The following is a 57,671-nucleotide window of genomic DNA, read 5'->3' as shown; positions in this document are numbered from 1 at the left end:
TCTGGCTGCGATTGCTAACGCGGATTGCGAACAATCACAGAAATATAGCCTTTCTTAGAAAGATCAGGTACGCTTCCGGGATATGGCATCGGGCATCGGGCATCGGGCATCGGGCATACCTCACCACGCTTGAGAACCGCTATATGCGATCGATGCCTGAGTCCTGAATTAGTTTAATTTTAAGGCTAATAGTCAACAAAAAATGCCAATCTCAAACTTTTTTGTTAATAAGTTTTTTGGCGATTCAAGCCGCCAAACCAGCCCTGGCAAAATCTTGCTTCCTAAAAACAATGATTTCCACTCAGTTAAAAATACCCCTCTCAGATGTAGAGAGAGGTAAAAAATCCCCAAGATAGGACGTACGGTTGAAACCGCGTCTAGACAAACGAAGTCCGCGGAGGCGGTGTAAAGAAAATAACGCGGTTTCAACCGCCCGGTCTTCTGACGGTGTTAGCGGCCGTCTTTGTCAATGTCGCCAGGAACAGCGCGTTCCACCCGATCCCAAGCGTCGCGCGTGGCGTGCTTGGCTTTTTCCCACTGTACGTTCGACTTACCGCGATTTGTTTCGTAGTCGCGCTGCAAATCGTCTTCGAGTTCGTTGAAGCTCTTACCAGTACCGTTATAGCGGCTGTAGCCCTCATAACCGGTGCGGTATGCAGGCTGATAGTCGTCGTAAGTTGCGCTCGTATCCGCGTAAGGACGGGAGCTGTAGTTGTTTTGCCAGTAAGCATCTTCTACCGTGGGGTCGATCGCCTCTGCGACACCTTTACCCGCCAAACCACCGCTAAACGCGCCCACAACAGCGCCCACAACTGCTCCCACAGGTCCGCCGATCGCACCGCCGATCGCAGCACCAGCAGCACCCGCACTCGCAGCACCGATACCAGTTCCCACTGGATGAGCCCCTTTTTCCCCGGACAGCGGGTCAATGTTAGCATCAGGTTGCTTCACCGTTTTTGTGTCATCGTTCATGATATTTTTTCCTTTTATCTAACTGCAAGTCTGCTTAAATTTATCTTTTTAGTTGCTACTTATTCATCTTCCTTAGGGATGAATCTGCTAGCTTTAAAAACCAGGAAAGGGGAAGGATAAAACTGTCTTGGACGAAAAAAATTAGTGGTTTAACACGCAATCAAACGACGTAAGGTGCGCCCAGCGCACCCTACATAATAAGATTCAAGTGAGTTCCAATCTCTGCTCAACTGTGTCCTCAGCGAAGCTGAATATTTCGCAACTTGAGTTAGATAGAAAATTTCTAATTTATTCCTTGCCCGTAACCTTTTCGATCAGATTTTCAGCTTTTTGAACAATGCTTTCTTGCGGGTGTTCTGCCTTGTATTCCTTTAAACTTTCATCGTAAACCTTCTCGACCTTGGCAGGATTTTGAGCGGTGTTGACGATATCTTCGTAAGCTGCTTGGGGATTGAGATCCTCAAAACTTTCTGCGGGGTCAGTAATTTTAGCTTCCGGCTGCGCCTGACTGGTGTATTGACCTGCTGCATGAGCAGCCTGATTTGGTACTGCCACTATACCGGCCAGAGCAATGAAAGCCAGCATACAGACTAGCAAAATGCTTTGACTCAATGTTTGTCCCAGAGCTTTTAAAACCCGCTTCATATCAACGTCTCCTCGTATTTGGTCGCAAAAATTATCGTGTTTGTTGTCCCTTGCGGGCGATCGCGCATCAAGAACCTTGGTTGAACCGCAATTTTTGTCGCAGCTACCCTATCGCGATCGAGCGAACAGGGATATTTATCGTGCTACGAATTATAATAAGCCTCTAATTGCTATACAGACTTCTACCTGAAGATAGATTAGTAGTAGGGTGCGTCAACAGAGCGTTATTTTTTCCGGGAATCGAGTATCTATGAGCTGACGCACCCTACAGAATCGCACTGCTTTCATTACACCCATTCTTGATTAATCTTGAGGTGGCGACTCTGCATAGCTCGTTCAAATAGCTCCGTAGAAAGAGCTTGCTCTACCGACCAAACCCCCGGCTTTGTCAATTTGCCTTCTAAAATTAATTGAGCGATGCTGCCAGTACCGATGCCCGTAGCTGCGGCAGCATTTGAGTGTACCGCTGTCGATCGAACTTTAGCGGGTTTACCGTTTTTTAGGCCGGTTACTTGCGATCGCACAGCCACGCCCACACCGCTAAAATTATTGCTAACAGCAGTCATCCCGTAGCTGACATAGGACAAAAACTCAATCACAGACGGATTTTTCAGCCAGCTATCGGGCCAGTATTTGGCAACAAACCAAGTCAAGTGATTGTAAAGGTCGGGAAAAGTGCCGAATTTGGTAACAACTGTTTTCACTGGGAAAGTTTCGGGCAAAGTAATTGCTTCCGGCATATCGAACCAGTAAACGCCAGTTTTGCCGTAGGGTTGGGGAAATTCTATCGTTTCGCGATCGGTGTATGGCTTGATCTGCTGCATTTGGCCATCAATCAAAACCTCAAAAGGAGTTTGCAAACCTAAAAAAGTAGTCCGCATCACCGTCACACCAGCACCGCCCGAACCGCCGACAACGTAACTCAAATGGATGTGTTCTGCTGTATCTAATTGCTCGACATCTCGGCGCACCATGCTATTAGAAATTCCAGGGAAAATTCCCGTATTGATAATCGCAGTAATTCCAGCATTTTTAGCTGTTTCGCGCAATTCTAAAGCTCTGCGAGTAAAACTGCGGCTGTCGCTGACATCGGTATAATTAGCACCAGCCTCGATGCAAGTTTTCAATACGCTAGCGTCTCGGTAGTGAAATGGCCCGGCACAGTGCACGACGAGGTTAGAGGATGAAACAGCTTGCTGCAAAGCTGCACTATCTGCTAAATCTAAAGCTAAATAGCGCGATCGATCCGGCGGCAACTCTGGTGGAAGAGAGCCATTAGGGTCGCGTCCGGTAATAGTAATTTCTGCGTCGGTGTGGGTAACAAGGTCTTGAGCAACGCTGTTGCCAATTCGTCCCCGCCCGCCGACAATCAAAACTCGGTTTGTCATCGCTAAAAAATAGGGTAACGCTAATATAAGTTTCTCTATTTTCAGGCATAAATTCCATCTGCACAAAGGATGAATTTGTAAGAAATTAGGAGAATGTGGCGCTCGACCTCAGCGATTATTCCCTGCCGCCAGTCGAACAAATCCTGAGATTTCTGATGTTGATGGTTCAACAAGGTTAGCGCAGTGAGTTTTCAAAGAGTAGGAACTTGCCCGTTATGTTACAATGGAAATTAGTCTATCATACTAGGTTAGAGGATTTATTGAGGGGCGATCGGCATTTTCCTTAATATTATTTTCAATATTTAAAAATATGGCACAACAGAAACATGACTTCGGAAGGTAACGTCGCGGATACGGGTATTTTAAAAGAAGCTCAGCAACTTATGCAAGATGGGTCAGCAGCATCAATAGGTGAAGCGCTGAAAATACTTATGAAAAATGCTGAGTGTAATGATGACACTGTAAAGATTCATAAAATAAAAGCAACTCAAAAAGCTAAGAAAAAGCGTCGCAGTCGTCACAGATAAAAAGATTAAATTACAGCAGGTAATAATTATGAATAAGCAAAGTATTGAACTGCTTTTGGATGATTGCAATTCAGACCAACCGAATCGGCAAACCGGGGCAATTCTGGATCTGGTTGATGCAGAAGTTTATGAGGCTGCACCGAAAATAGTGAGGTTGCTGAAGTCACCAGATGCAGTTATTCGATTCACCGCAGCAGAAGCATTGGGTTATCTCGGTTCAGAGGAAGTAGAAACAGTTGGCCCTGCATTAATGAACTTGCTGGACGATCCAGAAGACATTGTGAGGTCTGAAGTAGTTGAGGCGCTGGGTGAACTTGATTATATTCCTGCGATCGCACCAATAGAGCATATCTTAAGAAATGACCCTTCGGCACTGGTTCGCGCATCAGCAGCAGAAACTCTGGGGTATTTAGGAGAACCTAAATCAATCAAAATTCTCGATATTTCACTGCTCGATCCTAATGAAGATGAAGCTGTTAGATGTTATGCTGCTAATGCTATTGGAATTTTAGGTACGTCGCAGCTATTGCCCAAACTGGAAAAGTATCTAAACTCTGAACTTCCTTTATCAGTAAAAGCTGAATTGCTGGGTGCAAGGTACTGGTTGGGTGCGAAAGAAGATATGGCTAAATTAGTTGATTTGTTGGATCGGGCTGATGAAGATTTTGCTCAGCATATTTTGACTATTTTAACAGATTTGAAGGAACGTGAACCAACGCCAAATCTTGCCAAAGATGCCCCTGAGTTAGGTAAAATATTGAGTGCGATCGCCCTTCGTTTTCCCTTGATGCGGTATCAAGCTGAATCAATACTAAAAGACTGAATAAATTAACGCAGATGAACGCAGATTAATTATATCTGCGTTCATCTGCATTCATCTGCGGTTAAAAATCTTACTTCTAATTACCCCGAAATACCGACTTAGCCGTCGATTTCAGAGAATTAGCCACATCCGCCAAAGTTTGCGCGATCGGCTGCTGCGAGTGCATAAACACGCGAGCCGTATTGCGTCCGGGCATCCCCGAAATCGAGCCGCCTGGGTGCGTGCCCGCACCGGTGAGGAACAAACCGTCGATCGGCGTTTTGTAATTGGCCAACTCCGGTAAAGGACGGAAAAATATCATCTGATCCAGCGTCATGTCAACGTGGTAATAATTCCCCTTCAGCGCCCCCAAACGCTCTCCCAATTCGGCCGGACTTTCCACCCGGCGGCCGATAATTGAATTCTTGATATTCGGCGCGTATTCTGCTAATTTGTCAATGCAGCGATCGGCAACTTTGTTTTTCAGCTCGTCCGTCCAACCTGTACCGTGCTGGCCGGTTCCCTCAGCATTTTCGATCTGGTAAGGAGCAAAAAATTCAATCCAAGCCGTATGGTGTCCGGGAGGAGCCATTGACGGGTCTCTTACCGTCGGAAACACGACATACATCGACGGATCGGAATCGGGGATTTTGCCGATCGCAGGTTCGGTGTGGGCAATTTCAACGTGTTTCACCGAATCAGCAATTAAAACAGAACCCATTAAATATTCATCGCGATGGTTCCAGCGATCGAACTTAGGCATTTCATTGAGAGCTAAATCTATTTTCAGAATTGTCTCGTTGTTATTAACAATTTTGCGCTCCAATCTTTCCCGCAAATTCGGGTCAGCAGCATCAACATCGCTGTCATCCATTAAATGCAGAAACAAACGCTTCGCATCAATATTAGAAATGATGCCTTTGGTAGCTCGATATTCTGTGCCGCCTGCAACTCGAACACCGACAGCGCGGCCGTTATCAACTAATATTTTCTCAACGTGCTGGTCGGTAAGTATAACACCCGCATAGGTTTTGACTAAATTGACCAGCGCTTGCACCAATGCACCAGTTCCCCCGCGAGGCCTCGCCATGCCGGGATTGTGGCGCATTGCCATCATAATTGCACCGATCGCAATGGTTTTTTGCGAAGGAGGCGCGCCCAATTCTGAAGCGAGTCTCGCTAAGGGTGCTTTCAGAAATTCCTCATCAAACCACTCGTTGAGAATGTCTTCAGCGCTGGTAATCATCGTGCGAATAAAGTCCAGCGTTTTGTCGGGGGAACCGATGACTGAAAATAAGTCTTTGAGTTTACCAATATCGTAGTTACCGGCAATATCTATAATAGATTTTGGCGGCGCGTTGAACATCGGCATCATTGCACTTAAAGCGCGCTGCCAAAAGTCTGTATATTCGGCATATTTTTTAGCGTCGCGCTCATTGTAGCGGGCAATTTCTGCACAAGTTTTTTCGACGGAAGTGTGCGCCAAGAAATATTTGCCGTCTGGATGCGGACAAAAAACGACTGGATCGCAGTAAAGATATTCTAAGCCGTATTTTTCCAGTTCTAATTCTTCTACGACTGGCCCTAAATGGATAAATTCGTGGTCGATCGCGCACAAATTGAATTTAAAATCGGGTAATTCGGGAATCGCTGCTTCTGTAGTCGCCGCGCCGCCGGGAACCGAACGTTTTTCTAACAACAAAACGGTATATCCGGCTTTGAGGAGATAAGACGCACAGACAAGCCCGTTGTGACCTGCTCCTATGATAATCACGTCATACGTTTGCATAGATGAAGCTCTGGGATAGGATGTTTTGCTCATTTTACAAATGTTAACAACTTTGCGGGATCTATCAATAGAAATAGATTCATCTGAAGAGATTAGTTTGAGCATCTTACAAAAGATGGAGTTCTTACCAAGTGTTGCTGTGCGATCGTCCTTATTTTCTCTTGAATTTACCGAGCGATAGTTACTACAAATTCGCCCCAGCATTATATCACAATAAAGCTGTTAGATATTTTTTTAACTGGCGTAATTGAGAGAGGGAAGTTCGGCAACGGATTTTTTAACGGATGTAATTGATGACCAATTCTCCATTAGCTATTCCCCGTTACTAATTCGCCATTGCCGATTCCCAATTAGTACAATGAGAAATATTACTTCAGTTCATTAAGTGCCGCCTCGGCTTTTTGTGCACCATCATTGTTGCCTTGCTGGCGGTAAGTGTCGAGGGCTTGTTGGAAAGCTTGAATTGCTTCGGATGTGCGATCGCGCGCTTTGAATGCTTTACCCATATTATAATAAGCTTCTGCCCGGTCTGGATCGAGTTGGATCACTCGCCTAAAAGTGATAATCGCTCCTAAAAAATCTTGTTTTTCTAGTTGAATTTCTCCGATCGCAGCGTGGGCTGCCACTAAATTCGGGCGCACGTCAATCGCTCGCTTATAAGCTACCAGTGCTCCGTCTAAGTCGTTTTGAACCCGGAGAAGTTCGCCAATTTCTAACTGCACTTCGGGGTTCCGTGGCTCTAATTTGGCAGCTTCTTCAAACGCTGCTACCCCTTCGGAAGTGTTGCCACTGCGCAGCAAAGCACTACCTAATTTTAACTGGACGCTGGCTTGTTTGGGAGCGAGTTTAGCTGCTTGTTCGAGCACGGTGACAGCACTGGCAAAGTTTCCCTGCTGGATCAATACTAAACCCATTGAAGAATAAGCTTGCCAACTTTTCGGATCGAGGGCGATCGCCTCTTGGTATGCTTTAAATGCACCGACGTAATCTTTTTGCTGAAACAGTACCACTCCGAGACCAATGCGGGCATTGACATTTTTGCGATCGAGCGCAGCGGCCTGACGGTAAGCGGAGGCTGCTGCGGGATAGTTTTGCAGATTCGCCATAGCATATCCTAATGCGTATTGGAAGTCAGCATTTTTGGGCTCCAGACCGATCGCCTGTTGGTAAAATTCTACTGAGGCCTGATAGTTGCCCTGACGTGCTTCTAAATAGGCAATACCGGAAAAAATGCGCGGGTTTTCGGCATCTAAACGGGCTGCTTGCTGATAAATGGCGATCGCCTGACTGTAATCTCCTGAATTTACCAACTCCCGCCCTTGTCGCAGCAGAGCATCTAAATTTGGATTATTTTGAGCTTTAACTTGAACTGGTGTTTCTGCTGAGAGCGCTATCTGCGGGGCTGCGACAGCGAATCCTGCTATCAACAGCGTACTGAATACCAAGAGACTTTGTTTGTACACGGCCATTTGTTTCAAAGAGTGTGTGGAATAAAAGAGCGGATTGCTGTCAAGTTGCGATCGCTGAAAGCTTAGGGTTTACCAGGAATCTTTGAGCAGCCAGATGTAGTAAATCTACAGAACAAGACCAACTCAAAATTTTCGCACTTGAGGCCAACTGATGATTGTAACAACAACTGATATCATTCAAGGAGCAGAAATTCAATCTTACCTAGGAATTGTAACTGCTGAGGTGGTCTACGGCACCAACGCCCTGCGAGATTTCTTCGCGGGCATTCGCGACATCATCGGCGGGCGCACCGGCAGTTATGAGGAAGTGTTTCTCAAAGGACAGCGAGATGCCCTCGCGGAACTGGAAAAACGGGCTCAGCGCCTGGGTGCTAATGCTGTAATCGGGGTGGAAGTTGATACCGGCACGATTAATGTAGACTCTTCTGGCGCTTTGCTGTTGATTACTGCCGTTGGGACTGCTGTCAGATTGCGGTAAGCTGACTTTCCTCTATACATCCGCGAAGTTTTTTAACTGGATAAAATAGTTATTGGTCATTAGTCATTAGTCATAAGTTATTAGTCAGCAGTCATTAGCTAATAGCTATGGACTCAGGGCTAATGACTTTTTTGTTTCTTTCTTCAGACATAGATACTGGTTATTTCCCCAGGCAGATATAGTTTTTATCAATCTCAGCCACAATCAATGCTTAGATGAAAGATTGTTAAAAATAGAACCAACAGTCAAAGGAAAGGAAAAGCTATGACATACGTAAATAGACCTGTAGACAACGTTAGTACCGAACCTGTGGTCGTAAATTCAGTGATGGAATACCACGATCGAGTACGTTGGGGCCCGATATTTTCAGGTTTGGTAATTGCGATCGCCACACAATTGGTTTTAAGTGCATTGGGCGCTGCGATCGGCTTAAGCAACATCGCTAATTCAGGAGCACCGCGCACTATTGCCGGCAGCGTGGGTACTGGGGTAGGAATTTGGTCAATTATCAGTTTGCTAATTAGCTTAGGCGTTGGCGGCTGGGTAACAGCTCGCGCTTGCGGCCCGATGAACCGCAGCACGGCACTTTTGAACGGAGCAATTTTGTGGGCAACTACCTTAACAATTGGCTCTTGGCTGTTAGCAAACGGCGTAGCGGGTACTTTTGGCATAGTAGCTGCGAATGCGGGAGAAGTGATTAATCAAGCCCAGCAAGGCGTGGTCAATCTGCCGAACCAAGCGCCTAACGTATCTGCTCAAGATACTCGTAATATTGCGGAAAATGCCGCCAAAGCTGGCTGGTCATTTTTGTTCGGTTCCCTATTGGGTTTGGTTGCTTCGATGGCAGGAGCATCTGCCGGCGCGCGCACTCCCCGGAATTACTCGTAAAAATTTGTCAAACATGGAAAGTTCATGTTCATAAAGCACTTTTTCAAGGTGCTTTTTTATTGTTTTAATTCATGTATTCTTCAGTCCGTGCCGGCGGACTTCGTTTGTGTAGTAGCGGTTTCAACCGCCGAGTTTTATTTGTCTAATGCGCTTTTTGCTGAGTCTAGATCCCCCTAAATTCCCCTTAAGAAGGGGGACTTTGATATCTTCCGGTTCCCCCCTTCTTAACTACCGTGTACACACATCTCTGTGTAAAACCAAAATCCTCGGAGATCCCCCTAAATCCCCCTTAAAAAGGGGGACTTTGATATCTTCCGGTTCCCCCCTTCTTAAGGGGGGTTAGGGGGGATCTGGCCTAGTCGCCAAACAGTAAATCGATAGTACATTTGACGTTAAGTTGACACCCCTTTGTACTCCGCACGCACCCTACAAATTAAGCAGTGAAGTATTTCGCCGCTGGGTGATAGGTGATAATTGCCGTAGTAGATTGTTCTGGATAAAGCTGTTCGCTTTCATCCATATGCAAGTTTATACGATCGCACTTTAGCAAATCCAATTGCTTGTACTGATCCGCCATATTCGGACAAGCAGGATAGCCGAAACTGTAGCGCGAACCCCGATATCGCTGCGCTAGCATATCCCGAATATTGTCCGGTTCCTCGCTACCAAAGCCCAATTCCCGGCGAATCCGCGCGTGAGTCCATTCTGCTACCGCTTCCGCAGTCTGTACCGCCAATCCGTGGAAGTAGAGATAATCAGTATATTGATTGTTAGCAAATAGTTTTTGCGCGTACTCCGTAGCAACTTCTCCCACCGTCGCCACTTGCATCGGAAATACATCAATTTTACCCGATTCTTTCGGCGCGAAAAAGTCGGCAATACACAGCCGACGCGCCGATTTTTGCCGGGGAAATGTCAATGTCGCAGCGGGTGTCGATAAATCTTGCCCGTTACTCATAATTTCCGGATCGTACAGATGCAAGGAATTATCCTCAGCTTGACACGGAAAATATCCGTAAATTGCTTGCGGATTCAGTAACTTTTCAGTGATGATTTTGTGTTTCCATTCTGCCAATATCGGATAAACTTTCTCCGCTAAGAAAGCATCGTATTCTGCCCGCGATTGGTCTTTTGGCTTGCGAAACTGCCACTGTCCCGCAACTAATGCTTGCAAATCTAAGTGCCAGAAAATCTCTTCAAAGGGAATTTCTTCGGGCGAAAATAGTTTGGTTCCCCAGAAAGGAGGATTTGGGCGATCGATATTTGCGTCAACTGCTTCGGAACGCCTGGTATCAATCACCACCGGAATGTCTGGTTTTTTGACATCTTCTACAGCAGTTTCTGCCGAAATTTTAGCGGTTTTCACCGTCTTACTTTCTTGCCCTACTTCATCCAAGAATCCTTGTAAATCTTCCCAGTTACCAGCAGATTTGGCTGGCATCAGTTTCTCCATAAAGTGCAAGTCAGAAAACGCATCTTTGCCGTATATAACTTTACCTTTGTAGGTATTTTGACAGTCTTCATGCACAAACTTGGGAGTCAAAGCTGCACCGCCCAAGATTACAGGAACGGTAATTCCTTTCTCGTTAAAGGCTGCCAAATTTTCCTTCATAAATGCGGTGGATTTCACCAGCAAACCGCTCATCGCAATACAATCGGCTTTGTGCTTTTCGTAGGCTTCGATGATGTTATCAACTGACTGTTTAATTCCCAAGTTGATCACTCGGTAGCCGTTGTTTGATAGGATAATATCAACCAAGTTTTTGCCGATGTCGTGAACGTCGCCTTTAACAGTTGCGATCAGGAATGTGCCTTTGGCATTGTCGCCGGATTCCGACTTTTCCATGTACGGTTCTAAATAAGCAACGGCCGCTTTCATGGTTTCTGCTGACTGCAATACAAACGGTAGCTGCATTTGTCCAGAACCGAACAATTCTCCTACTACTTTCATCCCGTCTAGCAAGAAGGTATTGATAATTTGCAGGGGCGGATAGGTTTCTAATGCTTTGGCGAGTTGGATGTCGAGCCCAATTCTTTCGCCGTCGATGATGTGCTGCTTGAGGCGTTCTTCGACCGGGAGGTTTGCGTCTTCTGTCCGATCGCGCTTGGTGGTTTTGCCAGCAAACACCGTTGTTAGGTCGCCCAAGGGGTCATAAATGCAAATTTCGCCGTCAAACTCCCGTTCGTCGTAGATCAGTTTACGGCAGATTTCCTGGTGTTTGGGGTCGATTTTGGCGATCGGCAAAATCTTATTAGCGCTGATAATAGCCGAATCCATCCCCGCCTGCATCGCTTCGTGCAAAAACATGGAATTCAAAACTTGCCGCGCCGCCGGATTCAAACCGAAGGAAATATTAGAAACTCCCAAAATTACGTGACAACCGGGCAATTCTTGGCGAATGCGACGGATCGATTCGATGGTAGCTTTGCCGTTTTTTCGGTCTTCTTCAATCCCCGTGGAAATGGGCAAAGCTAAGGGGTCAAAAAAGATTTCGTGGGCACCAATTCCGTAGGCGACGGCGGCGTTATAGGCGCGTTGGGCGATCGCAAATTTTTGGTCAGCAGTACGCGCCATCCCATCTTCATCAATCGTCCCGATCACAATCCCCGCGCCGTATTTTTTCGCCAACTCCAAAACTTGATAAAAACGCGGTTCTCCGTCTTCGTAGTTAGTAGAATTAAGCAAACATTTGCCGCCTGCAACTTTCAATCCGGCTTCCATTTTTTCCCACTCGGTGGAATCCAACATTAAAGGCAGAGTTGCATTAGTCACAACGCGGGAAACTAATTGTTTCATGTCGCGCACGCCGTCGCGCCCGACATAATCAACGTTGACATCAAGAATGTGCGCGCCTTCTCGCACTTGTTCCCTAGCCATTGCTACTAAACCGTCCCAGTCTTCGGCATTCAGCAAATCGCGGCATTTTTTAGAACCGCTGGCGTTGAGTTTTTCGCCGACAATTAAGAATGAGTTTTCTTGTTCATAAGGTTGGGCGCTATAAATTGAAGCGGCGGATGGTTCCCAAGTGATTTCGCGAATTTTGGGTGTGAGAGTTGCGCCAATTTCTGATAGTTGTTGGATGTGATCGTAGCGGGTGCCGCAGCAGCCGCCGATGACTTGCACGCCCAAGTCTTCGACGAAGCGCATCAAGGCCATTTTTAATTCTATGGGCGTGAGTTTGTAGTGCGCGTGGCCGCCAATGTTTTCGGGTAAACCAGCGTTGGGAATGCAGGAAACCACGAAGGGCGAATGTTCGGACAGGTATTTGACGTGTTCGGCCATGCGATCGGGCCCGGTGGCGCAGTTTAATCCTAAAATATCTATGGGATATGGCTGCAAAATAGCTAAAGCGGCGCTGATGTCGGAACCTACTAACATTGTGCCGGTAGCTTCCATTGTGATTGATACCATTAACGGAATCCGCGCACCTTTTTTCTTAAATACTTCTTCAATGGCATTTAATGCTGATTTAATTTGCAGCACATCTTGACAAGTTTCGACAAGAAATAAGTCAACGCCACCGTCATAAAGTCCTTCTGCTTGTTCGGCAAAAGCGGCGGTGAGTGTGTCAAAATCAATGTGTCCTAATGTTGGCAATTTGGTGCCTGGCCCGATCGATCCTGCAACAAATCTCGGCTTTTCTGGCGTGTCAAATTCGGCCGCGATACTCTTGGCGAGTTCGGCGGCAACTTTGTTGAGATAATAGGCTTTGTCTGCTAAATCGTACTCGGCGAGCACGATGGAAGCCGCCCCGAAGGTGTCTGTTTCGATGACATCAGCGCCTGCTTCGAGGAATCCCCTGTGTACGATGGCGACGGCTTCCGGTTTGGTGTGCACGAGATATTCGTTACAACCTTCGTATTCTTTGCCGCCGAAGTCTTCTGCGGTGAGGTTTTGGACTTGCAGGTTGGTTCCCATTGCGCCGTCGAAGACGATGATGGGGCGCGAGGGGTGGTGGAGTCGATCGAGAAATCTGCTATTCATCGGCGGTAAAAAGACGTAGGTTATATATTTACAATTTTATCCATTGTGCAATATTCTCAACAGTTATGTGAATCTTGGGGAACGGCTGATGACTGAAGGATTTAATGCTGCTGACAATAGTTCGATCGCACCTATGATTTTACCGATCGCCCTGGATAATTGTCAAAATTCTGCTGTGGGCGCGGCTGTAGGGGCTAAACTGGCGATCGACTGCGAGGGGTTTTTCCGCTTAACTGTTGAGGATTTTGCCGAAAATGCGATCGCGATCATTAAACGAGTCATGCAAAAGGGCGATCGAATTATCTTACAGCAAGCAGGGAAAGATCTAGCTGCGATCGTTCCCGAAACAGAATTTCACAAGATAGATTATCTCATGCAAGAACTCAAACCCTCACAATTTTTTCCTGACGAAGAAGCATATTATGAAGATGATGGAGCAATCCACTGCATTTACCCGGACGAACTTGTAGAAAACCTTGATAATATCTTAGCAGATGTCAAGGAATTCGACGAATTATTTGGTTTACTGCCCACTGAAGAAATGGGAGAGAATATTGATATTTTCATCTCTGTAGCTATTCTCATGTCTATCGATCGATTTTGGGTGCCGGACTACCTAATCGCTGAACAAGCCAGACTAAAAATGCTATCATAATACTATTCGTAGGGTGTGTCGCCATAGAAAATACGTCGCATCAGAGCGACAATTTAATAGCGACGCACCTGACAAAATAGTAAACAACACTTCTTTTTTTCCTAACACGGTTGTCTATAAAATCTATAAGTTTGTTCGCCTTTAATCGCAAAACCAATGAGGAATCGCAAGATGAACGCGCCAACAATAACTCCGTCTCCTCCCGTACAAGAGCAAATTATCCACGAGTCAAAAGTTGTTTTAAAAGGCGTTAGCTGGCAAACTTTTCAGGCTTTGCTGACTGATGTTGGAGACGATCGCGCGTGGAGAATTGCCTATGACAATGGAGTATTAGAAATCAGAATGCCGTACCAAGAACACGAACAACCTATAATCATGCTAGCGTACTTCGTGAACGCCATAGCAGACGAGTTAGAAATTGAGGCAATGCAGCTTGGCGCGCTGTTGGTGGAAAGGGAAGAGTTGCAGCGTGCGATCGAACCAGATACCTGTTTCTACATCCAGAATGAAGCTTTAGTCAGAAGCAGAATTATTGATTTGGAAACTGATCCACCGCCAGATTTAGCTGTAGAGTCGGATTACACGAATTCTTCTTTAAACAAATTCGCAATTTATGCCGCTTTGGGCGTTCCAGAAATTTGGAGATATCGCCGCCAAACTTTAGAAGTTTATCAACTTGTAGATGGCAAATACGAGACTGTTGCTCAAAGTATAGCTTTTCCATTTTTGCCGATCGCAGAAATACCCGAATTTATCGAACAAAGCAGGGCGATCGGACAAAGATCAGCCGTGCGTCTATTTCGGACAAGAATTAGAGAAATTTTACAACATCGCGACGCATAAAAGATTATTTTCCTCTTGTAGGGCGATGCACACCGCACCTTGCCGCGATCTAAATAAAAAATCTCATTATTTATTTCTCATTCTTCTCTGTGAAGCTCTTTTTGGCACTCGCTGAATCTCAGTTTCGCCTCATTGAAATTCCACTTTTGCAGGATATTCTTCTACTGCTTCTAAGATTTCTAAATCAACAAGCTCAACATCGCCGTCGCTGATTGCTTCCTCTTGATCGATCTCCTCTAAATCCTGCTGATTTTCAATTAACTGCACTCCTAACCCAGAATCTTGAATCGGCAATTCATCGATTTCTTGACTAATCTCAGCTTCTCCAATCCCATCCTCAATTCCCGCCACCACTAAATATTCCTCAATTTCTTGACTAATTTCTATTTCTCTGATTTCCTTCTCTACTAACTGCATTGCTAACTGCTGATTTTCCCTTGACAACTGCTCAATCTGAGTCGCTTGAATTCTAAGCTGTTCATTAAGAACGCGAATTTCTCGGTTTTGCTGCTGAATCATTTCTTCACCATCAGCAATCGTGCGATTCCTTTCTAATATCACCTCATTTCTAGTTTCTAATTCCAAAGCGCTCATTGCTGCTTTAATTACATTATAAAAATGCGGCTTAGAAACATCAACTTGTTTAGCATTATGGCGACTTTTCCCCAAAAGCCCAATCTTTTCACCTTGCTTAACAGCCAACACAAAACCTTGATGATTTTTAACTTTTAATTCTTTGACAAAATCAACTTGAACTAAACTGCAAATATATTTGTGACAATCATAATAAAATTCTGCTTTCATAAAAAAGCACCCCTTTCTGCTACAGTCCCGCAGAATTATACCACGAACAACGTTAAAAATCGAACAAAATCTCTAAACCTATGGTGTGCGCCGATCGCCGTACAATAATTTCAAATGTATGCGATGTCAAGAGTTGCTGCTAAAATTAATCAAAAATCAAGAATCGATCGCCATTTCAATCAAAACGCCAGCTAACATTAATAAATAATATCTTCCTCTAACTCGATCACACCCGCAATCAACTTCCAACAAGGGTCATCTCCTTCCCAACCATCAGGCCGCCAAGGCATACTTAAACTGACTGTTATCAAACAAGCTTTTTCCGGGCGATAGCCCAAATCCAACCTTCTAGTAAACACCGGATCAGTAATTGTTGCCGTCAATTTTTGATTGTATGCCGTAACAATAGATCCTTCCCATTTATTCCCACCTTCAAATCTTTGACCGACCATTTTTACGGTAAATTTTACTGCTTTTATTAATTGTAAAGTTATGCGGTTTTCCGTTGGCAAAGACTGCATATAATTCACCGTCACAAATCGCAAATCATTATGCAAAATGTATGCCTGATCACGGAAATATTTCAGCAAAAACGCTGACGAAACCTTCCCAACGTGCTGCCATTTTCCCGGCAAAATAGACAGATTTTCGCACTCGAAACCAAAGTCCGGCCCCGTTTTTGCCAAAGGAATGTCTATCACATCTAATAATGCCGGTTCCAGTCTATTTATCTGCCGTATTTCTTTAGGAATTTGGCCGTCTGGTAAGTCGGAAATTGGACGTACCCAGTTACCATTAACTTCATTAATTCCAGCGATGCACCTGTCGCCGTGTTTCCAGGAATTAGCAAGGCAAATTATCCGAGTCATGAGATTTTAGATTTTAGATTTTAGATTTTAGATTGATTCCTCTATGTATAGCGCTGCACACCAGCTATGCAATTCAAAGATGACTAATTTTGATATTTTGCCACTGATCACTGAGATATTCAGCAACTAAACGGCGGTGACAGTTGTGAGGTTTTGGTTCGCTACAAAGCAGACACCCGCAGTCTAGAAGATCCTGCGAAATTTTTTGCTCAATTTGTCGATCGCGAATCAACTGCAAAAACTGCTGTTCATAAACATCCCAATCTCCCTTTTTCTTTTTATAATCATCCAAAATCTCTTGAGTCGGGGCTAAATCCAGAATATGCACATACTCAATATTGCCAATTGTGCGCAAAAAATATTCTAAATCTTTCCGCTTAGCAAAACCCGCCAACTGCGACACATTATTCAGCCGCGTATCTATCACCCTGCGGACTCCCGCTTTCATCAAAGTATCAAAAAACTGCTCAGCACTTTTTTGAGTAAAACCAATAGTAAATAAATTAATTGCTTTCTTTTGTGACATAAGCGATTGCTAATCCGTGACGATAATAAGCTGTTTCCAAATCAACTATTTCATCTTTAACTTGAGGCTCTAATTCAAACAAACTTAACTGAATTGGCTCATTATTTTTTTTACCTTTGTTAAAATTGCTCAAAAGTCTGGCTTCTAAATCCTGGTGCGATTCTAAATTGCCATCGGACAGAATATGATTAATCTGCAAATTAAATTCTTTGACTTTGTGGCACACTAAAATAGTGCGGTGACAAGTAATCGGGTCTTTTTCCGCACACATTAAACTGATTTTATAACTAGCTGCGCCTTTGAGCAAGCGCTGAATTCCGGCAGCAAATAGAGGAGTGGCTGCTATGCGATCGTACAAAGCTTTACCGCTAGTATCGTAACAGCTTAAATCTTCTGGCCTCGCACCCAACTCTTGCCCCAAAAAAACATATTGAATCCCAGCAGCAGACAACGAATCTGTAATTTCAGATTTATTGAAATGGGGCAAATAGCGGCTGAAAGGATGCGATCGCACGTCCGCAACCGCTGTAATTCCGTGTTGTTGCAGTAGCAAAATAAACGCTTCAATACTCAGATTGGAGTGCCCGATCGTAAATAATTCCATTGCTTTGACCTTACTATTCAGTCTTTGCTTTGCAGACGAGAGTTTGTGCAGCCCTATGGTTTCAAGCTGTGGGTTTTTTCACCAACTTTTGAATCAAAAGTTGCAAAGCTAGCAGCATCAGACCCACAGACGCAAAAGCAAAAACACCTCCACCCAAAGCGACAATTCCCATGACTAAAGTTCGCACAGCCGCCGCAATATTAATCACAGTCACATTGTCTGAATGAATCGGCTTGTTAGCAAAAGTTTGGGCTACCGACAAAGTTAGGGCGTACAAAGCCACCGCAAATCCGCCCGCCATTAGCGAACCAGTCACGCACCGCAAAACCGTCGGCGGCGAAGCAGATGCGGGTGTTTTATCCCCAGCCGAACTTAGAGATTGAGAAGTAGAACTTGGATTAGTTAAATCAGTCATTGCAATTTGAGATGTTAGATTTTAGATTTTAGATCTCGGCTTAATTCACCAAGAATAAAATCCGTGTTTCATGTCATTTTATCAGTTCTGCGAGCTCAATAGACTCTGCGCAAAGTTAGATTGAACTCGACCGATCGCACAATCTGCCAGTTACACCGTGGGAATCGGCGCTTTTACATCATTTTCCTCAGAAAAAATCCGAATCCCAGTATTGCTAAACTTTGCCACCCAAAAATCCAAATCTGGAGAGGCGATCGCACTTTTCACCCGTTCCACAACCTGCTGAGCCTGCTCTTGAGACTCACAGAGTGCAAACACCGTCGGCCCGGAACCCGACATCATCGCGCCCAAAACCCCCGCTGCATCAAAGGCTTCCCGCAATTGCAACACCTGCGGATAAACGGGTAAAGCAACTTTTTCTAAATCGTTGTGCAATAGTTTACCAATTTTCGATCGATCTTTTTGGGCGATCGCCCCCACCATCGGCCCCGAATGCAGCCGTTCCCGACGACACTCCAAATCCTCCGACGCACAATAGGAACTACTGAACTGCTGGCGATAAGTTTGATACGACCAGGCCGTAGAAATACTGAGATTGCGGAACTTCGCCAGCACCACATGAAATCCGCCCAAATCCGGCAGCGGCGACAGTTTATCACCACGGCCTGTTGCCAAAGCCGTACCTCCAGCAATGCAAAAAGGCACATCCGAACCCAAAGTTCCTCCCAACTCTTGCAACTCCGACTGAGTAAGTCCCAATTGCCACAGCAAGTCCATCCCAACTAAAACCGCGGCCGCATTTGCAGAACCGCCGGCGAGCCCAGCAGCCACCGGAATCTGCTTGTGAATCGCAATCTCGACTCCGCCGTATTTCGCCAAAGCATCGGGGAATTGCTGCGCCAACAAATCCGCCGCCCGGTAAGCTAGATTATTCTTATCCGGCGGGACTTGCGGGTGATCGCAGCGCACGCGGATTGTGTCTGTACCGATCGCCCGCAAATCAATTCGATCGGCCAAATCTATGCTTTGAAGAACCATCGCCAGTTCGTGATATCCGTCGGGGCGATCGCCTATTATTTCCAAATACAGATTGATTTTTGCTGAAGCTAGGAGAGAATATGAGCGCATAGGTGATTAAGCCGCAGGTGAAAGAAACCCCTGGTTGAAATTAATTGACACAAGTCAGAGTCCATTTTCTCACAACTCAAAGGAAATATTATGCAGGAAATGTGGAAAACTTTTTTTAGTTCCGGGTCATTTATTCCTCACGGGCACTGCTATCTGTGGCAGACCAAGTTAGTCTGGCTTCACGTAGCCTCAGATTCGATCATTGCACTGGCGTATTTCTCGATCCCCATTACACTGATTTATTTTATTTCCAAACGCAAAGATTTGCCCTTTGACTGGATTTTTGCCATGTTTGGAGCCTTTATCGTCGCCTGCGGGATCACTCACATCTTTGAAGTCTGGACGCTTTGGCATCCTACCTATTGGCTTTCAGGAACCATGAAAGCAATTACCGCCACTATTTCCTTCACTACAGCCATACTTTTAGTAAACTTAATCCCTCAAGCCCTAGCCCTTCCCAGTCCCGCCCAGCTAGCACTAGCAAACAGCCTCCTCGAAGCAGAAATATGCGAGCGCCTATCAGCAGAAATAGCACTAAAAAAATCCAAAGACGAGCTAGAAATTAGAGTTGAGGAACGCACCATAGAATTAAAACAACAAACTCTACAGCTAGAACAAACTTTGTTAGAATTGCAGCAGACTCAAGCCAAGCTAATTCAAAGCGAAAAAATGTCATCTTTGGGGCAAGTAGTAGCTGGTGTCGCCCACGAAATTAACAATCCAGTCAACTTCATTTACGGCAATCTGACTCCCGCTGGCGAGTATGCGAATAATCTCCTGGAAATGGCCGATATCTACGAACAGCATTATCCAAATCCCTTACCGGGAGTCAAAGAAAAACTCCAGTCTCTTGATTTAGATTTTATCCGAGTAGACTTGCCAAAAATCTTATCTTCCATGAAAACAGGGGCGGACAGAATCCGCGATATTGTCAAGTCGCTGCGGACTTTTTCGAGGCTGGACGAAGCCGACATGAAATTAGCGGACATTCACGAAGGTATTGACAGCACCCTGATGATGTTGCAAAACCGCCTGAATCCCAAACCCGGTTATCCCCCCATTGAAATCATCAAAGATTACGGCAATTTACTGAAAGTCGAGTGCTATCCCGGACAGCTAAATCAGGTATTTATAAATATATTGAATAACGCTATTGATGCTTTAGAGGAAGATAGCGAAAACCATAAAATGGCCCGTGAAACTAATCTCAAAGTCCTCAAAATTTCTACCAGAGTTGTAGACGAGAAATGGGTAGAAATCAGAATTCTTGACAATGGATCAGGCATCGCTGAGGAGGTAGTCGAGCAGATATTCGATCCTTTTTTTACAACCAAACCTGTAGGTAAAGGTACGGGACTGGGTTTGTCTATCTGCTATCAAATTATTACCGAAAGACACAAAGGAGAATTGCAGTGTATTTCAGCGCCAGGACTGGGTACGGAATTTATTATTAAAATTCCGATTAGCGTTAAATAATCATTGAACAATTAACAGTCATAAGTTATCAATCAAAAGTCATCACTCATCAGTCGTTTGGAATCATCGGAAAACAAATTATTGCTCAAATTTACCCATTGAGCCACGCTTAAATCTTCAGCGCGAGATTGAGGATTTATCTGTAAATTTTCTAACAATTGAACGAGTTTATCTAAATCGACAGATCCTTTCAAATTGTTTCGCAGCATCTTGCGCTTGCTACCAAATCCCAACTTCAGTAAAGTCTCCAAATAGCGCGGATTAACCGCCGCAGTTTCTATCTGTCTGGGAAGCAGCCGCACCACCGCAGAATCGACTTTTGGAGGCGGATAAAAATCTCTAGAAGGCACATCGCAAATTAACTCACATTCTGCTAAATATTGTACCCGCACCGACAAAGCGCCAAAAGCTGTAGAACCAGGTTTAGCGTAAAGTCTTTGGGCGACTTCTTTCTGCACTAACAGCACGATCGAATCGAAGGGTTTAGGAGCAGGCACAGATATCGTTCCCAGCAGTTTTTGCAGGATGGGGCCGGTGATATTATAGGGAATGTTGGCAACAACTTTATTGGGATTCTGGAATTTGGGAAAGGCTATTAGTTCAGCCTCTAAGTCCATTTCCAGGAAATCGCCTTGTAGCAATAAAAAGTTGTCAATTTTGCCTAGTTGCTTGGCTAGTTTTAGGCACAAATCTCGATCGATCTCCGCAGCAACAACAGACTCAGCCGCAGGCAGCAAGCGCCGAGTCAGAATCCCAGTACCCGGCCCGATTTCCAGGACGCGATCGCCCTCCAAGCTCGCTGCTTTGACAATCTTATCTAAGGCTTTCTCGCTTTTTAGCCAATGTTGAGCAAACTGTTTCCGGGGTCTGGTCGATCGCATTTTTTGAATTTTTGGAGAAATCTTAGCCCTTCATTCTATCACAACCTCATATTTTCCCCCAACTTACACTCATGTTTATTTTTGTAAACAGGGGTTGAATTCAGCTAAAAACTTGGGCACTATAAAAGCGTCAACGATCAAAAAAAAAGTTTACAAATTTGCAATTTGCAATTCGCAATTCGCAATTCGCAATGACCAATGACTAATTCCCCAAAAATGAAATTCCAACGAGTATTTGGTACATTACCCAAAACCACAGCCAGCGCGCCCGGAAGAGTAAATATGCTGGGCGAACACACAGACTACAACGACGGATTTGTACTTCCGACTGCTATTCCCCAGCGCATAACAGTACAAATCGGCTTCAGCAGCGACGATCGACACCATTTTTATTCAGCAGAATATGACGAACTCATAAATTTTTCAGACGACGATACGATACCGCAAACATTCGTCACTTATATCTGTGGCTGCCTCAGACTTTTAGAAAAAGAAGGATACAAAATACCGCCAATAAATCTCTACATTACCTCGAATGTGCCGATCGGAGCCGGTTTGTCCAGCAGTGCCGCCTTAGAAATAGCAACCCTCAGAGGAGTGCGCGCGCTGCTGAACCTCCCCCTAGACGACGTGCGGCTGGCTCAAATCGGACAGCTAGCCGAAATCCGCTATGCCGGCTTGAACTGCGGCATCATGGATCAAATGGCGTCGAGTTTAGCAGACACCAACACCATGCTATTTATCGACACCCGCAGTCTCGAATACCGCCCAGTACCCTTTCCCGCAGGTACAGAAATTTTAGTAATTGACAGCGGCGAAAGCCACAACTTAGCAGCCGGAAGCGGCTACAACCAGCGACGCGCTGAGTGCGAGGAATCCGCCCGGATATTGGGTGTTAAAGCTCTCAGGGATATCACCGATCCCAAAGCTGTGGAAGTATTGCCGGAACCTCTCAAAAGGCGATCGCGCCACGTCGTCACCGAAAACAACCGCGTGCTCGAAGCAATAAAATCTTTGCCAGCAGAGCGTTTCGGCGAGTTGATGAATGCTTCCCACGCCAGTCAACGCGACGACTACGAAGTTTCAGTACCCGCAGTAGACGCCCTGGCGGCAATCTTGCAGTCAATCCCCGGAGTCTTCGGCGCGAGGCTGACGGGCGGAGGTTTTGGCGGTGCTTGCGTAGCCCTAGTCAAGAGCGGCAAAGCGGAGGCGATCGCATCAGAGGCGATCGATCGCCACCACCGCGCGGGTTATAGTGGCCGCGTTTTGGTTCCCGAAGTTCCAGTTAATTCTTAATACCAGAACTATCACCCGACACCGAAGGCCAGCGCACAGTCACTATAACCGAATCCTCCTCTGCCGACCAATAATGAGCCACTCCCGGCAACCACAGAGCATAATCTCCTTCGCGAGAAAGCAAGATTTCTTGCTCTAGAAATTGCAGGCGAAACCGCCCTTTTACCAGGATAGAAAGCGTAGTTGCGGCCGCATTTACCGCCCACTGAGTCCTGCAATCTCCGGCGGGATGAACGCCCCATTTTACCTCTAACACAGAAGTCGATCGCGCATCATCTTCCGGCGTCATAAAGTGACCCGCAAACCAACCCCCGCGACTTGCACCTTCAGCGCCCGCATTTCCGAAAATCACTTCAGACGGCATCAGCTAACAATCTCAAAAAAAAATATTTTATTAACACAAACTCAACGGTTTGTAGTAAGGACTTTAGTCCTAATTGATTTCAATGCCTAGAAAGAGGACTGAAGTCCTCACTACAAACTTGATGATTGTTACACGAGCAAACACGATCGCAATTATTACTTGCGCCCCGACGATTGACCTTCCGTCGTAGCGATTTCCCCAGCTTCCATAAACTGCTTAAAGCGGCGCAAATCGTCAGCAATTTGCTGTTCGGGAGCTTCCCCAAATAGTTTAGCAGCGCCCGCAGCGATCGCACCGCCCGGAGGGCTGTATTCAATCACCACTTTTACCTCAGTACCACGTCCTGCTGGTGCCGCTTGAAAGCGCACAAAACCCGAATTCTCAACATCAGCCCCTTCCACAGACGCCCAAGCAATAAAGCGATTTTCTTCTTCGCCTACAATCTCCGCGTCCCATTCTACACTATTGCCGATCGGCGCGCTGGCAATCCAGTGAGAACGCTTGTCATCTATTACCGTAACGTGTTTGAGATGCTTCATAAACCGAGGTAAATTTTCAAAATCGCGCCAGAAACGGTACAATTCATCAGCCGGTTTGTCGATCGTCACCGTCTTTTCAACTTTAATAGTTTGATTCGCATCCGCAGCCGACTGCAAACCCTCCACAACCCCCAGCCCGCGCGCCGCCAAACCGCCGCCCGCAACCGCCAGCAAAGTACCTCTGAGTGAACGCTGCGACAAGCCAAACAGCACCAGCGCTCCCCCACCAATTAACGAAGCCCAGCGTTCGGTATCGCCGGTGTTAGTTTCGTTTTGTTTGTCAGAATTTGCGATCGAAGTAGATTCCATTGCTTTAAACCTCGTCAGTCGATTTTAGGTTTTAAATTTTAGATTTTAGATTTACTCCACAGATCCAATCTGGGAGCTTAAACTAAGGTCTAAAATCTTAGGATCTCCCCACAATAGCGTCGGGAATTTTACCAGTTTTTGGGCTGGTCAATTAATTGTGAAAAATAGCAGCTAAAGGCGGCAGCCAAACAGTTCCCTAGAAACTTAAAATTAGGGTGAGTGCAATAAATGCACTTACCCCGGCAAAATTTTTGCGCATTCTCATCAACCAATTGTAGCAAAAAATCACCACAACAGCCGCGCAATTGATCCTAAATATACTTGTCCACGCCGAGCGTCAAAATCGCGAACGCTCCCAGCAAATGACCGGCGCTCATGCAAGCGAGAAATGCCGGTACGCTAACATTGTTGAACAAAGATGGGAAAGGCAAAGGCATTTTCGGCCCGACGTGGGGATACCAAATTCTGCGGCTCAAGACTAGCAAGGCTAACATATTGCAAACAAACATCACTAGCGGCTTTTGCCAATTTCCTGAGGCTGTGTCAGTCACAGCCGATTCTACTACTGCGAATAAATTTGAGTTAATCATCGTTGATGCTCCTGTTTTTCATAAAGTATCAGAGTTTATTGACGAGATTCCTTGCCAAAAAATACAGTAGGGGCGATCGGCTTGACGCAATAAATATCTGTTTTACTCTCAATATTCACCGCGCCAGCGCCATCGCCCCCACCCGCAATCATCGAATCACAGCAAAAAGTCTTTTAATGCCATTCAAAAGTAACGAAAGATACAAATAGACCAGACCATACTCGCTGCCATTTGTAACTTTTAGCCTGTCTGGCAGTTGCGGCATTTCCTGAAGCTGCCAGACAGGAAAGGCTGCTCGTTATTAACGAGCGATATAGGTAGGCAGAAAGTGAAGTATGTCGCGCAGAACGCTATATCCAGCCATGTCCCAAAGCAAATAAGCTAAGAAACCGATCATCGCTAAGCGGCCGTTCCAAAGTTCTGCTTGCGGGTTGAAGCCAAACAAAAAGGCATTGCGATCTTTGCCGTTGTAGGCATTAGTGGTTGTAGGTACGTTAGTAGGACGAGTTTCCATGTTTTTACATTCCTTAACAATGTTTCGTTTATCATAGTAGCGACCTAATTTTTAGTTTGCTATCTGTCTCTAGGCTCAAGATACACACAAGTCTAAAGGAGGATTTTGAAACACAAAAATATGTGTTAACTTATGTTAAAAAATATTTTTTTAGCGATCGCCTGTATCTGGAGATACCAAATAAAACCGCAAGTTGAAATGGCTGCTGTGAAAAGCTCCCTCGCCCCGCAGCGACAAACACCCGCCCTGGTGACTCGACAATACTGAATCCGCGAGATCCCAGAGGCACGAAGATTTAGTAAATTTTAACTACCAACGAGAACACGATCGCCCCAGAGTTAACTAAAATAGGAAATAAACAGAGCGATCGGGAGAAACAGTTATCGAAACCATCTACGGCAATCTTCAGGGTTTAAAATCTAGCCAGCTCAAACAACTCGAAAAGCTTTACCACCAGCGACTACCGGGCGATCGCATCACCACGGCAGAATTCGCCCAGCGCGTCGCAGCCATCAGCACCGAAATCGACAAGCCAATCTGCACCTACATCAACCGTCGCGGACAAGTGATTCGCGTCGGTGTCGGTACACCCCGCCAAACCCAGATTGCGCCCCTAGAATTGCCCCGCTACGGGGGAGGTCGCCTCAGCGGCATTCGCTGCATCGCCACCCACCTCAAGCCAGAAATACCCAGCGAAGCAGCACTCACGGCAATGGCAATTCAGCGCCTAGACGCCCTAGTGTGGCTGACGCTGACCGGCGGAGGGTTTCAGCGTCGCGGCGGCGGTGCGACAGGTTACATCAAAGAAACTTATCTCGTTCACCTGATACCCCAGGGAGACCGGCCAAATTTTGAGTTCTCTGTTTTGAGCGCTAAGTTAGAACCAGCTTCAACTGATGAGACTGAGGAAATAGAAGAACCTGTAATTCAAAAATCACCAACCAAAACTCAAAACTTTCCCTGGAAAATATCAGAACCTCTGAGTTTGGACGACCTCGCAGATCAAGACTTTCTGGAGTTGGTGGAAGGACTCGAAGCAGATTTTCAAGCAGAGTTTGTAGCTAAGCAGGTTGATGCAGACCAAGATAAAGTGCTGCTGGTGGGTGTGATGACTCAGCACATGACTCTACTGGATTTTGAGGACGGACTCGCAGAAATCACCCGGCTGGTGGAAAGTGCCGGGGGTCAGGTATTGCAAACAGTGCGTCAAAAGCGATCGAGCCCCCACCCGCAGACAGTCGTCGGCGAAGGCAAAATTCAAGAAATTTCCCTTACCGCTCAAACGATTAGCGCTAACCTCGTGGTATTCGATCGCGACCTGTCCCCCGCACAAATACGGAACTTGGAAATTCAGATCGGTATCCGGGTAGTTGATCGCACTGAGGTGATTCTCGACATTTTTGCCCAAAGAGCGCGATCGAGCGAAGGTAAATTGCAAGTCGAACTCGCTCAGCTACAATACACCCTGCCCAGGCTCAGAGGTCGCGGTCAGGCAATGTCAAAACAGGGCGGCGGCATCGGTACCAGAGGCCCTGGGGAAACTAAACTAGAAACCGAACGGCGGACGATCGCCAAACGCATTTCAAGATTGCAGCAAGAAGTCAATCAACTGCTTGCTCACCGTTTCCGGCTGCGGCAGAACCGGCACCACATGGACGTACCCTCAGTCGCGATCGTCGGCTACACAAACGCCGGTAAATCGACTCTGCTCAACCTGCTCACCAATTCCGAGGTCTACGCCGCCGACCAGTTATTTGCCACCCTCGACCCCACCACCAGAAAGCTGACGATTCAGAGCGCTGTCACTGGAGAACCTTTGTCGATCGTCCTCACAGATACAGTGGGCTTTATTCGCGAACTGCCCCCCTCCTTGATCGACGCTTTTCGGGCTACCCTCGAAGAAGTTACTGACGCAGATGCTTTGCTGCACCTGGTCGATCTCTCCCATCCCGCGTGGCAGAGCCAAATTCGATCGGTCATGAATATTTTGACAGATATGCCCGTAACTCCCGGGCCAGCCCTTGTAGTTTTTAACAAAATCGATGCCGTAGATGAAGATACTCTCGCCCTAGCACGAGAAGAGTTTCCTCAAGCCGTATTTATCTCGGCCGCCAAAGGTCTCGGAATGGAAACTCTCCGCGATCGACTAGCGCAGCTCATTCAATACGCCCTCTACCCTCGGTAAATACTTAAATATTCCTTTTAAGTAGTTGACAGTCGGGAATATACGTACATATACTGAGGACAGATCTCGTCGAACCATGAGATTATAAAAGAATAGTCAGATTGTGGATTGCTAATTAGAATACAGCAGAGCTAGTTGGCGATCGGTTACATAATTAACTTCAGGCGGTCAATGTAAAAACTCTCTTGGTTAATGGCTGTAAGGGCTGTTGGTTGAGAGGTTGCCAAAAGATGTTGCCAGACGGTGCAAACCACGCTACGCGAGTAGGGTGAAAAAAATAAGATCAAAGTGTTTGGGCGATCGCCTCAAGCGCTATACTATATTTTACAGGCGTCCGGGAGAGAAAACATCAACTTATGGTAAGAACTCTAAAATCTATGCCCGCCGTGCATCGCTAATCTCTAGCACTATTTCAATTCTGCGATTTTACCACTGTTTAACTAAATAGTTATGTGTACGCCACTGGCAAAACTAGCAATTGGACTCTCTGCCACAATGGCAACAGGGTTCTACTATCTAGCTGCCGCCCCTCCGGCTTCAGCAGCAATCGATGTGTGCGGGCCCGGAAACTATTCAAGTGCCTGCGTGCCTGATAATTCCCCCAGCCCCCAATCACCAACAACCTTACGAGACGCAGTACCGGCATCACAAGCACCTGTGCGAGACGCGGTACCGGAAGCGCAGGCAGTTCCATTCGCAACGCCGATACCGATAATAGAACCCGTAGTGCCGGCAGTCCAATCACCACCCCCTCTAATAGTAGAGCCCGTGGTGCAGACACCCCCGGTAGTCCCATCACCATCACCATCACCAACAGTAGACGAGATACCACTATTAACCGCACCGGAAATACCGGTCATACCACAACAACCGATCGCGTCGCCCGTAGTGCCTCCGCTGATTTTACCAGTGCCCAAGCCGATATTGCCAAACTACAACCCACCCGTCATCAGGAGAACAACTATCCCAGAACCAGGTACTGTGGTAGCACTCTTACTGACAGGCGCAGGAATTATCTGTTCCGCCAGAAAACGAAACAAGCAGGTCGGTCAGCAACGGTAAGCAGGCTCAAGCTGCTGCTTGTTTTCAACATCTCTCCGTTTTTTGAAGCGCGAGTGTTTTTTTGTTTTTTAGATAAAACCACCAAAAATGTATAGATAATTACCTTACAGCTTGCGGCGTGTAACTGGAGCAGAAGGAAGAATAGTTTAGCGATTGAACGCCAGGAAATTAAAAGCCCTAGATTGCATGGGGAAAGTGCAATCCGAGAACTTTGTAACCGTCGGGCGCGGTTGCTCTATATAAAAATTAAAATAAGATTGGTTAAGATTACAATAAAAAAATATTGTTATTGTGTGAGCGTCCGATGATACCTAAAGTAGAAATTTACACTTGGAGAACCTGCCCGTTTTGCATTCGTGCCAAAGCACTGCTGAAGCGAAAAGGGGTTGAGTTTACAGAATACGCGATCGACGGAGATACAGCAGCACGCGATAAAATGACCGATCGAGCCAACGGAGGCCGCACCCTGCCCCAGATATTCATCAACGACCAACACATAGGCGGCTGCGACGAAATGCACGAATTAGATGCTCAAGGCCTGCTCGATCCGCTGCTAGCGGCAACATGAGGCATTCCCCGTGGAATTTTGAATTTTCCCAAATTTTCCTTCGATCAATTTTTAATTGTAACTGACCATGAAATTTGCATTCATCATCGATCCGCTCGATCGACTAATTCCAGGACACGATACCAGCGTAGCGCTGATGGAAGCAGCTCAACATTTGGGTCACGAAGTGTGGGCGACTCAAGCCAACGAATTAAGCGTCATCGGTGGTAAAACCTGGGCAATGCTCAGTCAGGTAACACTCACCCCAGTAACACAGGTAGAGGGACGCTGGGAGGCTGCTGAGGCTTGGTACGAAGTAGAACCGCCTACATTGCAGCCACTCGAAGCAATGGACGCAGTATTCATGCGGACTGATCCCCCAGTCAACGTTCCTTACCTCTACGCAACTTACCTTCTAGACGGCATCGATCCCGCTAAAACTTTGGTCGTTAACAGTCCCAAAGGATTGCGGGCGGCGAATGAAAAAATGTATGCTTTGCAATTTGAAGGAGCGATCCCCGAAACCATTGTTTCTCAAAATAAGCAGGTAATTCGGCAATTTGTTGAGAAAAAAGGAGCCGCAGTTCTTAAACCCTTGGGCGGTAAAGCTGGCGAGGGGATTTTGTTCTTGGAGGCGGGCGATCGCAATCTCAACTCCCTAGTCGAAATTAGCACTCAACAAGGGCAAATCCCAGTCATGGTTCAGACATATCTGCCCGAAGCCAAAGACGGAGACAAACGGATCATCCTCTTGAACGGCCAGCCCATCGGTGCTATTAACCGCATTCCCACCGGCAATGAATTTCGCGGCAACATGGCCGTCGGTGGCCGAGTCGCAAAAACCGAAATTACCGATCGCGAATATCAAATTTGCACTCAGCTAGAACCGGTGCTGCAACGAGACGGGCTGTACTTTGTCGGCATTGATATCATCGGCGGTTATCTCACCGAAGTTAATGTCACCAGCCCTACAGGGATCAGAGAAATTGACTTGTTTGACGGCGTTAGTTTGGGCAAACAAGTAATTGAATGGGTAGTTAGTCAGTAGTCAGTAGTCAGTAGTCAGTGGTCAGTGGTCAGTAGTCAGTAGTCAGTAGTCAGTAGTCATTGATTAGTCGTTATTAGTTATTAGTTATTAGTTATTAGTTATTGGTCATTAGTTATTGGTGGCAGCTAACAAATAACAACTAACAACTAACTGCCAACTGCCAACTGCCAACTGCCAACTGCCAACTGCCAACAGTCAACAGTCAACAATTAACAATTCCCAATAATTAAATTATGTCAAAAATAGGCGTTGCAGTAGTCGGTACAGGTTTCGGTCAAAAAGTGCACCTTCCCGGATTCCAGGCACATCACCGAACTGAGGTTGTGGCTGTTTACCACCGGAATTTAGACAAAGCTCAGGCGATCGCCACCGCCCACAATATCCCCTACGCTTGCAACTCGATCGCAGATATAGTCGCCATCCCAGAAGTAGCGGGCGTTAGCATTTCTACACCGCCATTTTTGCACTTTGAAATGGCAAAAACCGTCTTAGAAGCAGGCAAACATTTATTATTAGAAAAACCGACAGCCCTGACAGCTTATGAAGCTAGGGAACTTTACCGATTAGCAAACAGCGAATCTCCAATTAATTTTAACAACAATGGTTCGAGAGCAATTGCCACAATGGATTTTGAATTTCGGTTCATCCCCGCATGGCAAATGCTAGCAGAATTATTAGCAGCAGGATATGTCGGAGAAAACCGTTTAATTAAGATTGATTGGTTGGTGTCGGGGCGCGCTGATGCTGCTCGTCCTTGGAATTGGTACGCGCAAAAAGAGCGAGGCGGCGGAGTTTTGGGCGCGACAGGTTCTCACGTTTTTGATTATATGAGCTGGCTGTTCGGCCCGCCGCAGAGGCTTTCTGGGCAACTGATTACAGGAATTTCGGAGCGACCCGATCCGCATGATTCGGGAAATTTAAAATTAGTGGATGCCGATGATTCTTGCACGTTGATGTTGGAATTAGCCGGAGGAACGCCTTGTCAAGTTTGTTTGAGTTCTGTTACTTATCAAGGGCGGGGACACTGGGTGGAAATTTACGGGAGTAAGGGTACGTTGGTGTTGGGAAGCGACAATCAGCAGGATTACGTCCACGGATTTCGTTTGTGGGGTTCCCAATCTGGAGAACCTTTAGCTGAAATTAAAATTCCTCAAAGATTGGAGTTTCCTCAAGTTTATCCAGACGGGAGAATTGCACCGTTTATTCGAGTAGTAGATAGGTGGGTGGAATCAATTGATGCGGGGAAATCTTTGATACCGTCGCTCAAAGAAGGGGTTTACTCGCAGTTGTTGATGGATTTGACTCAGGAGTCAAATGCTACTGGAACTTGGGTGGATGTACCAAAGTTAGAGAAATTTTTGGGCGGTAAGTAAAATTAAAAACTTATCAAGTAATCTCTCGCGCTCGATCGCACCCCAAACCCGATAAACTACGAATAGTTAAAGTCGATCAACCTTATATCCAGAGTCGTAAGATGGCGCGCCCTGAAAGTCCTTGCCTCAGTATAGCGATCGCTCGCCTGAGAACCGCTGGGGCAAACCATTTTGCCACTTGGGTTCTACAAGCTCCCTATCCCAGCGGGTACGTTCACCACGACTGTATGTGGCCGCTTGCCCTATCCCAATCTTGGAAAGCTTGGCAGGAAATGTTTTCGCCCTCCGGGACAATTCACGAATTGCCCCTAAATCCTGATGGCAGTTTCGTCTCGCCGGAAAACAACCAGAATCTACTGGCAGAAATTGAAAAACGAGCCCCTAATTCCCTACAGTCACTCCCACCGATGCCCCCTGTGCCGCTCCGTATCGGTCAAGGGGGTTTGTTGGAGAGGGGTGAGCAAAACCCGCCACAGCCACCTGCAAGCTACAGCAGCCGCCTGATGCAGCAGTTGGGGATTAACCTCTGGCAGTGGCTGTTTGAAGGGCCGATCCAGGGTAGTCTCCAGGAAAGTAAAGGTATCGCGATCGGGCAAAATCTACCCCTGCGAGTGCGGATAGATTTGCGCGAACCCTATTTAATTGCTTTGCCTTGGGAAATTATGCAGCCTCAAGCCGGTCAACCGGCAATTTCTCTGTCGCAGCAACTGCTTTTCAGCCGCACTACCAGCAATGTTGAGCCTTTGCCGCCCCTGCGTCCTGCTGAGTCGCTAAACATTTTGCTAGTTTTGGGACAAGCAGAACCAGGCTACGGTGCTAATTCTCAATCTTCCAGGGGCAACAACCATCATTTGCAGTTGGAAGCAGAAGCAGTTGTCCTAGCTGGCGTTCTCAAGAGTGCTTTTCAAACCGATGATAGTGGCAAATATTTTGACATCAGCGTTCCCACTCGCGTCGATACTCTGATCGAACCTACTCCGGCGGAACTAATTTCTCGGCTGGAAACGCAAGCTTATAACATCCTGTTCTACGCCGGTCACGGGATACCGGGCCCTGACGGCGGTTTGCTATTTTTGGGCCCGGATAACGTGATTAACGGTACTGAATTGGCTCAGGTTTTGGTTCGATGCCGCGTGACTCTGGCGGTGTTTAATGCCTGTTGGGGAGCTCAGCCGGCGGTGGAGAGGCTGCATTTAAATAACAGTCAGCAACAGGCGATCGCCCGTAGCAGTTTGGCTGAGGTACTGATTCATCACGGGGTGCCGGCGGTGTTGGGGATGCGGGACTCGATCGCCGATCGCGAAGCCCTGAGTTTTATCCAAACTTTTGCTCGAGCTTTGGCCGGGCGGATGTCGATCGATCGCGCCGTCGCCATCGCCAGACAGCAGCTACTGACACTGTACAAGTTCAATCAACCGGCTTGGACGCTGCCCGTACTGTATATGCACCCGGAGTTTGACGGTCAACTGACTGAACCGGTAGATGATCTCAAAACTGAATTGCCTTTGAATTCTTCTACTTGGCTGGGACGTTTGCCATCTTGTGCTTACTTGCGGGGGCGCGATCGACCAAATGTCAAATCTACCGAATCGGCGAATCAGGTTTGGCCGATTAGCGCTGGTATGGTTCGAGTCGGCCGTTGGGAAGAAAACGACGTAGTGATTCGAGAACAGTGGGTTTCTCAAAAACACGCCGAGATTTTCTGTCGCAACAGTATCGGAGATAGCCGGGGCGAATCTAGCTACTTCCTGCGCGATTTTTCTCGCTACGGGACTCTAGTTTTGGGGCCGGAGGGATGGGTGAGAGTTCACCACCAAGAACTGCTGCTGCAATCGGGCACTCAGCTAAAATTTGGTAGTTCTCAAGGTCAGATTTTTGAGTTCACTATTGAGGTTCCACAAACTTCGGGCTACAGTGAGACTGATTGCGGAACCAATTAAGGTGCGCGTGTAGCTAATGAAGGCGATCGGCACAGCAAAGTTCTGGGCGTTGAGTCTCAAGTCGGAAGTTAAAATAGTTTACTCACCACTGGCAGCTCGCAACTAGCTCTTGGCACAGTCCCCCTTCTGTATTTTCCTTGAAGCACTTAGGTATTACATCATGGCTACCCAATCTCCTGATTCTCAATATTTTCGCGACTCGCTTCCTCAGGCCCAGATGGAGCTTCTCGCCACAATCGTTCAGACTGATGTTGCTTATCCCTGGAATCCTGCACAGCTTGAATCAGAATCTTATTTGACGGATCTAGAGCAGGAATTTGCACTATTTGATTCCTTCAGCGACAGCGATATTGCCCAGAAGTCGGGAGTTTTATTCGCGCAATTAGAACAAGTTTGGCTCTCTAGCGCCGTGCAAAAGTCTTTGCGCGAGAAATTTGCTCTCGTTCCTCAAGATTTTCTGGCCCGTATCGCTCAAAGCGTCCAAAACGCAACTGTTAAATATCAATCTTTAGCTGACCAAATGGTTGAGTGCGTGTTAGATATTTTGCCTCAGTGGGCTGAGGAAGATTTGCAGGTGTTGGCGCGTCCTTTGGCTTATGCCATGCGAGAGGCTGATTCGTCCGGGGTGGAAGTGGTCATCGAGACGAAAAGACCTTGGGCCCAATTGTCGGAAATAGAACAGGCGAGAGTTGGTTTGGCTGTCGCCCGCTATGCAATCTCGCAATTAGAAATTTCTGATTAGTTTTTTGTTGGCTAAGTTTTTGTGCTGCGATCGCGGTAATCTTTTTAAATTAATATAAAATTTATCTACCTTTAGTTAGATGTCAAATTCGTCTAATTATTAAGCCCTAGTGATTGCTATCGTTTGAGATAGCAATCATATTTGATTTGTAGACACGATTATTTTTTTTTGTAATAACTGCACAGAGGCGAATAACACGTTTGTAGTGAGGACTTAAATCCGCAGAGTTCGATCGCGTTTGATAGTTCGGAATGCAAGTCCGCAGAGTTCGATGAGGACTTGCATTCCGTGCTACAAACCAATTGTATTGTTCCGATCGCACGCAATCTCAAGGATCTGTTGCTATACTTGGCCTGGATTGGACTTGCTGAGCAGTTTGCCATCAGCAAGCAAGTGAACTATCATCAAATTGTCAGAATGTTAAAAAATATAAATATATTAAGTGGGGTCTGTCGAAATTTTCAACGGGATTAAGAAGTGAACAGCAGGAAACCCTGACTGTTGCAAACACGATCGGGAATTTCACCTTTTATGACAAATTCAAGATTTGACCTTCAAGACTTAAAACGCCGCTTTTTGGGGCGGATTTGGCGCGTGCAGATGGCAACGCTAGTCGTGTTGGGGTCGGTTGCTTTCGCAGGTGCGATCGCCTCCGCCTGGTTTAGCGGTGAAGGCACTGTCAGCGGTATTTTTGCCACAATCGACACTTGGCAGCAAAACCCGCCTGTCTGGCTGCAAGTACCCGATGCGAGCAAGATTTATTTGTTATTGCCGACTTTCGCCCTTGTCTCGGCCGCTTTAGTTGCAATAAAAATTTCGCCTCAACCACAGAAATGGTCGCGGGCTGTGGTAGTCGCCATAGTTTTGGCTTTAACCATTCGCTACGTTTTGTGGCGATCGCTCGTTACCCTAAATTTAAGCGATCCCCTCAACGGTATCTTTAGTTTGGGGCTGTTTTTCCTAGAAATGCTGATGGTGTTCACCAGCAGCCTTCAACTGTATTTAATGCTGAGAATGAAAGACAGGCATCGAGAAGCCGATCGCATGGCAGTTGCAGTTGCAGAGGGAAACTTTGCCCCATCCGTAGACATTTATATTCCAACTTACAACGAACCGCTTTTTATTTTGAGGCGCACTATCATCGGCTGTCAAGCTTTAGATTATCCCAACAAACAAATATATTTGCTCGACGATACAAAGCGCCCTGAAATTAAATTGCTAGCCCAAGAACTGGGATGTAAGTATATAACCAGACCCGATAATAGTCACGCCAAAGCTGGCAACATCAATCACGCCACAGCCCTAACAAATGGAGAACTAATTGTAGTTTTCGATGCAGATTTCATTCCTACTAAAAACTTTTTAACCAGAACAGTTGGCTTTTTTCAAAATCCCGAAATCGCCCTCGTTCAAACACCGCAAAGCTTTTACAACCACGATCCAATCGCCCGCAATTTAGGTTTAGAAAATGTGCTCGCGCCGGAAGAAGAAGTATTTTACAGGCAAATTGAAATCATCAAAGACAGCGCCGACAGCGTAATTTGTGCTGGCACGTCTTTTGTGATGAGGCGCAGCGCGCTACAAACAGTGGGAGGCTTTGTCACAGATTCAGTTTGCGAAGATTATTTTACCGGAATTCGACTGTCAGCCACCGGATATCGTTTAGTTTATTTAGATGAAAAATTGAGTGCTGGTTTGGCTGCTGAAAATATAGAAGCTCATTTAACTCAAAGGCTGCGCTGGGCGCAAGGCACGCTTCAAGCATTTTTTATTGATTCCAATCCTTTAACGATTCGCGGCCTCAGATTGGTACAAAGGCTATGTCACCTGGAAGGATTGCTGCACTGGTTTACCAGTTTAACCAGGGTTTTATTTCTGTTGATGCCTTTAGCTTATTCGTTTCTCGGCGTACTTCCTTTGCGGACAAATGCGCGGGAATTGCTCTACTTTTTTCTGCCTTACTATTTGGTGCAAGTTACTGTGTTTTCTTGGCTGAACCGCAAATCGCGATCGGCTTTGCTTTCCGATGTTTACTCGTTCGTGCAGTGTATTCCTTTAGCGGTGGCGGTGGTGAGTGCTATGCTGAATCCCTTTCAGAAAGGGTTTAAGGTAACGCCCAAAGGAATTGCGAGCGATCGCTTTAGTTTTAACTGGAATTTGGGATGGCCTTTGATTATCTTATTCGCAGCTACAGCATTCAGTTTGTTGCATAATTTAAACATTCATTTAGTTAAAAATGTTGGCAGCTTGGAGGCAATATCAGCAAGTGCTGATTTGTTAAAAGGTGTGAGTGTGGGCTGGATTTGGAGTGCTTACAACTTGCTGATGCTGGGAATTGCGCTGCTAATTTTGGTGGATATTCCTAAGCCGGACATTTACGAATGGTTCAATTTGCGTAGGGTGGTGCAGTTGAATGTGGGAGGTGAAAGTTTTTGGGGAATAACAACTGTAATTTCGGAAAGTGGCGCTGAAGTTGCTTTGACTGAACGGCCGAGTTTTGCGGTGAAAGGTAAAGGCAGTAATCAGAGTTTTACCGCAGCAGAGATGTTGCCCAAATATGCTGTTGAGACAAGTTTATCGGATGGTAAAATGAGAGCGATCGCTCGCAGCGTGGCCGTCAAAGCGAGGATATCCCTACCGTCGCCTATTCTGGAGTTGAACGAAGCTAGTTTTGACAAGCATTTGATTGATTGCGACTCGGCGACTCTGGAAATTATGGAAGAGAAATGTTTGATTCCTGTGGCTAAGATTGAGTTGATTAGCGATAAATCTCACTTGAAGTCTAGTCTTCGGGATGCAGCAGGGTGCAGTTTTGCGGAATTTCCGACTGTGCGAATTGTGTTCGATCGCCTAAACATTAGTCAACACCGCTGTTTGATCGAAATGCTCTACTGTCGCCCCGGCCAGTGGAAACGGCTGGAAACGCCCGGAGAATGGCGATCGCTGTGGCTGTTGTTGAGAATTGCTTTGAAACCGAGGGCTATTTTTGAGAGAAACAGGCAAGTTAGACCGATCGGGGTTTCGCAAGTTTAGATCCAATTAGCTAGACTTCTGGCATAAATCTTTGATTGATTAATCAACCGTAGATGCAAGGTAGATCAACGCAGATCAACGCCGATAATTTCAAGAGAGTGTGTAATTTTTGCAAGAGGTATTTTCTTGCTTGTTCAATACAATTCATAAACCGGATATCGGCACAAAATCGTAACCGTAACTGGTGCGATTTCCCGGTTTAACAATTACTAATTGAACTGCTCGATTGCGATCGCCCGAAGGTAAAAATCGAATCGGGCCCGATGCTCCTGTTGCCGAAAAATCCGGTGCCGATAAAGCTTGTTGAATGCCTGTGCGAGTCGGATTGCGCCCTAAACCGACAATTAGGGCGATCGCCGCATCGTAGGCTAAAGCTGTGCGCCAACTTACTTCAGCATTCCAAAGTTGTTTGGATGTTTGGGGAAAGCTTGACTGCGGATCTGCCAGAATGTGCCAAGGAACAGCCAGCACCATATCTGCTGCTCCTGCGCCACCAATTTGCAGTGTTTTAGCAGTATAAACGTCGTCTCCTGCTAGTAACGGTAGCCGTTTGGCGTTTACTTGCACTACTTGCAAAGCTTGGTCAAGCGTGGCGGTATTGGCGGCTAACATAATCACTTCTGCTCCCTGGGCGATCGCGCTTTTAAAGCTTTCGGTAGCATTAAAATTGCCCTTAGCAAAGTCAAATTCCGATACTACTTGTCCGCCATCTCCATAAAGAGCAGTCGTGAATTCACTTTTCAAAGATTTGCTATAATTGCTAGCAGAATTGAAAAATACAGCAGCTTTTTTCTTTTGTAATTTTGTTAGCATATAGCGAGAAAGAGCATTCGCAGCAAATCGATCGCTCGGCACTGTCCTAAATATGTTGCTGCCAATTCCTGAGAGTTGCACAGACGTACTAATCGGAGAAATTGCTACTAATTGATTTTGCTGGTAAATCTTGCTGGCTGCTAGCGTTGCATCTGAACTAAAATGCCCGATTACTCCTAAGACTTCTGAATTATTTGCTAAAGCACTGGCAATTTGCGAAGCAATCTCTGGGTTGTCGTCATCGTTAGCAATTAGCACTTTTAATGGAGTACCGCTAATGCCGCCACTTTGGTTGATTTCATTTTGAGCTTGAGCAACGCCCCGCAAAATTTCTTGAGCACCATTGATATCGGCGCCAATGGGAACTGCTGCGGCAATTGTGTAGGATTTTTGGTTGCCGATGCGGGCGTTGTTGAGGTAAATTAGTGCTTCGGGATCGTTGCGATTGGTTTTCAGTGAAGCTTGTAAGTCGGAAATAGCGGCGTTGTAGTTGCCAGATGCGTAAGCCTGTACTGCTGCTTGTTTGTTTGTGGTTGCTTTGTCTGAAATTAGCAGTTTTTTTCCGGCACTCAGACGCTGCTGGATTGCTTGCTCTGACTGCGGGGAATTCTCCGTCGGGGATTTGGAAACTGTCGGATTTTGGGGTGATGAAGCTTCGGGAGTAATGCCGCCGCGGCTTGTCAGCCACCAAATACCTGTGCCGGCTAGCCCGATCGTAATTAGGAGCGATAATGCTAAAACAGCGGTTTCGTTTTTTTGGGACATGGCTGCAAAGTTTGAGATTTTAGGTTTTAGATTCAACGACTCAGGAGGCAGGAGGCAGGAGGCTGGAGGCTGGAGGCAGAAAAACGAATCTAAACACTTTTCAACGCCTATCACAATTATACATTAACTAGCTTTTTTTTAATTATATTTTTATTTTTGATCGAAATACCGACAGTGGGGGAGTTGTAAACCATCGAAGATTGGCGTGAAAGATTAAAGTTTTTTGAAGTTTAGCAAAAATCCTGCAATCTTTTGTAATATAAACAGGAAAGTTGAAAAATATCTAAAGACAAACTAATTAGATAAAAGAGTCGCTAAGGTAGGAATTATGACAGATTGTCAGAAAAAACAAGTGTTAAGCTCGGCTAAGCTCAGCCAAAACAAAACCGCAATATTTAATTAAGCTCGATCGATAACAAAGGCTAAGGTAAAGTTCATGGCAAACTCAGTTTTAAATCAGCCAAAAGCAGCAGCAGGAGTGCAGTGGCAGCCAAAAGATATTATCCGCGGCCTAGTGTGGAAAATTGCGATCGCAACCTGGCTGTTGATGGCTGTAGGCAGCGCCACGCGCGTGATGAATGCGGGGCTCGCTTGCCCGGACTGGCCGCTGTGCTACGGTCAATTAATACCCGCAGCGCAAATGAATTTGCAGGTATTTCTAGAGTGGTTTCACCGATTGGATGCAGCAGCAATTGGCTTAAGCGCGATCGCCCTTTTAGGAGTTTCTGTATTCTACCGCAGCCGCCTACCGAAGTGGTTGCCACTCGCCAGCGCCGGGGTTGTATTTTTAATCCTTTTTCAAGGCGTCTTGGGCGGCCTCACTGTGACGCAACTGCTGCGATTTGACATCGTTACCGCTCACTTGGGAACGGCTTTACTGTTTTTTTGCGCCCTGCTAGCGATCGGTTTTATGCTGACTCCCTACGAAGCTACGGGCAATATAAACAAATTAGCATGGGTAAGTTCGATCGCAGCATTGTTAGTTTACCTACAAAGCCTGCTAGGAGCATTAGTAGGCTCTAGATGGGCGCTGCATCAATGTTTGGGCTCGTCAGAATTGTGTTCGGTAATGAACAGCCACATCGCCGGCATCGTACCCGCTACCGCAGCAACTTTAGCATTATCAGTCATGGCTTGGCGACAACCAGCACTAAGTTCAAGCTTGCGAAAATTAGGAAATTTAGCCAGTGTTTGTCTGATTGTTCAATTAGTTCTAGGATTAGCAACTTTCCGGCTGCACCTTCAGGTAGAACCGCTGACAGTCGCGCACCAAGCAGTCGGTGCAGCATTGCTGGGAACCCTGGTAGCTTTTAGTGTTCTAGCGTGGCGCGATCGAGTTTTATCAGCTTGAGAGATAAGACTAAAGTAAGAGGCGGCGGGTTTATTAATCCTTGTAGCTACATCAAATATTTATCGTAAAACCCGCCACTCCAACCTAATGACTAATGACGAATTCACAAATAATTACTAACAGCTTACAACCATGCAAGAAATCCTTACCAACGACAGGCCCCGCCTCCACGAAAACTTTTCGCAAGTTGTGAAAAGTTACTATCAACTAACAAAACCCAGAATTATTTTACTGCTGCTAATCACCACCTCAGCAGGAATGTGGATGGCCGCCAAAGGAGAAGTCGATCCGCTATTGCTGGTATCAACTATTACCGGAGGCGCTTTAGCTTCGGCTTCCGCCAATACAATCAATTGCATCTACGACAGCGACATCGACTATATCATGGAGCGCACCCGGTGGCGGCCGATTCCTTCGGGGCGAGTTAAGAAGCGGGATGCTTTGATATTTGCGATCGTCCTAGCGACAATATCCTTTACATTGCTTACAGTTGTCGCCAACTTATTAGCCGCTTTGCTAGCAATGTCCGGCATAGTCTTCTACGTCCTAATTTACACGCACTGGCTGAAGCGCCACAGCGTGCAAAACATCGTCATCGGCGGTGCAGCAGGGGCGATTCCTCCTTTAGTTGGGTGGGCTGCGGTGACGGGAGATTTGAGTTGGGGTGCGTGGCTGCTATTCGGGATTATATTCCTGTGGACACCGCCGCATTTTTGGGCTTTAGCAATGATGATTCGCGACGAATACGAGGGAGTAGGAGTACCGATGTTGCCGGTAATTGAAGGCGACGAAGAGACAGCCCGCCAAATTTGGATTTACACCTTATTGATGCTTCCTGCAACTTTGCTGCTAGTCTATCCGCTGAATTTAGCCGGCCCGGTGTATGCAGGTACTGCGATTTTCCTCGGTGCTATTTTTGCTCAAAAGGCTTGGTTGCTGTTGCAGACTCCAGAAGATAAGAACGTAGCGCGATCGCTCTTCAAATACTCTATTCTGTATCTGATGCTATTGTGCGCGGGAATCGTGGTTGACAGTTTGCCTGCGACTCATAACTTTACTACTGCTGTTGTCCAAAATGTGCAAAGTTTGATTAGTACAGTTGTGATGTAATAATCAGTTAAATAGCAATTATTAAAATGAAGCCCGCATCTTGCGGGTTTTGTTTATGGTAAAATAGCAATAAGCTGTTATTCATTTAAATTTCTTGCCTGAACCCCTTACCGTATGGGGTATAGACTACAAATAATGCAGTTTAAATGTGGAACAGCTTAGTCATTCTCCAATCTGCTTTCATCAGCGTTAATCTGCGTTAATCTACAGTTAAAAAAGAGCGATCGGGCAAATAAATCGACATAACTTATACTATTATCACCTTGAAAGTTGTACAAAAGCAGCTAGATGCCCTGCTCAATCATGTCTACGAGCGTATCGTTGTTTCTATCACCGTCCGTATCTCGAAAATCGCTACAATTAAGCTATGAAATTCGCCTGCAATACTATGATTGCCATCCCCTCTGGATTTAGCCCCGAAGAGTACCTTTCCCTGGAACATGAGAATAAAGTCCGCCATGAATATCAGCGCGGCTTAGTCTACGCAATGGCGGGAGGTAGCGACGATCATGATGAACTGTCATTGAATCTAATTGAACTTTTGCGCCACAAGGTTCGCGATTTCGGTTGCTCTGTGCGATCGGGTAATGTGAAGGTGAATTATGCAGGTGAGTTTTTCTATTATCCCGATGCGTTTGTGACGTGCGATCCGCGAGATAGGAGCGATCGCTATGTGAAGCGCTATCCTAAGTTGATTGCTGAGGTGCTGTCTCCTTCGACTGAAAAGTTCGATCGCACTGATAAGTTTGAGGATTATCGACAGTTGGAATCCTTGGAAGAGTATGTTTTAATCGCGCAGGATGAGATGCGAGTTGAGTGTCGCCGTCGGGTGAAAGATGGGAATGGGGAACGGTGGGAAACGGTGGTTTATGGTGCGGGCGATTTAGTGATGTTACAGAGTATTGAGCTTGAAGTTGCGATCGCAGAATTATATCGCGGTGTGAATTTGGAGCGATAAATGAGGTAAGCTAGAGACAAAGATTTTAAACAATTTTAACCAATGCCAGCATCCGTTGCTTATCTGTTTGACAGAATCACAGTGAACACAAGACAATATGGCAATCGTCCCTGCATCGGGGGAATATGGATTCGAGTCATCGATATCCTAGAGTTGCTAGCTGCTGGTTTGAGTTTTGAGCAAATTCTAGAAGAATTGCCAGACTTGGAAGTTGACGATATAGCCTTTCTCGCATTGGTGAGGTACGAATTTTGACCTTAAAAGCTTGCTGGTGTAAGGTTTGTAGCATAACTCAGCATACCTCATCTTTCTGAGAAACGCTATATTAAAGCTGCGCTTCTGTATGCAGTCCGCAAGCTCGCTCGTCCTATTTTGGCCGCATGACTATTTAGTTGAATGCTCATTTACCGCCAGCCATTGCTGTGTGGATTACTGCTACTTTTGGTGAAATACATTAGCGATCGGCGGTATTTTTCTATTGTATAGGGTATTGTACCGCAACTGCGATACAATTATAAGTTATGCCGCTCATAAATCGGGTCAGTGTGAAAACAATTTCGCTTAGTCCAATGCTCTAATAAGTGTTCAGATGGGAATAATTTTGCTCAAGCATTACACGGTATAAAGTGACTGCATAGATTTATGATGGATCGGTTCAAGGAAGAAGCTTTGGAGATGCTTGGACAAGGGGTGGAAGCGTGGAATCGTTGGAGAGAGGCAAATTCAGGTGTGATTTATCTTGGTAATCTCTTCGACTATGAGGAAGAAAACCAACCGCACAATTTGGATGGTTATAACCTTGAACTTGTAAATTTCAAAAACACTTACTTAAGAGGATGTAGTTTTAGAGATGCTAACTTACGCACAGCCTATTTATGCTGGGCTGATCTCCGTGGGGCTGATTTCTATGGGTCTGACTTGAGTGAGTCTCGTTTTAGACAAGCAAGGCTAGATAATAAAACAAAACTTAGGTCGGTTAATTTGAGTCGAGCTAGGCTACTTGATGTTGATTTGAGTGGTTTAGACATTAGCAATAGCGACTTGAGCGAATGTGTTTTAAGTGAGCCAAAAGGTGGATACTATCCACCGTCCAAAGCTAAGCTTGAGGGATGCAATCTTGAAAGATCAAACTTAAGTGGAGCCAACTTAGAGGGAGTTGTTCTAGTGAAGTCAAGATTGGTTTCAGCAATTCTTGTCAAAGCAAATCTTGTAGAGACGAACCAAGCTGAAGTAGATTTGACTGATGCAAATTTGGCTGATGCAGACCTTTGTAGAGCGAGTCTTATCCGAGCCGAGATCACAAGAGCTAACTTCTCTAATGCCAACCTTAGTGGTGCAAATTTATCCAGATGTCAAGCTTTAGGTGCAAACTTTACAAAAGCAAATCTAACAGGTGCTTGTATAGAAGACTGGCTCATCAATTCCTCCACGAAACTAGATGATGTAGTTTGCGAATACGTTTATCAGAAGTTTCCTGATCAAGAGCGTCTTCCCAGCGACCCAAATCAAAATTTTGCACCAGGCGAGTTTACCAAGTTATTTCAAAAAGCGCTTAATACCGTCATTCTGATTTTTCAGAATGGAATCGATTGGGATGCCTTGCTAATCTCATTTAATAAATTGAGGATTGAGGCAGAAGGAGCAGAGTTATCGATTCAGTCAATTGAGAACAAAAATGATGGCGCTTTTGTTGTCCGAGTCAACGTGCCACTGGAAGCGGAAAAAGCAGAAGTCGAGAAATTTTTGAAACGAGAGTATGCAGCCCAATTGAAGATTCTGGAAGAAAATTATCAGAGTAAACTTCAACTGAGTGTCGTGGAGATTGAAGGCTATCGTCGTGAAAATGCTAATCTTATGGAAGTTGTACGAATAATGGCGAATCAACCAATGAGTGGAAACAGACACATCAATACAGGTGGCGGTAATTACATCGAATCTAATACTGGCAACTATGTTCAAGGTAACTATATCAATATGAGTCAAGACTTATCTGATGCAGCCAGAGAGATTCAAGATTTGATCGATCAGTTGCAAAGGCACGGTGCAACGGTTGATGTAGCTCAAGATCAGGTTGCTCAAGATATAGCAACTCAGGCCCAAAGCAATTCAACAATCAAAGAGAAGTTATTGAAGTGGGGGCAATCATTGGGCGATGCGACCGTGAGTGATGTGGTTAAAGGGGTGGTTAAGCTAGCTATTCGTTCAGCAGGAATTCCATTACCCTAGCTGCAAGCTGCGACTGCATAACAATCCCGTTGCACACCGACCGTATAGAGCTTCTTCGTTGAGTTGGAGAGGTTGTTTGCGCCGGGTGAGCTTGGTCGTTAGACCGCTAAATCTGAGTTGGGTAGTGGCTTGAATGTATTTATCAAATTCCAACCCAAAGGTGAATGCCATGCAAGCCAAACTTCAAGAACAACTTTCTCCTGCTGATGCCGAAGTCATTTTGAGACGCTTGCCAGAACGAATTCCGGCTCCGATCGCGCGTGCTGCGGAAATTGAATATCCGATCGCAGTTTCGATCGCCATTTCGATCGCCATTTGTCTCGACACAGAAGCATTAGGTTTCCTAGATTGCAAACCAGGACGCGGGCAGTAAAATCGAGAAGTCCCAGGCGATGAAGTTCGAGATAAGGTGAAAGCCCGATCGCTAAAATGATAAATAGATGTTGCTGCCAAGATAACATCGAATCCGTCTATGATAATAAGTAGTGAAAATCCCAAAAAATGTATGCCAGTTGTAGCAGTTAAAACTTATATAGAGTATCGGAATGATGCCTATTGGGTTGAAGGAACTCGGATTTCTCTGGACTCGATCGCCTATGCTTTCCAACAAGGACTATCGCCCGAAAGTATTGTTCAGTCTTTCCCACTACTGACACTGGAACAGGTTTATGGGGCGATCGCCTTTTATCTAGCCAACCGCCCTGAAATCGACGCTTACTTAGCCGCCGAAGAAGCTGCATTTGATGCCATGCCTCAACCTCTACAAACCAGCGATCCAGCTTTGTACAACAAACTGATGGCAGCTAAAGCAGCAAGACAGCAGGTGTGATCGTGAATGTGCGCTATCAAGCTGATGCTGACTTAAATCAGGCGCTCGTCACAGGATTACTGCGACGAGAATCTACAATCGACTTTCAAACTGCTTTTGCTGCTGGGTTAGAAGGCGTTAAAGATTTAGATGTGCTGGCAATTGCAGCACAGCAAAGACGTGTTCTTGTCAGCCACGATCGCAAAACAATGCCATCGGAATTTGCTGAGTTCATTACTACCAATCAGAGTGCTGGTGTCATTATTGTTTCCCGAAAAATACCGATGGAAGTTGTCATCGAAGAACTGCTGGTGATTTGGGCCGCATCTAGTGCAGAGGAATGGGTGGATCGTATTGCCAAGCTACCTCTGTGATGCAAACTAAAACTGATTTTTTACACTATAGCAACCGCCAAGGCGGTTGCTATAAGATTAATTCGACTGAATCTGTGCGTTCAAAACCTTAGAAATGCGATCGCGCGTTTCCTCCAAATGAGCCCGCGTATAAGCATCCGCATTCCTGTCCAAATTCCGAATACTCTTGCTCAAACCCTCCCGCAACTGCCGCAACTCATACCACGCCAGAGTCCGCGCATCTTCAGGAACACTGGTTTTTCGCAGCACCATGCCGATCAAAATCGCCAAATGTTCCCGCTGCAACGATCGCCTAAAAGTCGAAATTTGGATCTTCTTTTCCGGCTGCAATACCTCTTTCCAGATATCTTTTTGCAAGGTATCAAACATTTCCGGCAACTTCAAAGCGCTTTCCGGCGATGATTTTAACTCCGCATCCCGCAGCCTCGTTAGCCGCACCGGAGATAGCAACACTCGCAGCACAAATCGCTGCATAAAAGTAATTCGATCGCCGATCGGGTAATCTAGAGGAAACACCAAAGCCGGACTTCCCCAGTGATCCCAACGCGCAGGTGCTAATTTATTCAGCAAATCCGGCGCAAAACTAAACGCATCGGGCGCAAATACGTACTTGTCAATGGTAGCCAAAGCTTTTCGTTGCTGCGAAAGTTCGATCGGCACAAACGGCAATTTCGCATTGATATCTCCTGGGCGAATCCGACTAAACGACTGTCCCCCCACATACAAAGTCGCATTCATCACCTGCTGAAAATAATACCCAAACACCGAATCAAACATCACCCGCAGTTCGTTATAACCGTCTTCCCCAACCGGAATTCGCTTTTCTAAACGCTTCCACATTGCCCTAGAATTATCCAATTGCGATTGCGAATACCTCAGCATATTGCCACTGAGATCGAAGGTATTCGCAGCGGGATCGAGATTGTCAACAGTATCCTCATCCGGCGCATAAGCTAATTGCGGTTCCCCCGCGCGACTGGCAATTTTTTGCAGCGCTGGTAAGTCACTGTTGGGGTTTAAGCCACCCATAACTTTGTAACCGTACTCGATCGCCCAATCGTCATAAGGCCCTACAATCGTTGGATAATAGTCACCCTGAACAGTTCCCTCCGGTGCCAAATTAATCGGCACATAATCCATCACCGAGGCCACCATACCTTGCGTGCGAGTTACCTGAGTATTGTTTAAATCCTCCGGTTGCAGCATCGTGCTCCCGTGAAAATTGTGCTTCAAACCGAGAGTGTGACCGACTTCGTGTGCAGTCAAATATCGGATATAATCATTAACATAATTCTCAATCGCTGGACTGCTAGGCGCTGCATTGTCCAACAGCGACATCGACATTGCCCCGATCGCAAATTGCCGACTCGATTCCAACCCAAAGCACAGATCAGAACTCGACATCAAGCGCGATAAAGGCGATCGCTTTTGCACTTGATATCGTTCCACCAAAGTCGGTAAATCATCAGCAATTCCACCTTGAGACTTTTCCCCGCTGCTTTTTCCTAAATCCCCATTGTCGAGCATCGGCAAATAGCGAGAATACATCCCGAACTGACAGGGATTAGTATTAGAGCCATTTCGCCCTTGAAAACTCTTCCCTAGCGATCGATTTTGTTCCACCAAAGACCGATATCCCTGTTTAATTTGCCGGACAATATTAGCATCCAACAAAATATCAGCATCCAAAATTTCCCCAGTCAGCGGATTAGTGCGAGACGGCCCCAGTCCGGCAAAATCCGACTCAAAAGAACTTGACCATCTAATAGTATTGTAGCGGACATCAGCCGGGTCCCATTTAGCATTATCCGGCATTTGTTTAACCTGAATTGCCTCAGTAAAACCTGCGTTTTCAAAAGCTTTGTTCCACTCCAAAATCCCCTCACGAATTGCATTTCGGTATTCCAGAGGCACATTATTTTCAATCCAAAAGACGATCGGCTGCACCGGAGGCGACAGCGGCGCTGTCGGGATTTGCTTTTGCAAATGCCAGCGATTGATATAGCGCACAAAAGGCTCCCGGCCGCTGTTGTCAGAAAAGTCTTTATATGCTGTCAGAAAATAGCCCACTCGCTCGTCTGCAAGTCTGGGGCGGTAGCCGTTATTCAGTGGCACTTCCGAGAAACTGTAGTGAATGCGGAGGTTAAAAGCGCGACTGTCAGGAATCGAAGGTAAATAGTTAACAGCACTGTCATTATCGCTGGAAAAACCGTAAATAGAAGCAATTTCTACATTCAGCGGAAACGCTTTCACATCTTTAAAATAAGATTTGTCGTCATCGATTGAGTAAGCCGCCCCCAAAATCGCCGGCAAAATCGCTTTAACCCCTGGTAAATCGCGCTTGTCGCTCATCAGCAAATCGCCTAAATCGATCAGCAGAGTTTGCCTTTGCGGATGAATGCTTTTGATCGGCAAAGAATAGAGAATCGACTCGCTAAATGCCCTTTCCACCGAACCCGCTTGCGGATCGCCCGCACTGGTGCGAAAATTGATATTCGGTATGACAAACTGCACGTTATTCTGGACGCGCCTCAGTTGAAATAAGAAATCTCCGATCGGCAATCCGCTCAAAATGCCCCCTTCTCCCAAACCAGAGGCTAATGTCACGAAACACAAAAACTTTTTATCGAGTTGTTGCGGTTTAATTTCCAGATAAACTTTATTAGTTGCTGGATTGCGGTAAAGTGTAAATAGTCCCTCTAACTTTGGCGCGTCTTTGACAACCTGCTCGAAGGGTTGCAGAGCTTCCTGTTCGGTACTTTGTTCCTTGTTGGGCGGCGGAGCTGATAAAGCAAAAGGTAAAAATAAACCTTTATACAAACTAAACAGGAAAAATGCTAGAGATAGTATAAAAAATATCAAAGGCAGATTTTTTCGGGGATTTTTAATCAGTTTGTTTCTGCTATTTTTAGAAAAAATTAATCTTTTCATGTTCAGTGTCCAGTTGCAGGAAAGAATTGTTTTGAGATAGTCGCATCCCAGGATTAATGATTGAAATAACAATCATTAATCTTGCTGAACCCGCCTTTACCATAAGATTTAAATCATTTAAATTCTAACAACAGGTAGCGATAGTTTTATGGTTGACGCGCGTGGTGACTAGAAACCGGGTTTCTCTGACAATTTTGCGTTTAGTAACGAGAAATATTCGTAGAAACCCGGTTTCTGAGATCTGCGTGCGTCAAGGAGTATTTTTCCCGCTATCTCCCTCGAACATAACAGACAACCTAGCTACCCACTAGCTTATAACTTCTCCCATTCTCTCCCTCTCCCATTCTCCCATTCTCATCTTCTACTTCTTCGCCGGCCAGGGAATCATCGGATCTTGAGCCAATCGCTTGGAAACTGCAAGAGCACCGTAACGGTTGAGATGGCTGGGGTCGGAAAAAGATTCCCGTGCTTGGGGCCACAATAAACTATTATCTCGGAAAATTAGTCCGCTTTGATCTGCTAATTGTTGCATATATTGCCGGAATTCTTGTTCGTAACCTGTCCGCACGGGGTCTAAATAATCGACCGTCAGAGGCATATTAACAAATACGAGATTGATGTTGCGAACTTTGGTAAATTCGATCATGTTTTTGAGTGCTACAGTTTGTTCCCCTGTCAATCTAAAATCTTGATAGTCGGTGTCGTAATATCCAGATACTTTGGCGTGTTTCTGAAAGTAAGTATCTGGATTGAAGCGGATGTCGATCGGCAAAAAGCCATTTGGTTGAAATTCACTGAGTGCTTTAGTAGCAGTTGGTTGAGCTTTTTCAGTCGTTGGTTTGTCTTCGGCTGCGGTTGCGGTGCTGTCGGTTAAAGCAGGGGCTGATGGATTAGCGATCGATCGCAAAAACCCTTTGAGTCGATCGCGCTTTTTGTAAGTTGCAGAACTATCCACCAACTTTTGGCTCAAAAATTGTTGAACATTCGCTTGACTTTGTTCCAAATTGTGCATCAATTCACCAGCACTCGCGATCGGATTGTTGGCAATTTCCTTCGCTGTTGGGGATTCTAATTGATTGGTGCGGATCAAAAAACTACCCCTGGCTAATTGTCTGTAACCTTCGGAAGAAGTGATCGCACTAAAAGTCAAATCCGGCCGCCCACTGTTGAGAGCTCTCGCCCCGTCCGCCAAAACCAGCAATTTCGGCAATTGTTGGGGCGGCAAAATCCGGCGGACGATCGAATCTACCACTTGCAGAGTAGCTCCATTCACCCCAAAATTGTAAGCCCTCAACCCCGGATAGCCCCCAGCAGCCAAAGCCGTTTCCAGAGCCGCCGGATCGATGCCCCGCAGCGCCCTAGAACTCCCCACAATTAAAATATCCGGCGGTTTTTTGTACTGGCGGATGTACTCTTGGTAGCGCGCAATCTGCTCATCAAGCTGCTCGCTCCTCAAAGTCGGAAACACCGGAGCAGCAGCAACATCAGCTACAGGAACGCTAGTATTTCCCGGTTTCGTAAACCCAGAACCGTTGAAAGCCTTGTCTCCGCTGGGTTCTGGCGATGGTTGTAACGGAATTTGAGGCAAATTTACCTCTTGAGACTCAGGAACCGGAGAGGGAGAGGGAGAGGAAGAATCGGGGTTCGTGAGAGAGGCTTGAACGTCGATATGAGGCTTGGGGGATGAATCTTGACAATTTGGGCCGCTGCAAACTTCGGAGGCTCTAGGAGCTTGACTAACCGTCGCAGATTTAAGAAATAGACCCAGGAACCAATCGGTATTGAAGGTCAGCAGGCAGCCTGCGATCAGCCAAATCAAGGCCATTCCCGCCACGCGATCGGCCTTCACGCCCCCCGGCGCCGCAGCATTCACTGACAAAGCGTCGTTGGGAACAAACAAACCCGAAGCGACAAGTGGCTGCACCACAGCATGAACTAACTGCTCGCCCAGCTTGTAGCCGGGGAGTCGGATTTTGAAGCGGGACCGCCAGTCGTCGGGCGCCGGAGCATCGAACACCAAATTCTCTCCCAAACCCGAAAAACTCCCATCCGCCACCGACGGCGCAAACTCCGGCACCGCTTCCTTGGACAAGACAGCCTGTTGCGAGGGAGCCGATGCGGGTATTGGTACTGATTCCCCGTCAACCGCCGTTTTAAGATCGATACCGTAGCGCCATAGGGGCATTTTCTGGCCAGCGCGGCGCCCGTAGACTCGCACAAGAGCCACTCCCGGAATTTTTAACTGCCGCAAGAATTTAGCCACTGGCGGGCCTACCTTCGACTGAGCAGGGCAAGTCACAGCTTCAGTCATGACGTGCAGCACGTCGGCTTTGTGCAGCGCCACAGCCCGAATTCCTCCCGTTTCCAGCTTCCGGTTTAGATTGGGATTGAGAAACCTGTTGAGCAAAAAAGTCAAGGCTAATTGGTCGCCTTCGGCTGCCAATATTCTGGGGTTTGCAGCTAAGTCTGGGTGGTGCGCTGCTGGTAAGTCTACCCAGTCGATCCACACTGGCGACTCCGGCTCCGTTTTGCTGTCGCTGGCGGGTTCTACGCCGTAGATAGTTGCTGCGCGGATGCCTTGGGGCGCGAAGGATGCTAACAAAGGGGCGATCGCATCGGTAGTTTGCTGTTGTTCAGGGTATTCTTGCCGTTTGGGTTTTTGTCCTTTTTTGACTGTTTTGCTACAAAACAAGTGCAGAGTTGCTTCTTTGAGGGTTGCTCGCACTTCGACTGTTGATGTCGCCAAGTGTTGGTTAAGCAGTTTGGTGATCGACTGTACGTCTCCCCAGCGAGCCCATTCTTTGAGAATTGTGTCCGGCGGTGTCAAATCCACCCGCAGCAGCCAGTCCGGCTTCGATTCGCCGCTCACTTGGCTGCCGATCACTGCTTCGACTACATCCTCTAGTTGTAGTTTCCGCAGCCTACTGGCGATCGGTTCTGCGAGCAAGGATGGTTCGGGGCTGTAAGCTGACTCGCACAGCACTAACAGCCGCCTTTCCTTGGACTTGAGAATTTGTGGCGCATTGGGGTGCAGGGTTTCCCGGCTGCTTTTGACTTCTTTTTCGCGAATGCTGACTTTGACAGAAACTCCCATCGGCCCAAGGATTTCGCTGAGATAGCTGGCGATCGCCTCTGGATAGCCCTGGCGCGCCAAAGTTTCGGCCGAAACCGTCAATGTACCGCCATCATCGCTGTCACCGGAGTGTATTTCAGGGGATTGAATCAAAGCCACCGCGCCGCGACTTCCCTGCTGATGCGTGGATATTTGCGGTGATTTCGCAGAAACGGGGGCACTGAAAGCTTCTCGCGCTGCCGAAGTGTCGATCGTCACTGGGGAAGTTTCAAAAACTTCTGGGTATTCAATCCGGGAGGCGATGGGGAAACTTGCTGTGTCAAAATCCATTTCTTCCCGCACCTGAGGCATTTGTGTCGGGGTTTCTACTGGTTCTGGTTTCAGTTTGAAGTTGCGGTTTTCTTTGGTGAATTTGCCGAAGAATCCGCCTTTTTTAGGACTTGCTGGCGGTTCGCTGTCGGGGGGACTCATTGGTGGTGGCACTTCGGAAATTTTTGATTCTGGTTCCGGTTGTTGTGGCTGTCGCTGTGGCTGTCGCTGTTTACCGCTGCAATCGAGCCGAACAGTCCAGTCGTTTTGTCGGGAACCGAGTTTGCGGCCGCACAGAAACAATTGGTAGATTTTAGTTCGATCGGGCAACAGTCGCGTTAAATCAGTTTGTTCGATCGCGCTCTTAAATCTCGCCGTCACCAATTCCTGAGACGGACACAGCGCTGCTTCGCACAAAATATGCAGGTGATTTCCGCGCAAACGCGCTTGTACCTGCACTTCGGGCAGCCCTAAAGCGGACCAGGCCCACTGCGATGCGGGCGATCGATTGTCTGCCAATATACTCCCGTTCGCATTCAACATGGGACTTTAAATTTCGTCAAGGCTGGTTTTGTTTTCTACAGATAGCACAGTTTACAGGGTTTTACATACAATTCTTTTATTTGCCGAGCTTAAGCTTTGTATCTGGTTTAACCATTACTGCCCATCTCTGTCTTCCCTCGGCTGCGATCCGTTGGGGAATACTTTTTTCGGCTATAGCTCGAATGTATTTTGGCACAATTAGACCAGTTAAGCTAAGTCATAAGTCATTAGTCAAGTTGATTATTTCCCTTGTTGAGCAACCCCGCCCAACGATTAGGACGTTCTTAATTGCTCAAACCCTTGCTATTCTTCCTTCTGCTGTAAACTAAGGATACTGAATCACACAGGAAGAATCTATGCCGTCTGAAAACCAAGACTTACCCAAAACTCAAACTCCCAACAGTCCCAAGTTGCCAATTCCTTCAGATATTTTCTTGAGCTTAGCCGCCTTACCGATGCTGGGCGGGTTGCTGGCTGCCAAAGCTGCTGGTGAGTTTGTGAGTTCGATCGGCATTGAAAGCGAAGAAGTCTTTCGCGGTTCGCGCCTCCCGGTGCTCAACTTTCCTCACTCGCAGGACTAGAAATCTCAAGACAAGTAAGTTCAAAGCTAATTTTTTGACCAAAAACTTGACAATTGGTATAATCCGTGCTATGAAAATTTGTCTTTGCTTCTAACTTCTAGATAAGTGCCTTCACAAGATTAATTTCAAAACACCAGGGAAGGCAAGCCCCGTACTCCAAACTCTTAGGTCATCAGTCATCAGTCATCCGCAATCGCCAATCGAAAATTGTATAAGATGTCTCAAATGTGACTGCAAACAAAAGTGTTTTAGGCGAAACTAAACCATACAATTTTCTTGACACCCGCAGCTATTGAGGAACAGCCCGATGAGTTCAGTCCTCCAGTCTTCAGAACAGGCTATTGATTCAACATCTATTCCCCATTCTGCCCCTTACTCAAAATCAGACCTGTTTCTGCGCAATCGCCTCAAAGTAGTAGAGGACTTGTGGGAATCGGTGCTGCGACAGGAGTGCGGGCAGGAATTGGTGGATTTGCTCCAACAAATGCGATCGGTCAATTCCGCCGAGGGACAGGCCACTCACTTTCGCGAGTCGAATGTCCTACAGCTAATCGAAAAGCTCGATCTCAACGCAGCCATCCGCGCCGCACGGGCTTTTGCACTGTATTTTCAGTTAATCAACATTGTCGAACAGCACTACGAACAGCGAGACCAACAGCTAGCTTACGCTGGCAGCAACGATGCTAGCGGACGGATGTTTTCTAAGCTGCCGGGACAAGCAACTGATGCGCCCGATCGCCCGCGGCACAGGGAAGGCCCCGCCCAAACAGCTCTGAGCAAGGTAGACAGCAGCGAGGCGATCGCCAAAGATGCCGGAACATTTCACCAACTGTTCCCGATGCTACTGCGCTTAAACGTGCCCAGCCAGCAAATCCAGCGCTTGATCGATCAGTTAGACATCCGCCTAGTATTCACCGCTCACCCGACGGAAATTGTCCGCAACACGATCCGCACCAAGCAACGGCGGATGGCGAAGATTCTCCAAAAGCTAGACCAAGTTGACGAGAAATTTCAGGTGTTGGGGGCTGACTCTGAAAGCCCGTATCCGGTGTCTTCCTGGGAAGCTGCGACTCTGCAAGAGCAACTGATGGAAGAAATTCGCCTCTGGTGGCGCACTGACGAACTGCACCAATTCAAGCCGACTGTGCTTGACGAGGTGGAGTACACCTTGCACTACTTCGACGAAGTGCTGTTTGATGCGATTCCAGAGCTCTACCAACGCTTAAAGCAAGCGCTGCACGCTTCTTACCCTTACCTGAAACCACCTAGTTACAATTTTTGCAAGTTCGGTTCTTGGGTAGGCTCCGACAGAGACGGCAATCCTTCTGTTACCCCGAAAGTTACTTGGCAAACTGCTTGCTATCAACGCCATTTAGTGCTGTGCAAGTACATCAGTGCGGTGAAACGGTTGAACGAACTTTTGAGTTTGTCGCTGCACTGGAGCGACGTATTGCCGGAATTGCTGGAATCTCTCGATCGCGACAAATCGGAATTTCCCGAAGTTTACGAGCAGTGGGCGATCCGCTACCGCCAAGAACCTTATCGCTTGAAACTAGCCTACGTGCTCCAGCGGCTGGAAAATACGCGCGATCGTAATTGGCGCCTCTACAAAGGAGACGAGTTGCAGCGGGAGCGCGAAGCTTTGTCCGAACATCCCGGAATGACCGGCCTTTATCGATCGGGAACCGAGTTTTTGACCGAGTTGCAGCTCATCGAGCACAATTTAATCGAAACCGGTTTGAGCTGTCGGGACTTGGAAAATCTGCTTTGTCAAGTAGAAATTTACGGGTTTAATTTGGCTTACCTAGATATCCGCCAAGAGTCAACAGTACACTCCGACGCTTTGAGCGAAATTGCTGAATACTTGCAAATTTTGCCCAAGTCTTACAATGAAATGTCGGAATGCGATCGAGTGATCTGGCTAGCAACAGAATTGCAAACTCGCCGCCCATTAATTCCAGCAGAATTGCCCTTTTCTCCCAAAACTTGCGAGACGGTTAATACCTTCCGCATATTGCGGCAAATGCACCAGGAGTTCGGCCCGGAAATTTGCGAAACCTACATCATCAGCATGACCCACCATGTCAGCGATATACTGGCGGTTTTGCTGTTAGCAAAAGAATCAGGACTTTACGATCCAGCAACAGGAATTAGCAGCGTTCAAGTAGTCCCCTTGTTTGAAACGGTGGAAGATTTGAAAAAAGCACCGGAAATAATGCAGCAGATATTTGAACTGCCGCTTTATCAGGCTTTGCTAAGCGGAGGATACGCGCAGGAAGTAGCAAAACAAAGCGAACAAAATCCACAATCGACAATCGATCATGTCAGATTGCAAGAGGTGATGCTGGGCTATTCCGACAGCAACAAAGATTCTGGTTTCCTCAGCAGCAATTGGGAAATTCACAAAGCTCAAAAAGCTTTACAAATGGTTGCCGAAAAGCACCAGGTAGAGTTGCGAATTTTTCACGGTCGGGGCGGTTCTGTAGGGCGCGGAGGCGGCCCTGCTTACAAGGCGATTTTGGCTCAGCCCGGAAAGAGTATCAGCGGGCGAATTAAGATTACCGAACAAGGCGAGGTTTTGGCTTCTAAATATTCTTTGCCGGAGTTGGCGCTTTACAATTTGGAAACTGTGGCGGCGGCGGTAATTCAAGCTAGTTTACTGCACACTGGTTTCGATGGCATCGACTCTTGGAACGAGATTATGGAAGAGTTATCGGCGAAATCGCGATCACACTACCGCCATTTAATCTACGAACAGCCGGATTTAGTCGATTTCTTCCACCAAGTTACCCCGATTCAAGAAATCAGCCAGTTGCAAATTAGTTCTCGCCCGGCCCGGCGCGGCGGCAAGAAAGACATCAGCGGTTTGCGGGCAATTCCGTGGGTGTTTAGCTGGACTCAAAGCCGCTTTTTGCTGCCTTCTTGGTACGGTGTCGGTACGGCTTTGCAAGAATTTTTGCTGGAAGAACCGGAAGAACACATGAAACTTTTGCAGTATTTCTACTTGAAATGGCCGTTTTTTAACATGGTAATTTCCAAGGTGGAAATGACGTTATCTAAGGTAGATTTGCAAATTGCAGAACACTACATGAGGGAATTGGCTTTGCCTGCTGACAGAGAGCGTTTTAAGGCTTTATTCGATCAAATTTCTGCCGAATTTTACTTGATTCGGGATTTGGTTTTAACTATTACCCAGCATGAACGTTTGTTGGATGGAGATCGATCGCTTCAGCGATCCGTGCAGTTGCGAAATGCCACGATTGTGCCTTTGGGTTTGTTGCAGGTTTCGCTGCTAAAACGCTTGCGGCAGCACGGTACTGGCGGGATTCCGGGGGTGATTCACTCCCGTTACAGCAAGGGTGAATTGTTGCGCGGAGCTCTGCTGACGATTAATGGTATTGCTGCTGGGATGCGGAATACGGGTTGATTGTTTTGAGTTTTGAAGTAGTAAGGTGCGCACTGCGCACCCTACTACGCCGAAGGTGCGTATTGTGCATCTGAAGAATGGTAAGGTGCGCATTATTGCGGTACAATCTTTGATTTTAAGTAGTTGGACAGAATTAATTACACAAAAATTTGTCTGAAATCTTTACTTAGCAAAAATTAGCAAGAAATCATAGTGTAATTAATTCTGTCGGGTTACTTTTTAACTCTTCCTTCTTCCTTCTTCCTTCTTCCTTCTTCCTTCTTCCTTGTGCTATATGTCTAAACGCAAACAGTCTGAAGGTTGTCGCCCGATGCTGCGGCGCACTTTTTTATTTTTTATGGGCATAGCTTTAGCTCGGATTTTGGCTGATTATTTTGCGATCGCCCAAAACCGAGATAATTTCTTAACTGTTGTGGGTCAATTGTGGCAAAAGTCCCTCGCTTTTTTCTCAAAACAACAATCCAATCAAACTCCTCTACCTCTACCCAACAATCCCACCGTAAAATTAGATAAAAATCCTCAAAAATTGCCCAACAATCCCATCGTCAAATCCCCCAAAATCACTCAACCAAACGCCACAAATTATCCTGTGGCGCAGTCTCAACCTCAAATTATCAGACGTTCCGCTAATCAAGCAAAACCCGTACAAGTCAGCAGCCAAACTCTAGCTGGCGCAAGCTTTTATCTCACAACTATTGACCTTGCAGACCCCGAAATTTATATCACAATTGGGTTGGCTAATGATGCAACTTTAGCAAATAATTCTAAAGTAACGCACGGCGACGAACCTTTTGAAAATATGGTGGGGCGTTACCGGGCTGCTGTTGTTGCTAATGGCACTTTTTTTGGCAAAGATGACCAGAAAGCTGTGCTGGGTAATATGGTGGCTGCTGGTAAGTTTCTCAAATACAGCCGCTGGGAAAATTACGGCACGACTTTGGGAATTAAAGCGGGAAATCAATTGGAAATGGTGACAGCTAGAATCGAAGGTAAGCCGGATTGGAGTCAACATTGGTTTTCTCTGACTTGCGGGCCGAGATTGGTGAAGCAGGGGAAAGTTTGGCTGTCTCCTTTATCGGAAGGTTTTAAAGATTCTCATGTTTTGGGCGTGGGTTCGAGAACGGCGATCGGCTTTCCGGCTTCGGGGGATAAGTTATTTTTGGTGACTTTTCTTGACAGTTTGTCTCTGGAAGCAGAAGCTAAAGTTATGCGGGTGATCGGCTGTTTGGAAGCGATGAATTTGGACGGGGGCGCTTCGGTGGGTTTGGCTCATCAAGGGCAGATTTTATTGCCACCGGGACGGAATTTGACGAATGTGCTGGCTGTTTACGATCGCGAATATCCTGCACCACTTCAATTAAAGCAGTCTTGGGAACGCTTTCAAAAGGGCGATCGACCTTCTCCCGATCCGTCTGTTTTTTTTGATTGATCTAGGAAGAAGAATGAAGAAGGAAGAAGATCGGAGGTACGGTTGAAAGAGACTGTTGGCGAATGTCTGAGGGGTGAAACCCCTCAGACATTCGCCGTCCTGAATAGGCAGAATGATTGTGTAATAACAATACTTCGGACAGTTTTAGAGCCGATCGAGTGTCCGAAACCCTTACTGGCTATATAGTGGACTATTTTTTCAAGGTTTAAGTAGGGCTTGCTGAATAATCGAGCACATATTGCCTCGTCTGAGTTTCGATACTGCGATCGAGAATAAAGTGCAAGATA

At 46.4% G+C, this 57,671-nt stretch carries 48 protein-coding genes; 28 read left to right on the top strand and 20 right to left on the bottom strand.

Annotated features, from left to right (window positions below; genetic code table 11):
• Positions 1-450 precede the first annotated feature (450 nt).
• The 3 genes from QUB52_RS15255 to QUB52_RS15245 form a co-directional block, all read right to left on the bottom strand.
• The gene (locus QUB52_RS15255; protein ID WP_265235472.1) at positions 451-972 is read right to left on the bottom strand and encodes a hypothetical protein; all 522 of its coding nucleotides are present in this window, start codon (positions 970-972) and stop codon (positions 451-453) included.
• Between the two features lie 288 nt (positions 973-1,260).
• Positions 1,261-1,617 (bottom strand): hypothetical protein, encoded by a 357-nt coding sequence (locus QUB52_RS15250; protein WP_265235471.1) that lies wholly within the window; start codon positions 1,615-1,617, stop codon positions 1,261-1,263.
• Between the two features lie 287 nt (positions 1,618-1,904).
• Entirely contained in the window at positions 1,905-3,005 is a 1,101-nt protein-coding gene (locus QUB52_RS15245) for a saccharopine dehydrogenase family protein (RefSeq protein WP_332966740.1), read from the bottom strand.
• Positions 3,006-3,331: 326 nt separating this feature from the next.
• Here QUB52_RS15245 and QUB52_RS15240 point away from each other — a divergent pair, with 326 nt between their 5' ends.
• Together QUB52_RS15240 and QUB52_RS15235 are read left to right on the top strand one after the other, a co-directional pair.
• Positions 3,332-3,532, top strand: coding sequence for a polymorphic toxin type 34 domain-containing protein (locus tag QUB52_RS15240; protein WP_332966741.1), 201 nt, complete (start codon positions 3,332-3,334; stop codon positions 3,530-3,532).
• Positions 3,533-3,560: 28 nt separating this feature from the next.
• A complete protein-coding gene (locus tag QUB52_RS15235; protein ID WP_332973577.1) occupies positions 3,561-4,355 on the top strand; it encodes a HEAT repeat domain-containing protein in 795 nt (264 codons plus the stop codon).
• Between the two features lie 76 nt (positions 4,356-4,431).
• Here QUB52_RS15235 and crtO read toward each other — a convergent pair whose 3' ends face one another.
• Complete coding sequence (crtO, locus tag QUB52_RS15230; protein WP_332973575.1) at positions 4,432-6,123, bottom strand: beta-carotene ketolase CrtO; 1,692 nt, start codon at positions 6,121-6,123, stop codon at positions 4,432-4,434.
• A 368-nt stretch (positions 6,124-6,491) separates the two neighbouring features.
• Positions 6,492-7,592 (bottom strand): tetratricopeptide repeat protein, encoded by a 1,101-nt coding sequence (locus tag QUB52_RS15225; RefSeq protein WP_265235468.1) that lies wholly within the window; start codon positions 7,590-7,592, stop codon positions 6,492-6,494.
• Positions 7,593-7,743: 151 nt separating this feature from the next.
• Here QUB52_RS15225 and QUB52_RS15220 point away from each other — a divergent pair, with 151 nt between their 5' ends.
• Positions 7,744-8,070, top strand: coding sequence for a YbjQ family protein (locus QUB52_RS15220; protein WP_172184303.1), 327 nt, complete (start codon positions 7,744-7,746; stop codon positions 8,068-8,070).
• A gap of 264 nt (positions 8,071-8,334) precedes the next feature.
• On the top strand, positions 8,335-8,958 hold the full coding sequence (locus tag QUB52_RS15215) for a hypothetical protein (protein ID WP_265235467.1): 624 nt from the start codon (positions 8,335-8,337) through the stop codon (positions 8,956-8,958).
• Between the two features lie 433 nt (positions 8,959-9,391).
• Here the strand turns inward: QUB52_RS15215 and metH are convergent, their stop codons facing one another.
• On the bottom strand, positions 9,392-12,943 hold the full coding sequence (gene metH / locus QUB52_RS15210) for a methionine synthase (protein WP_332973574.1): 3,552 nt from the start codon (positions 12,941-12,943) through the stop codon (positions 9,392-9,394).
• 88 nt (positions 12,944-13,031) lie between these two features.
• Between metH and QUB52_RS15205 the strand changes: the two genes are divergently transcribed.
• Positions 13,032-13,598 carry a type II toxin-antitoxin system Phd/YefM family antitoxin gene (locus QUB52_RS15205; protein ID WP_332973572.1) on the top strand — a complete coding sequence of 189 codons (567 nt, stop codon included), beginning with the start codon at positions 13,032-13,034 and terminating at the stop codon, positions 13,596-13,598.
• Positions 13,599-13,769: 171 nt separating this feature from the next.
• Positions 13,770-14,441 carry a Uma2 family endonuclease gene (locus QUB52_RS15200; protein ID WP_332973571.1) on the top strand — a complete coding sequence of 224 codons (672 nt, stop codon included), beginning with the start codon at positions 13,770-13,772 and terminating at the stop codon, positions 14,439-14,441.
• 129 nt (positions 14,442-14,570) lie between these two features.
• Here QUB52_RS15200 and QUB52_RS15195 read toward each other — a convergent pair whose 3' ends face one another.
• The 6 genes from QUB52_RS15195 to ispE form a co-directional block, all read right to left on the bottom strand.
• Positions 14,571-15,245: a hypothetical protein gene (locus QUB52_RS15195; protein WP_332973570.1), complete on the bottom strand. Its 675-nt coding sequence runs from the start codon at positions 15,243-15,245 to the stop codon at positions 14,571-14,573.
• A 197-nt stretch (positions 15,246-15,442) separates the two neighbouring features.
• A complete protein-coding gene (locus QUB52_RS15190; RefSeq protein WP_332973569.1) occupies positions 15,443-16,114 on the bottom strand; it encodes a dual OB domain-containing protein in 672 nt (223 codons plus the stop codon).
• A 73-nt stretch (positions 16,115-16,187) separates the two neighbouring features.
• On the bottom strand, positions 16,188-16,640 hold the full coding sequence (locus QUB52_RS15185; RefSeq protein ID WP_332973568.1) for a DUF488 domain-containing protein: 453 nt from the start codon (positions 16,638-16,640) through the stop codon (positions 16,188-16,190).
• A complete protein-coding gene (locus QUB52_RS15180; protein WP_332973567.1) occupies positions 16,618-17,244 on the bottom strand; it encodes a DUF488 domain-containing protein in 627 nt (208 codons plus the stop codon). Before QUB52_RS15180 ends, QUB52_RS15185 begins: the two co-directional genes overlap by 23 nt.
• A 61-nt stretch (positions 17,245-17,305) precedes the next feature.
• The gene (locus QUB52_RS15175) at positions 17,306-17,659 is read right to left on the bottom strand and encodes a DUF3082 domain-containing protein (protein WP_265235460.1); all 354 of its coding nucleotides are present in this window, start codon (positions 17,657-17,659) and stop codon (positions 17,306-17,308) included.
• Positions 17,660-17,809: 150 nt separating this feature from the next.
• Positions 17,810-18,787: a 4-(cytidine 5'-diphospho)-2-C-methyl-D-erythritol kinase gene (ispE, locus tag QUB52_RS15170; protein WP_265235459.1), complete on the bottom strand. Its 978-nt coding sequence runs from the start codon at positions 18,785-18,787 to the stop codon at positions 17,810-17,812.
• A gap of 90 nt (positions 18,788-18,877) precedes the next feature.
• Between ispE and QUB52_RS15165 the strand changes: the two genes are divergently transcribed.
• Positions 18,878-20,263: a sensor histidine kinase gene (locus QUB52_RS15165; protein WP_265235458.1), complete on the top strand. Its 1,386-nt coding sequence runs from the start codon at positions 18,878-18,880 to the stop codon at positions 20,261-20,263.
• A 32-nt stretch (positions 20,264-20,295) separates the two neighbouring features.
• Here the strand turns inward: QUB52_RS15165 and rsmA are convergent, their stop codons facing one another.
• Positions 20,296-21,144, bottom strand: a complete 849-nt coding sequence (gene rsmA, locus QUB52_RS15160; RefSeq protein WP_332973566.1) for a 16S rRNA (adenine(1518)-N(6)/adenine(1519)-N(6))-dimethyltransferase RsmA — start codon at positions 21,142-21,144, stop codon at positions 20,296-20,298.
• A gap of 198 nt (positions 21,145-21,342) precedes the next feature.
• On the opposite strand from rsmA, the gene galK reads away from it, so the two are divergent.
• Entirely contained in the window at positions 21,343-22,440 is a 1,098-nt protein-coding gene (gene galK, locus QUB52_RS15155; protein ID WP_332973564.1) for a galactokinase, read from the top strand.
• Here galK and QUB52_RS15150 read toward each other — a convergent pair.
• From QUB52_RS15150 to QUB52_RS15135, 4 genes are all read right to left on the bottom strand, one after another.
• Positions 22,430-22,804, bottom strand: coding sequence for a signal peptidase I (locus QUB52_RS15150; RefSeq protein WP_332973562.1), 375 nt, complete (start codon positions 22,802-22,804; stop codon positions 22,430-22,432). The genes galK and QUB52_RS15150 overlap by 11 nt on opposite strands.
• Before the next feature lie 155 nt (positions 22,805-22,959).
• The gene (locus QUB52_RS15145) at positions 22,960-23,652 is read right to left on the bottom strand and encodes an SRPBCC family protein (protein ID WP_332973560.1); all 693 of its coding nucleotides are present in this window, start codon (positions 23,650-23,652) and stop codon (positions 22,960-22,962) included.
• 311 nt (positions 23,653-23,963) lie between these two features.
• Positions 23,964-24,242 (bottom strand): photosystem I reaction center subunit PsaK, encoded by a 279-nt coding sequence (locus tag QUB52_RS15140; protein ID WP_332973558.1) that lies wholly within the window; start codon positions 24,240-24,242, stop codon positions 23,964-23,966.
• 301 nt (positions 24,243-24,543) lie between these two features.
• Complete coding sequence (locus tag QUB52_RS15135) at positions 24,544-24,756, bottom strand: chlorophyll a/b-binding protein (protein WP_194011372.1); 213 nt, start codon at positions 24,754-24,756, stop codon at positions 24,544-24,546.
• Between the two features lie 132 nt (positions 24,757-24,888).
• On the opposite strand from QUB52_RS15135, the gene QUB52_RS15130 reads away from it, so the two are divergent.
• From QUB52_RS15130 to QUB52_RS15090, 9 genes are all read left to right on the top strand, one after another.
• On the top strand, positions 24,889-25,023 hold the full coding sequence (locus tag QUB52_RS15130; protein ID WP_332973556.1) for a hypothetical protein: 135 nt from the start codon (positions 24,889-24,891) through the stop codon (positions 25,021-25,023).
• Positions 25,024-25,321: 298 nt separating this feature from the next.
• A complete protein-coding gene (gene hflX / locus QUB52_RS15125; protein ID WP_265235455.1) occupies positions 25,322-26,941 on the top strand; it encodes a GTPase HflX in 1,620 nt (539 codons plus the stop codon).
• Positions 26,942-27,391: 450 nt separating this feature from the next.
• Positions 27,392-28,003, top strand: a complete 612-nt coding sequence (locus QUB52_RS15120) for a PEP-CTERM sorting domain-containing protein (protein WP_265235454.1) — start codon at positions 27,392-27,394, stop codon at positions 28,001-28,003.
• 304 nt (positions 28,004-28,307) lie between these two features.
• Complete coding sequence (gene grxC, locus QUB52_RS15115; protein ID WP_265235453.1) at positions 28,308-28,571, top strand: glutaredoxin 3; 264 nt, start codon at positions 28,308-28,310, stop codon at positions 28,569-28,571.
• 67 nt (positions 28,572-28,638) lie between these two features.
• Complete coding sequence (gene gshB / locus QUB52_RS15110) at positions 28,639-29,598, top strand: glutathione synthase (RefSeq protein ID WP_332973555.1); 960 nt, start codon at positions 28,639-28,641, stop codon at positions 29,596-29,598.
• A gap of 233 nt (positions 29,599-29,831) precedes the next feature.
• The gene (locus QUB52_RS15105) at positions 29,832-30,971 is read left to right on the top strand and encodes a Gfo/Idh/MocA family protein (protein ID WP_332973553.1); all 1,140 of its coding nucleotides are present in this window, start codon (positions 29,832-29,834) and stop codon (positions 30,969-30,971) included.
• 101 nt (positions 30,972-31,072) lie between these two features.
• A complete protein-coding gene (locus tag QUB52_RS15100; protein WP_265235450.1) occupies positions 31,073-32,911 on the top strand; it encodes a CHAT domain-containing protein in 1,839 nt (612 codons plus the stop codon).
• 160 nt (positions 32,912-33,071) lie between these two features.
• A complete protein-coding gene (locus QUB52_RS15095; protein WP_265235449.1) occupies positions 33,072-33,653 on the top strand; it encodes a hypothetical protein in 582 nt (193 codons plus the stop codon).
• Positions 33,654-34,184: 531 nt separating this feature from the next.
• Positions 34,185-36,686 (top strand): glycosyltransferase family 2 protein, encoded by a 2,502-nt coding sequence (locus QUB52_RS15090; protein ID WP_332973547.1) that lies wholly within the window; start codon positions 34,185-34,187, stop codon positions 36,684-36,686.
• Positions 36,687-36,830: 144 nt separating this feature from the next.
• Here QUB52_RS15090 and QUB52_RS15085 read toward each other — a convergent pair whose 3' ends face one another.
• A complete protein-coding gene (locus QUB52_RS15085) occupies positions 36,831-38,264 on the bottom strand; it encodes an ABC transporter substrate-binding protein (RefSeq protein WP_265235447.1) in 1,434 nt (477 codons plus the stop codon).
• A 436-nt stretch (positions 38,265-38,700) separates the two neighbouring features.
• Between QUB52_RS15085 and QUB52_RS15080 the strand changes: the two genes are divergently transcribed.
• From QUB52_RS15080 to QUB52_RS15045, 8 genes are all read left to right on the top strand, one after another.
• A complete protein-coding gene (locus QUB52_RS15080; protein ID WP_332966759.1) occupies positions 38,701-39,615 on the top strand; it encodes a COX15/CtaA family protein in 915 nt (304 codons plus the stop codon).
• 132 nt (positions 39,616-39,747) lie between these two features.
• Entirely contained in the window at positions 39,748-40,725 is a 978-nt protein-coding gene (locus QUB52_RS15075; protein WP_332973546.1) for a heme o synthase, read from the top strand.
• A gap of 388 nt (positions 40,726-41,113) precedes the next feature.
• Entirely contained in the window at positions 41,114-41,683 is a 570-nt protein-coding gene (locus QUB52_RS15070; RefSeq protein ID WP_332973544.1) for a Uma2 family endonuclease, read from the top strand.
• 81 nt (positions 41,684-41,764) lie between these two features.
• A complete protein-coding gene (locus QUB52_RS15065; RefSeq protein ID WP_442923192.1) occupies positions 41,765-41,938 on the top strand; it encodes a DUF433 domain-containing protein in 174 nt (57 codons plus the stop codon).
• A 387-nt stretch (positions 41,939-42,325) separates the two neighbouring features.
• Positions 42,326-43,909 (top strand): pentapeptide repeat-containing protein, encoded by a 1,584-nt coding sequence (locus QUB52_RS15060; RefSeq protein ID WP_332973541.1) that lies wholly within the window; start codon positions 42,326-42,328, stop codon positions 43,907-43,909.
• 133 nt (positions 43,910-44,042) lie between these two features.
• Positions 44,043-44,282 carry a hypothetical protein gene (locus QUB52_RS15055; protein WP_332973539.1) on the top strand — a complete coding sequence of 80 codons (240 nt, stop codon included), beginning with the start codon at positions 44,043-44,045 and terminating at the stop codon, positions 44,280-44,282.
• Positions 44,283-44,414: 132 nt separating this feature from the next.
• A complete protein-coding gene (locus tag QUB52_RS15050) occupies positions 44,415-44,738 on the top strand; it encodes a DUF433 domain-containing protein (protein WP_332973538.1) in 324 nt (107 codons plus the stop codon).
• A gap of 2 nt (positions 44,739-44,740) precedes the next feature.
• Positions 44,741-45,091 (top strand): DUF5615 family PIN-like protein, encoded by a 351-nt coding sequence (locus tag QUB52_RS15045; RefSeq protein WP_332973537.1) that lies wholly within the window; start codon positions 44,741-44,743, stop codon positions 45,089-45,091.
• A gap of 57 nt (positions 45,092-45,148) precedes the next feature.
• Here QUB52_RS15045 and QUB52_RS15040 read toward each other — a convergent pair whose 3' ends face one another.
• A complete protein-coding gene (locus QUB52_RS15040; RefSeq protein WP_442923191.1) occupies positions 45,149-48,022 on the bottom strand; it encodes a zinc-dependent metalloprotease in 2,874 nt (957 codons plus the stop codon).
• 361 nt (positions 48,023-48,383) lie between these two features.
• The gene (locus QUB52_RS15035; RefSeq protein WP_265234135.1) at positions 48,384-51,947 is read right to left on the bottom strand and encodes a hypothetical protein; all 3,564 of its coding nucleotides are present in this window, start codon (positions 51,945-51,947) and stop codon (positions 48,384-48,386) included.
• A 356-nt stretch (positions 51,948-52,303) separates the two neighbouring features.
• Here QUB52_RS15035 and QUB52_RS15030 point away from each other — a divergent pair, with 356 nt between their 5' ends.
• From QUB52_RS15030 to QUB52_RS15020, 3 genes are all read left to right on the top strand, one after another.
• A complete protein-coding gene (locus QUB52_RS15030) occupies positions 52,304-52,528 on the top strand; it encodes a hypothetical protein (protein WP_265234134.1) in 225 nt (74 codons plus the stop codon).
• Between the two features lie 307 nt (positions 52,529-52,835).
• A complete protein-coding gene (ppc, locus tag QUB52_RS15025; RefSeq protein WP_332966765.1) occupies positions 52,836-55,955 on the top strand; it encodes a phosphoenolpyruvate carboxylase in 3,120 nt (1,039 codons plus the stop codon).
• A 274-nt stretch (positions 55,956-56,229) separates the two neighbouring features.
• On the top strand, positions 56,230-57,384 hold the full coding sequence (locus QUB52_RS15020) for a phosphodiester glycosidase family protein (protein WP_332966766.1): 1,155 nt from the start codon (positions 56,230-56,232) through the stop codon (positions 57,382-57,384).
• The last annotated feature ends 287 nt before the right edge of the window (positions 57,385-57,671 follow it).

It is taken from the genome of Microcoleus sp. A6-C6 (assembly GCF_036705955.1).
Lineage (GTDB): Bacteria > Cyanobacteriota > Cyanobacteriia > Cyanobacteriales > Microcoleaceae > Microcoleus.
This window is presented reverse-complemented; position numbering and strand designations above follow the sequence as displayed.

Excerpts from the sequence above, each read along its gene's own strand:
- QUB52_RS15020 (WP_332966766.1), top strand. The coding sequence starts at position 56,230 with ATGTCTAAACGCAAACAGTCTGAAGGTTGTCGCCCGATGCTGCGGCGC.
- QUB52_RS15085 (WP_265235447.1), bottom strand. The coding sequence starts at position 38,264 with ATGTCCCAAAAAAACGAAACCGCTGTTTTAGCATTATCGCTCCTAATT.
- rsmA (WP_332973566.1), bottom strand. The coding sequence starts at position 21,144 with ATGCGATCGACCAGACCCCGGAAACAGTTTGCTCAACATTGGCTAAAA.
- QUB52_RS15090 (WP_332973547.1), top strand. The coding sequence starts at position 34,185 with ATGACAAATTCAAGATTTGACCTTCAAGACTTAAAACGCCGCTTTTTG.
- QUB52_RS15035 (WP_265234135.1), bottom strand. The coding sequence starts at position 51,947 with ATGTTGAATGCGAACGGGAGTATATTGGCAGACAATCGATCGCCCGCA.
- QUB52_RS15255 (WP_265235472.1), bottom strand. The coding sequence starts at position 972 with ATGAACGATGACACAAAAACGGTGAAGCAACCTGATGCTAACATTGAC.
- QUB52_RS15095 (WP_265235449.1), top strand. The coding sequence starts at position 33,072 with ATGGCTACCCAATCTCCTGATTCTCAATATTTTCGCGACTCGCTTCCT.
- ppc (WP_332966765.1), top strand. The coding sequence starts at position 52,836 with ATGAGTTCAGTCCTCCAGTCTTCAGAACAGGCTATTGATTCAACATCT.
- QUB52_RS15140 (WP_332973558.1), bottom strand. The coding sequence starts at position 24,242 with ATGATTAACTCAAATTTATTCGCAGTAGTAGAATCGGCTGTGACTGAC.
- QUB52_RS15135 (WP_194011372.1), bottom strand. The coding sequence starts at position 24,756 with ATGGAAACTCGTCCTACTAACGTACCTACAACCACTAATGCCTACAAC.
- QUB52_RS15120 (WP_265235454.1), top strand. The coding sequence starts at position 27,392 with ATGTGTACGCCACTGGCAAAACTAGCAATTGGACTCTCTGCCACAATG.
- QUB52_RS15225 (WP_265235468.1), bottom strand. The coding sequence starts at position 7,592 with ATGGCCGTGTACAAACAAAGTCTCTTGGTATTCAGTACGCTGTTGATA.
- QUB52_RS15070 (WP_332973544.1), top strand. The coding sequence starts at position 41,114 with ATGATTGCCATCCCCTCTGGATTTAGCCCCGAAGAGTACCTTTCCCTG.
- QUB52_RS15240 (WP_332966741.1), top strand. The coding sequence starts at position 3,332 with ATGACTTCGGAAGGTAACGTCGCGGATACGGGTATTTTAAAAGAAGCT.
- QUB52_RS15185 (WP_332973568.1), bottom strand. The coding sequence starts at position 16,640 with ATGTCACAAAAGAAAGCAATTAATTTATTTACTATTGGTTTTACTCAA.
- QUB52_RS15165 (WP_265235458.1), top strand. The coding sequence starts at position 18,878 with ATGCAGGAAATGTGGAAAACTTTTTTTAGTTCCGGGTCATTTATTCCT.
- QUB52_RS15195 (WP_332973570.1), bottom strand. The coding sequence starts at position 15,245 with ATGAAAGCAGAATTTTATTATGATTGTCACAAATATATTTGCAGTTTA.
- QUB52_RS15040 (WP_442923191.1), bottom strand. The coding sequence starts at position 48,022 with ATGAAAAGATTAATTTTTTCTAAAAATAGCAGAAACAAACTGATTAAA.
- QUB52_RS15100 (WP_265235450.1), top strand. The coding sequence starts at position 31,073 with ATGGCGCGCCCTGAAAGTCCTTGCCTCAGTATAGCGATCGCTCGCCTG.
- QUB52_RS15055 (WP_332973539.1), top strand. The coding sequence starts at position 44,043 with ATGTATTTATCAAATTCCAACCCAAAGGTGAATGCCATGCAAGCCAAA.
- QUB52_RS15075 (WP_332973546.1), top strand. The coding sequence starts at position 39,748 with ATGCAAGAAATCCTTACCAACGACAGGCCCCGCCTCCACGAAAACTTT.
- QUB52_RS15200 (WP_332973571.1), top strand. The coding sequence starts at position 13,770 with ATGAACGCGCCAACAATAACTCCGTCTCCTCCCGTACAAGAGCAAATT.
- QUB52_RS15190 (WP_332973569.1), bottom strand. The coding sequence starts at position 16,114 with ATGACTCGGATAATTTGCCTTGCTAATTCCTGGAAACACGGCGACAGG.
- QUB52_RS15175 (WP_265235460.1), bottom strand. The coding sequence starts at position 17,659 with ATGACTGATTTAACTAATCCAAGTTCTACTTCTCAATCTCTAAGTTCG.
- galK (WP_332973564.1), top strand. The coding sequence starts at position 21,343 with ATGACTAATTCCCCAAAAATGAAATTCCAACGAGTATTTGGTACATTA.
- QUB52_RS15235 (WP_332973577.1), top strand. The coding sequence starts at position 3,561 with ATGAATAAGCAAAGTATTGAACTGCTTTTGGATGATTGCAATTCAGAC.
- QUB52_RS15105 (WP_332973553.1), top strand. The coding sequence starts at position 29,832 with ATGTCAAAAATAGGCGTTGCAGTAGTCGGTACAGGTTTCGGTCAAAAA.
- QUB52_RS15205 (WP_332973572.1), top strand. The coding sequence starts at position 13,032 with ATGACTGAAGGATTTAATGCTGCTGACAATAGTTCGATCGCACCTATG.
- metH (WP_332973574.1), bottom strand. The coding sequence starts at position 12,943 with ATGAATAGCAGATTTCTCGATCGACTCCACCACCCCTCGCGCCCCATC.
- QUB52_RS15245 (WP_332966740.1), bottom strand. The coding sequence starts at position 3,005 with ATGACAAACCGAGTTTTGATTGTCGGCGGGCGGGGACGAATTGGCAAC.
- crtO (WP_332973575.1), bottom strand. The coding sequence starts at position 6,123 with ATGCAAACGTATGACGTGATTATCATAGGAGCAGGTCACAACGGGCTT.
- QUB52_RS15145 (WP_332973560.1), bottom strand. The coding sequence starts at position 23,652 with ATGGAATCTACTTCGATCGCAAATTCTGACAAACAAAACGAAACTAAC.
- QUB52_RS15050 (WP_332973538.1), top strand. The coding sequence starts at position 44,415 with ATGCCAGTTGTAGCAGTTAAAACTTATATAGAGTATCGGAATGATGCC.
- QUB52_RS15150 (WP_332973562.1), bottom strand. The coding sequence starts at position 22,804 with ATGCCGTCTGAAGTGATTTTCGGAAATGCGGGCGCTGAAGGTGCAAGT.
- QUB52_RS15220 (WP_172184303.1), top strand. The coding sequence starts at position 7,744 with ATGATTGTAACAACAACTGATATCATTCAAGGAGCAGAAATTCAATCT.
- QUB52_RS15215 (WP_265235467.1), top strand. The coding sequence starts at position 8,335 with ATGACATACGTAAATAGACCTGTAGACAACGTTAGTACCGAACCTGTG.
- QUB52_RS15080 (WP_332966759.1), top strand. The coding sequence starts at position 38,701 with ATGGCAAACTCAGTTTTAAATCAGCCAAAAGCAGCAGCAGGAGTGCAG.
- QUB52_RS15130 (WP_332973556.1), top strand. The coding sequence starts at position 24,889 with ATGTTAAAAAATATTTTTTTAGCGATCGCCTGTATCTGGAGATACCAA.
- QUB52_RS15250 (WP_265235471.1), bottom strand. The coding sequence starts at position 1,617 with ATGAAGCGGGTTTTAAAAGCTCTGGGACAAACATTGAGTCAAAGCATT.
- gshB (WP_332973555.1), top strand. The coding sequence starts at position 28,639 with ATGAAATTTGCATTCATCATCGATCCGCTCGATCGACTAATTCCAGGA.
- QUB52_RS15180 (WP_332973567.1), bottom strand. The coding sequence starts at position 17,244 with ATGGAATTATTTACGATCGGGCACTCCAATCTGAGTATTGAAGCGTTT.
- QUB52_RS15030 (WP_265234134.1), top strand. The coding sequence starts at position 52,304 with ATGCCGTCTGAAAACCAAGACTTACCCAAAACTCAAACTCCCAACAGT.
- QUB52_RS15060 (WP_332973541.1), top strand. The coding sequence starts at position 42,326 with ATGATGGATCGGTTCAAGGAAGAAGCTTTGGAGATGCTTGGACAAGGG.
- ispE (WP_265235459.1), bottom strand. The coding sequence starts at position 18,787 with ATGCGCTCATATTCTCTCCTAGCTTCAGCAAAAATCAATCTGTATTTG.
- grxC (WP_265235453.1), top strand. The coding sequence starts at position 28,308 with ATGATACCTAAAGTAGAAATTTACACTTGGAGAACCTGCCCGTTTTGC.